General features: G+C 74.5%; 54 protein-coding genes (1 of these 54 cut by a window edge). 22 read left to right on the top strand and 32 right to left on the bottom strand.

Translation table 11 applies throughout. From position 1 onward, the window contains the following. Nucleotides 1-362: 362 nt before the first annotated feature. The 13 genes from tyrS to pheS form a co-directional block, all read right to left on the bottom strand. A complete protein-coding gene (tyrS, locus tag DQ240_RS20590; protein WP_113841587.1) occupies nucleotides 363-1,649 on the bottom strand; it encodes a tyrosine--tRNA ligase in 1,287 nt (428 codons plus the stop codon). A 3-nt stretch (nucleotides 1,650-1,652) separates the two neighbouring features. Beyond that, on the bottom strand, nucleotides 1,653-2,288 hold the full coding sequence (locus DQ240_RS20595) for a DNA-3-methyladenine glycosylase (protein ID WP_113841636.1): 636 nt from the start codon (nucleotides 2,286-2,288) through the stop codon (nucleotides 1,653-1,655). A gap of 2 nt (nucleotides 2,289-2,290) precedes the next feature. After that, on the bottom strand, nucleotides 2,291-3,730 hold the full coding sequence (gene argH / locus DQ240_RS20600; protein WP_113841588.1) for an argininosuccinate lyase: 1,440 nt from the start codon (nucleotides 3,728-3,730) through the stop codon (nucleotides 2,291-2,293). Beyond that, nucleotides 3,727-4,263 carry an arginine repressor gene (locus DQ240_RS20605; protein ID WP_113841589.1) on the bottom strand — a complete coding sequence of 179 codons (537 nt, stop codon included), beginning with the start codon at nucleotides 4,261-4,263 and terminating at the stop codon, nucleotides 3,727-3,729. The genes argH and DQ240_RS20605 overlap by 4 nt, the downstream gene beginning before the upstream one ends. Continuing rightward, nucleotides 4,260-5,210: an ornithine carbamoyltransferase gene (argF, locus tag DQ240_RS20610; protein ID WP_113841590.1), complete on the bottom strand. Its 951-nt coding sequence runs from the start codon at nucleotides 5,208-5,210 to the stop codon at nucleotides 4,260-4,262. Before argF ends, DQ240_RS20605 begins: the two co-directional genes overlap by 4 nt. Continuing rightward, the gene (locus DQ240_RS20615; protein WP_113841591.1) at nucleotides 5,207-6,388 is read right to left on the bottom strand and encodes an acetylornithine transaminase; all 1,182 of its coding nucleotides are present in this window, start codon (nucleotides 6,386-6,388) and stop codon (nucleotides 5,207-5,209) included. Before DQ240_RS20615 ends, argF begins: the two co-directional genes overlap by 4 nt. Continuing rightward, nucleotides 6,385-7,395, bottom strand: coding sequence for an acetylglutamate kinase (argB, locus tag DQ240_RS20620; RefSeq protein WP_113841592.1), 1,011 nt, complete (start codon nucleotides 7,393-7,395; stop codon nucleotides 6,385-6,387). The genes DQ240_RS20615 and argB overlap by 4 nt, the downstream gene beginning before the upstream one ends. Further along, nucleotides 7,392-8,543 carry a bifunctional glutamate N-acetyltransferase/amino-acid acetyltransferase ArgJ gene (gene argJ, locus DQ240_RS20625; RefSeq protein ID WP_113841593.1) on the bottom strand — a complete coding sequence of 384 codons (1,152 nt, stop codon included), beginning with the start codon at nucleotides 8,541-8,543 and terminating at the stop codon, nucleotides 7,392-7,394. Before argJ ends, argB begins: the two co-directional genes overlap by 4 nt. After that, on the bottom strand, nucleotides 8,540-9,580 hold the full coding sequence (gene argC, locus DQ240_RS20630; RefSeq protein ID WP_233498864.1) for an N-acetyl-gamma-glutamyl-phosphate reductase: 1,041 nt from the start codon (nucleotides 9,578-9,580) through the stop codon (nucleotides 8,540-8,542). The genes argJ and argC overlap by 4 nt, the downstream gene beginning before the upstream one ends. 143 nt (nucleotides 9,581-9,723) lie before the next feature. After that, a complete protein-coding gene (locus DQ240_RS20635; protein WP_199589436.1) occupies nucleotides 9,724-9,942 on the bottom strand; it encodes a DUF6158 family protein in 219 nt (72 codons plus the stop codon). Between the two features lie 37 nt (nucleotides 9,943-9,979). Next, complete coding sequence (locus tag DQ240_RS20640; protein WP_113841596.1) at nucleotides 9,980-10,783, bottom strand: SDR family NAD(P)-dependent oxidoreductase; 804 nt, start codon at nucleotides 10,781-10,783, stop codon at nucleotides 9,980-9,982. Beyond that, the gene (pheT, locus tag DQ240_RS20645) at nucleotides 10,776-13,250 is read right to left on the bottom strand and encodes a phenylalanine--tRNA ligase subunit beta (protein WP_113841597.1); all 2,475 of its coding nucleotides are present in this window, start codon (nucleotides 13,248-13,250) and stop codon (nucleotides 10,776-10,778) included. The genes DQ240_RS20640 and pheT overlap by 8 nt, the downstream gene beginning before the upstream one ends. Further along, nucleotides 13,247-14,314, bottom strand: coding sequence for a phenylalanine--tRNA ligase subunit alpha (gene pheS / locus DQ240_RS20650; RefSeq protein WP_113841598.1), 1,068 nt, complete (start codon nucleotides 14,312-14,314; stop codon nucleotides 13,247-13,249). Before pheS ends, pheT begins: the two co-directional genes overlap by 4 nt. Before the next feature lie 93 nt (nucleotides 14,315-14,407). On the opposite strand from pheS, the gene DQ240_RS20655 reads away from it, so the two are divergent. Next, nucleotides 14,408-15,250: an EamA family transporter gene (locus tag DQ240_RS20655; RefSeq protein ID WP_113841599.1), complete on the top strand. Its 843-nt coding sequence runs from the start codon at nucleotides 14,408-14,410 to the stop codon at nucleotides 15,248-15,250. Between the two features lie 74 nt (nucleotides 15,251-15,324). Continuing rightward, a complete protein-coding gene (locus DQ240_RS20660; protein ID WP_113841600.1) occupies nucleotides 15,325-17,577 on the top strand; it encodes a diguanylate cyclase domain-containing protein in 2,253 nt (750 codons plus the stop codon). A 58-nt stretch (nucleotides 17,578-17,635) separates the two neighbouring features. Here the strand turns inward: DQ240_RS20660 and DQ240_RS20665 are convergent, their stop codons facing one another. Beyond that, nucleotides 17,636-18,262: a TetR/AcrR family transcriptional regulator gene (locus DQ240_RS20665; protein ID WP_158548829.1), complete on the bottom strand. Its 627-nt coding sequence runs from the start codon at nucleotides 18,260-18,262 to the stop codon at nucleotides 17,636-17,638. A gap of 91 nt (nucleotides 18,263-18,353) precedes the next feature. Between DQ240_RS20665 and DQ240_RS20670 the strand changes: the two genes are divergently transcribed. Then, complete coding sequence (locus tag DQ240_RS20670) at nucleotides 18,354-19,268, top strand: diiron oxygenase (protein ID WP_113841602.1); 915 nt, start codon at nucleotides 18,354-18,356, stop codon at nucleotides 19,266-19,268. Nucleotides 19,269-19,311: 43 nt separating this feature from the next. Here the strand turns inward: DQ240_RS20670 and DQ240_RS20675 are convergent, their stop codons facing one another. The 5 genes from DQ240_RS20675 to DQ240_RS20695 all read right to left on the bottom strand — a co-directional run bounded on the left by DQ240_RS20675 (nucleotide 19,312) and on the right by DQ240_RS20695 (nucleotide 22,343). Further along, a complete protein-coding gene (locus DQ240_RS20675) occupies nucleotides 19,312-20,103 on the bottom strand; it encodes an RNA methyltransferase (protein ID WP_113841603.1) in 792 nt (263 codons plus the stop codon). A gap of 100 nt (nucleotides 20,104-20,203) precedes the next feature. Continuing rightward, nucleotides 20,204-20,593, bottom strand: coding sequence for a 50S ribosomal protein L20 (rplT, locus tag DQ240_RS20680; protein ID WP_113841604.1), 390 nt, complete (start codon nucleotides 20,591-20,593; stop codon nucleotides 20,204-20,206). Between the two features lie 35 nt (nucleotides 20,594-20,628). Beyond that, nucleotides 20,629-20,823: a 50S ribosomal protein L35 gene (gene rpmI / locus DQ240_RS20685; protein ID WP_113841605.1), complete on the bottom strand. Its 195-nt coding sequence runs from the start codon at nucleotides 20,821-20,823 to the stop codon at nucleotides 20,629-20,631. 110 nt (nucleotides 20,824-20,933) lie between these two features. After that, nucleotides 20,934-21,596 carry a translation initiation factor IF-3 gene (infC, locus tag DQ240_RS20690; protein ID WP_113841637.1) on the bottom strand — a complete coding sequence of 221 codons (663 nt, stop codon included), beginning with the start codon at nucleotides 21,594-21,596 and terminating at the stop codon, nucleotides 20,934-20,936. A 264-nt stretch (nucleotides 21,597-21,860) separates the two neighbouring features. Then, nucleotides 21,861-22,343 (bottom strand): PH domain-containing protein, encoded by a 483-nt coding sequence (locus DQ240_RS20695; RefSeq protein WP_233498866.1) that lies wholly within the window; start codon nucleotides 22,341-22,343, stop codon nucleotides 21,861-21,863. A 46-nt stretch (nucleotides 22,344-22,389) separates the two neighbouring features. On the opposite strand from DQ240_RS20695, the gene DQ240_RS20700 reads away from it, so the two are divergent. Both DQ240_RS20700 and DQ240_RS20705 read left to right on the top strand, forming a co-directional pair. Then, nucleotides 22,390-23,454, top strand: coding sequence for an MBL fold metallo-hydrolase (locus DQ240_RS20700; RefSeq protein ID WP_199589437.1), 1,065 nt, complete (start codon nucleotides 22,390-22,392; stop codon nucleotides 23,452-23,454). 112 nt (nucleotides 23,455-23,566) lie between these two features. Beyond that, nucleotides 23,567-24,685, top strand: coding sequence for a uroporphyrinogen-III synthase (locus DQ240_RS20705; RefSeq protein WP_233498867.1), 1,119 nt, complete (start codon nucleotides 23,567-23,569; stop codon nucleotides 24,683-24,685). Here the strand turns inward: DQ240_RS20705 and DQ240_RS20710 are convergent. Beyond that, nucleotides 24,657-25,250: a GNAT family N-acetyltransferase gene (locus tag DQ240_RS20710; protein WP_113841607.1), complete on the bottom strand. Its 594-nt coding sequence runs from the start codon at nucleotides 25,248-25,250 to the stop codon at nucleotides 24,657-24,659. The genes DQ240_RS20705 and DQ240_RS20710 overlap by 29 nt on opposite strands. 61 nt (nucleotides 25,251-25,311) lie before the next feature. Continuing rightward, a complete protein-coding gene (locus DQ240_RS20715; protein ID WP_113841608.1) occupies nucleotides 25,312-26,703 on the bottom strand; it encodes a NarK/NasA family nitrate transporter in 1,392 nt (463 codons plus the stop codon). Between the two features lie 165 nt (nucleotides 26,704-26,868). On the opposite strand from DQ240_RS20715, the gene DQ240_RS20720 reads away from it, so the two are divergent. The 4 genes from DQ240_RS20720 to DQ240_RS20740 all read left to right on the top strand — a co-directional run bounded on the left by DQ240_RS20720 (nucleotide 26,869) and on the right by DQ240_RS20740 (nucleotide 30,437). Then, the gene (locus DQ240_RS20720) at nucleotides 26,869-27,678 is read left to right on the top strand and encodes a hypothetical protein (RefSeq protein WP_233498868.1); all 810 of its coding nucleotides are present in this window, start codon (nucleotides 26,869-26,871) and stop codon (nucleotides 27,676-27,678) included. A gap of 108 nt (nucleotides 27,679-27,786) precedes the next feature. Then, nucleotides 27,787-28,314 (top strand): SigE family RNA polymerase sigma factor, encoded by a 528-nt coding sequence (locus DQ240_RS20725; RefSeq protein WP_113841609.1) that lies wholly within the window; start codon nucleotides 27,787-27,789, stop codon nucleotides 28,312-28,314. Then, nucleotides 28,311-29,753 (top strand): hypothetical protein, encoded by a 1,443-nt coding sequence (locus tag DQ240_RS23450; protein ID WP_158548831.1) that lies wholly within the window; start codon nucleotides 28,311-28,313, stop codon nucleotides 29,751-29,753. The genes DQ240_RS20725 and DQ240_RS23450 overlap by 4 nt, the downstream gene beginning before the upstream one ends. Before the next feature lie 237 nt (nucleotides 29,754-29,990). Next, on the top strand, nucleotides 29,991-30,437 hold the full coding sequence (locus DQ240_RS20740; protein ID WP_113841611.1) for a nuclear transport factor 2 family protein: 447 nt from the start codon (nucleotides 29,991-29,993) through the stop codon (nucleotides 30,435-30,437). A gap of 58 nt (nucleotides 30,438-30,495) precedes the next feature. Here the strand turns inward: DQ240_RS20740 and DQ240_RS20745 are convergent, their stop codons facing one another. The 4 genes from DQ240_RS20745 to DQ240_RS20760 form a co-directional block, all read right to left on the bottom strand. Beyond that, entirely contained in the window at nucleotides 30,496-31,515 is a 1,020-nt protein-coding gene (locus DQ240_RS20745; RefSeq protein ID WP_113841612.1) for an iron-siderophore ABC transporter substrate-binding protein, read from the bottom strand. A gap of 84 nt (nucleotides 31,516-31,599) precedes the next feature. After that, nucleotides 31,600-31,941: a Rieske (2Fe-2S) protein gene (locus DQ240_RS20750; protein ID WP_113841613.1), complete on the bottom strand. Its 342-nt coding sequence runs from the start codon at nucleotides 31,939-31,941 to the stop codon at nucleotides 31,600-31,602. Continuing rightward, nucleotides 31,938-34,469: a nitrite reductase large subunit NirB gene (nirB, locus tag DQ240_RS20755; protein WP_113841614.1), complete on the bottom strand. Its 2,532-nt coding sequence runs from the start codon at nucleotides 34,467-34,469 to the stop codon at nucleotides 31,938-31,940. Before nirB ends, DQ240_RS20750 begins: the two co-directional genes overlap by 4 nt. Further along, the gene (locus DQ240_RS20760; RefSeq protein WP_233498869.1) at nucleotides 34,469-37,069 is read right to left on the bottom strand and encodes a molybdopterin oxidoreductase family protein; all 2,601 of its coding nucleotides are present in this window, start codon (nucleotides 37,067-37,069) and stop codon (nucleotides 34,469-34,471) included. Before DQ240_RS20760 ends, nirB begins: the two co-directional genes overlap by 1 nt. Nucleotides 37,070-37,220: 151 nt before the next feature. Between DQ240_RS20760 and DQ240_RS20765 the strand changes: the two genes are divergently transcribed. The 8 genes from DQ240_RS20765 to DQ240_RS20800 all read left to right on the top strand — a co-directional run bounded on the left by DQ240_RS20765 (nucleotide 37,221) and on the right by DQ240_RS20800 (nucleotide 42,626). Then, nucleotides 37,221-38,027, top strand: coding sequence for a TetR/AcrR family transcriptional regulator C-terminal domain-containing protein (locus tag DQ240_RS20765; protein WP_233498870.1), 807 nt, complete (start codon nucleotides 37,221-37,223; stop codon nucleotides 38,025-38,027). 106 nt (nucleotides 38,028-38,133) lie between these two features. Then, a complete protein-coding gene (locus tag DQ240_RS20770) occupies nucleotides 38,134-38,919 on the top strand; it encodes a DUF2382 domain-containing protein (protein WP_113841615.1) in 786 nt (261 codons plus the stop codon). 105 nt (nucleotides 38,920-39,024) lie between these two features. Beyond that, nucleotides 39,025-39,633 (top strand): hypothetical protein, encoded by a 609-nt coding sequence (locus tag DQ240_RS20775; protein WP_113841616.1) that lies wholly within the window; start codon nucleotides 39,025-39,027, stop codon nucleotides 39,631-39,633. Between the two features lie 65 nt (nucleotides 39,634-39,698). Further along, on the top strand, nucleotides 39,699-40,352 hold the full coding sequence (locus DQ240_RS20780) for an N-acetyltransferase (RefSeq protein WP_113841617.1): 654 nt from the start codon (nucleotides 39,699-39,701) through the stop codon (nucleotides 40,350-40,352). Between the two features lie 61 nt (nucleotides 40,353-40,413). Beyond that, a complete protein-coding gene (locus DQ240_RS20785) occupies nucleotides 40,414-40,767 on the top strand; it encodes a YciI family protein (protein ID WP_113841618.1) in 354 nt (117 codons plus the stop codon). A gap of 13 nt (nucleotides 40,768-40,780) precedes the next feature. Then, nucleotides 40,781-42,007 (top strand): RNA polymerase sigma factor, encoded by a 1,227-nt coding sequence (locus DQ240_RS20790; protein WP_113841619.1) that lies wholly within the window; start codon nucleotides 40,781-40,783, stop codon nucleotides 42,005-42,007. Further along, entirely contained in the window at nucleotides 42,004-42,279 is a 276-nt protein-coding gene (locus DQ240_RS20795) for a DUF1905 domain-containing protein (protein WP_113841620.1), read from the top strand. The genes DQ240_RS20790 and DQ240_RS20795 overlap by 4 nt, the downstream gene beginning before the upstream one ends. Further along, a complete protein-coding gene (locus DQ240_RS20800) occupies nucleotides 42,276-42,626 on the top strand; it encodes a VOC family protein (RefSeq protein ID WP_113841621.1) in 351 nt (116 codons plus the stop codon). Before DQ240_RS20795 ends, DQ240_RS20800 begins: the two co-directional genes overlap by 4 nt. A gap of 352 nt (nucleotides 42,627-42,978) precedes the next feature. Here DQ240_RS20800 and arfB read toward each other — a convergent pair whose 3' ends face one another. After that, nucleotides 42,979-43,419, bottom strand: a complete 441-nt coding sequence (gene arfB / locus DQ240_RS20805) for an alternative ribosome rescue aminoacyl-tRNA hydrolase ArfB (RefSeq protein ID WP_113841622.1) — start codon at nucleotides 43,417-43,419, stop codon at nucleotides 42,979-42,981. A 33-nt stretch (nucleotides 43,420-43,452) separates the two neighbouring features. Continuing rightward, entirely contained in the window at nucleotides 43,453-43,971 is a 519-nt protein-coding gene (gene yidD / locus DQ240_RS20810) for a membrane protein insertion efficiency factor YidD (protein ID WP_113841623.1), read from the bottom strand. Between the two features lie 52 nt (nucleotides 43,972-44,023). On the opposite strand from yidD, the gene mmuM reads away from it, so the two are divergent. Continuing rightward, the gene (gene mmuM / locus DQ240_RS20815; protein ID WP_233498871.1) at nucleotides 44,024-44,935 is read left to right on the top strand and encodes a homocysteine S-methyltransferase; all 912 of its coding nucleotides are present in this window, start codon (nucleotides 44,024-44,026) and stop codon (nucleotides 44,933-44,935) included. A 7-nt stretch (nucleotides 44,936-44,942) separates the two neighbouring features. Here mmuM and DQ240_RS20820 read toward each other — a convergent pair whose 3' ends face one another. Together DQ240_RS20820 and DQ240_RS20825 are read right to left on the bottom strand one after the other, a co-directional pair. Then, nucleotides 44,943-47,102, bottom strand: a complete 2,160-nt coding sequence (locus tag DQ240_RS20820) for an acyltransferase family protein (protein WP_113841625.1) — start codon at nucleotides 47,100-47,102, stop codon at nucleotides 44,943-44,945. A gap of 236 nt (nucleotides 47,103-47,338) precedes the next feature. After that, complete coding sequence (locus tag DQ240_RS20825; protein WP_113841626.1) at nucleotides 47,339-48,196, bottom strand: SDR family oxidoreductase; 858 nt, start codon at nucleotides 48,194-48,196, stop codon at nucleotides 47,339-47,341. Nucleotides 48,197-48,615: 419 nt separating this feature from the next. Between DQ240_RS20825 and DQ240_RS20830 the strand changes: the two genes are divergently transcribed. The 4 genes from DQ240_RS20830 to DQ240_RS20845 all read left to right on the top strand — a co-directional run bounded on the left by DQ240_RS20830 (nucleotide 48,616) and on the right by DQ240_RS20845 (nucleotide 53,486). Further along, on the top strand, nucleotides 48,616-51,165 hold the full coding sequence (locus DQ240_RS20830; RefSeq protein WP_113841627.1) for an RNA helicase: 2,550 nt from the start codon (nucleotides 48,616-48,618) through the stop codon (nucleotides 51,163-51,165). After that, entirely contained in the window at nucleotides 51,162-51,947 is a 786-nt protein-coding gene (locus tag DQ240_RS20835) for a sulfite exporter TauE/SafE family protein (RefSeq protein WP_113841628.1), read from the top strand. The genes DQ240_RS20830 and DQ240_RS20835 overlap by 4 nt, the downstream gene beginning before the upstream one ends. Further along, on the top strand, nucleotides 51,944-52,702 hold the full coding sequence (locus tag DQ240_RS20840) for a sulfite exporter TauE/SafE family protein (protein ID WP_113841629.1): 759 nt from the start codon (nucleotides 51,944-51,946) through the stop codon (nucleotides 52,700-52,702). Before DQ240_RS20835 ends, DQ240_RS20840 begins: the two co-directional genes overlap by 4 nt. Nucleotides 52,703-52,769: 67 nt before the next feature. Further along, nucleotides 52,770-53,486, top strand: coding sequence for a hypothetical protein (locus tag DQ240_RS20845; protein ID WP_113841630.1), 717 nt, complete (start codon nucleotides 52,770-52,772; stop codon nucleotides 53,484-53,486). A gap of 7 nt (nucleotides 53,487-53,493) precedes the next feature. Here DQ240_RS20845 and DQ240_RS23755 read toward each other — a convergent pair whose 3' ends face one another. The 3 genes from DQ240_RS23755 to DQ240_RS20860 all read right to left on the bottom strand — a co-directional run. Further along, nucleotides 53,494-54,237: a hypothetical protein gene (locus DQ240_RS23755; RefSeq protein WP_199589439.1), complete on the bottom strand. Its 744-nt coding sequence runs from the start codon at nucleotides 54,235-54,237 to the stop codon at nucleotides 53,494-53,496. 115 nt (nucleotides 54,238-54,352) lie between these two features. After that, on the bottom strand, nucleotides 54,353-56,032 hold the full coding sequence (locus tag DQ240_RS20855; protein WP_113841631.1) for an alpha-amylase family protein: 1,680 nt from the start codon (nucleotides 56,030-56,032) through the stop codon (nucleotides 54,353-54,355). A gap of 34 nt (nucleotides 56,033-56,066) precedes the next feature. Next, a protein-coding gene (locus DQ240_RS20860; protein ID WP_113841632.1) for a TIGR03885 family FMN-dependent LLM class oxidoreductase crosses the window boundary here: on the bottom strand, nucleotides 56,067-56,848 show its 3' portion. The gene runs 268 nt beyond the window's last position; the window shows 782 of its 1,050 coding nt (coding positions 269-1,050); its start codon lies off the right edge, out of view — the gene reads right to left on this strand; it ends in the stop codon at nucleotides 56,067-56,069.

Below are 56,848 nucleotides of genomic sequence, written 5' to 3' on the forward strand. Positions count from 1 at the left end.
GCTGACACTCGCGATATCAATCAACCAAAGGAATCCCAGCACCACGAACCCGAAGATCCGCAGCACACGGGGTATTACTTGGCACTGACTTTCGGCACGCTGTTGAGTTCTCAAGGAACGGACGCGCGAAGAACCAGGCCCCTTCTGCAGGAGCCTTCGTCAACTGCGGCTTTGTCCTACCCTACGCCGCTCCGGAGGCGGCCCTTCCGGGCCCTCCCCCTCGCGGCCCCTCCCGGGGTCCCGCGCGGCGCAGAGAGAAAGTTACGCGCCTGTCGGAGGCCGTGTCAAACCCGTCGGGAGGTGACGGTCGACACCCGGCCGGAACCGGCGCGTCACCTCGCGTTCACGCGTCTCCGGGGTCCTCAGGGCGTGCGCTGGGCACGCTGCACGCCGGCCACGGCGCGCTTGCCCCGGCGCAGGACGAGCCACCCGCCGGGGAGCCACGCGTCCTCCCCCGGCACCGCCTCGGCGTCGGTGACCCGCTCGTTGTTCATGTAGGCGCCGCCTTCCTTCACCGTCCGCCGCGCGTCCGACAGGCTGGCCGCCAGACCGGTGAGCTGGAGCAGCTGGGCGATCGATGGCACCTCACCGTCCACGGTGACGCTGCCGGCCTCCTGCAGAGCGGCGCCCAGGGTCTCCGGACCGAGCGCCGACAGGTCGTCGCGGCCGAACAGCGCGCGCCCGGCTGCCTCGGCCTGGCGCAGCTGCTCGGGACCGTGCACCAGGAGGGTGAGCTCCTCGGCCAGCGCCCGCTGGGCCGCCCGGGACGCCGGCCGCTCCGTGCTCTCCGCCACGAGGGCGGCCACCTCGTCGGCCGGCCGCTCGGAGAACAGCGGCAGCCAGGTCAGCGCGTCGGCGTCGTCGGCGTTCAACCAGAACTGGAAGAACGCGTAGGGCGACGTCAGCCCGGCGTCGAGCCAGACGGTGCCGCCCTCGCTCTTGCCGAACTTCTGCCCGTCGGACTTGTTCACCAGCTGGGTCGACAGGGCGTGCACCGACGCGCCCTCGGTCCGGCGCACCAGGTCGATGCCGGCGGTGAGGTTGCCCCACTGGTCGGAGCCGCCGCTCTGCAGCGTGCAGCCGTGCCGGCGGAAGAGCTCGCGGAAGTCGTTGGCCTGCAGGATCTGGTAGCTGAACTCGGTGTAGCTGATCCCGGCCTCGGAGTTGAGCCGGGCCGAGACGGCCTCCTTGGCCAGCATGCGGCCGACCCGGAAGTGCTTCCCGAGGTCCCGGAGGAAGTCGATCGCCGACAGCTCCGACGTCCAGTCCAGGTTGTCGACGTAGATCGGCGCGCGGAGTCCGTCGCGCGAGGCGGGGACGTCGAGGAAGGGCGCGACCTGCCGGCGGATGCTCTCCACCCACTCGGCGACGGTGGACCGCTCGTTGAGCTGTCGCTCCGCCGTCGGCCGCGGGTCGCCGATCAACCCGGTGGCGCCGCCCACCAGCACGATCGGCTGGTGACCGGCGCGCTGAAGCGCCCGCAGCACCATGAACTGCACGAGGTGCCCCACGTGCAGGCTCGGTGCGGTCGGGTCGAAGCCGCAGTAGTAGGTGATCGGTCCGGCGGCCAGGTGCGCGCGCAGCGCCTCCTCGTCGGTGGTCTGGGCGATCAGCCCTCGCCGGTGCAGCTCGTCGATCACGTCGGTCACGGCTCAATCCTGCCCGGTGGCCCGCCGCGCCTTCCTGCCGCCCGCGCGGAAGGGGCTCACCGTGTCCGACGCGGGGTCCCAGAAGCGCCAGGGCAGCTCGGTCGCGAGGCTGATCCCCACCCGCGGGCCGGCCGCGACCGCGGCGGGCGGGGCACCGTTGTGCAGCCGGACCGGGGACCCGGGGTCGAGCAGGTCCGCGCCCCGGTCGTCGGGGCCGATGGCCAGCGCCTGGGTGAGCCGGGCCGGCCCGCGGGCGAGGTCCCGGGCAGCACGGGCGGCCGGACGGCGGGCGGAGGCGACGGACTCCCCCACCACCACCTCGCCGGCCCGCAGCAGCACCGCGGAGCCGCGGCCCTCCGGACCGACCACCACGTTGGCGCACCAGTGCACGCCGTAGCTGAAGTAGACGTACAGCCGCCCCGGCGGACCGAACATGATCGCCGCCCGCGGGGTGGGCCCGCGGTGGGCGTGCGAGGCGGGGTCCTCCCCCGCGCCCGAGTACGCCTCGACCTCGGTGAGCCGCAGCGCGACGCGGCCCTCCGGGCGGTCGGTCACCACCCAGCAGCCGAGCAGCGCCGGCGCCACGACGTCGACCGGCCCGAGCAGCTGCTCGGCGGTCAGCAGGGGCCCGGGCTCCACGGTCAGAGAGCCGCGGCCACCGGGGACGACGTCGACCACTCCGCGTGCTGCCGGGCCAGCTCGGCCAGCTGCGCGAGCTGGCCGGCCACCCGCTGGGGCGCCGTCCCACCGCGGGCCCGGCGGGCGGCGAGCGCGCCACGGACCGACAGCACCGAGCGGACCTCGGGGGTGAGCCGCTCGTCGATCCCGGCCAGCTGGTCGTCGTCGAGCTCGTCGAGCTCGAGACCGGCCGACTCGCAGAAGGCGACCATCTCACCGGAGATCTCGTGCGCGGACCGGAACGGCACGCCCGCGCGGACCAGCCACTCGGCGACGTCGGTGGCCAGCGCGAACCCCTGCGGGGCGGCCGCCTCGAGCACCTCCGGCCGCAGCGTCAGGGTGGCGACCATCCCGGTGACCGCGGGGAGGAGCAGGAGCAGCTGCTCCATGGAGTCGAAGACCGGCTCCTTGTCCTCCTGCAGGTCCCGGTCGTAGGCCAGCGGCAGGCCCTTCAGCATGGTGAGCAGGCCGGTGAGGTTCCCGACGAAGCGACCGGACTTGCCGCGCGCCAGCTCGGCGATGTCGGGGTTCTTCTTCTGCGGCATGATCGACGACCCGGTCGCCCAGGCGTCGTCGAGGCGGGCCCAGCCGAACTCCGTCGAGGTCCAGAGCACGACCTCCTCCCCCAGCCGGGAGAGGTGCACGCCGAGCAGCGCCGCGGCGAAGCAGAACTCGGCGGCGAAGTCGCGGTCGCTGACCCCGTCGATGGAGTTGTCCGACGCGCGGTCGAAGCCGAGCTCGGCGGCGACGGCGTCGGGGTCCAGGGGCAGCGAGGAGCCGGCGAGCGCACCCGAGCCGTAGGGGCTGACGGCCGTGCGGCGGTCCCAGTCCTGCAGCCGGTCGACGTCGCGGGCGATCGCGTGCGCGTGGGCCAGCAACTGGTGGGCGATGAGGATCGGCTGCGCGTGCTGGAGGTGGGTCATGCCCGGGGCGGCGACGTCCTGATACCGCTCGGCCAGCCCGACCAGCGCGTACTCCAGCGAGGCCAGCTCGCCGACCAGGGCGCGGACGTGGTGGCGCAGGTACAGCCGCAGGTCCGTGGCGATCTGGTCGTTGCGGCTCCGGCCGGCGCGCAGCTTCCCGCCGAGGGCGCCGAGCTTCTCGGTGAGGCCCCGCTCCAGCGCCTCGTGCACGTCCTCGTCGGACTCCTGGGGCCCGAACGTGCCGGCCGCGACCTCGGCCGAGAGCTCGGTCAGCGCGCCGATCATGCGGTCGAGCTCGTCGTCGCTGAGCAGGCCGCCTCGGTGCAGCACGCGGGCGTGCGCGCGGGAGCAGGCGAGGTCGAAGGGCGCGAGCGTCCAGTCGAAGTGCGTCGACTTGCTCAGCGCTGCCATCGCCGGCGACGGACCGCCGCCGAAGCGTCCGCCCCACAGCCGCGTCTGGGAAGGCGTCTCGGCGGTCACGGGGTCGGTTCCTCCAGATCGGCGTTCAGTTCGGGGTAGACGGGCGGGGTGCGCCGGGCGAGGGCCGCCAGCTTCTCGGCCAGGGCCGGGCCCCCGTCGGGCTGGCGGGAGATCACCGCGACAGTGTCGTCCCCGGCGATGGTGCCCAGGACGTCGGGGAGCCCGACCTTGTCCAGGGCGGACGCGAGGAACTGCGCGGCGCCCGGCGGCGTCCGCAGGACGGCGAGGTTGGCGCTGCCCTCGGCGCTGGTGAGCAGGTCGGCCAGCAGCCGGGTGAGCCGGGCCGGTGCGCTCTGCGCCGGGCGCAGCGGTGCGTTCTCCGGAGGGAGGACGTAGCTGGCCGGGGCGCCGTCGGCACCGCGCATCTTGACCGCGCCGAGCTCCTCGAGGTCCCGCGAAAGCGTCGCCTGGGTGACCTCGATGCCCGATCCGGCCAGCAGCGCCGCCAGCTGGGTCTGCGAGGTGACGGCCTGGGACTCGATCACCTCCCGGATCCGCGCCTGGCGGGCGCTGCGGCTCAGCGCACCGGTCATCGCCGCGATCGCTCCATCAGCCAGACGAGGACCGCCTTCTGCGCGTGCAGCCGGTTCTCCGCCTCGTCCCAGACGACGCTCTGCGGCCCGTCGATGACCGCGGCGGCGATCTCCTTGCCGCGGTAGGCGGGCAGGCAGTGCAGCACCACCGCGTCCGCGGCCGCACGGGCCAGTGCCGCCTCGTCGACGGCGTAGGGCAGGAACGGCGCGATCCGCTCCTCGTACTCCGACTCCTGGCCCATCGACACCCAGGTGTCGGTGACCAGGACGTCGGCGCCGTCGGCGGCGGCCGCGGGGTCCGCGGTCCACAACACCGAGCCGCCGGTCTCCGCGGCGATCTCCTCGGCGCGCTTCAGCACCGACGGGTCGGGCTGGAACTCCGCCGGGGAGCCGATCCGCACGTGCATGCCGGCGGTCGCGCCGCCCAGCAGGTACGAGTGCGCCATGTTGTTGGCACCGTCGCCGAGGTAGCTCATCGTCAGGCCGGCGAGCTCGCCCTTGTGCTCGGCGACCGTCTGCAGGTCGGCCAGGATCTGGCAGGGGTGGAACTCGTCGGTGAGCGCGTTGACCACCGGCACGCTGCTGGCCGCGGCCATGGCCTCGATCCGGTCCTGGCCGAACGTCCGCCAGACGATGGCCGAGACCTGCCGGTCCAGGACACGCGCGGTGTCGTCGATCGGCTCGCCGCGCCCGAGCTGGCTGGCGGCGGCGTCGATGACCAGCGGGTACCCGCCGAGCTCGGCGACACCGACCGAGAAGGAGACGCGGGTGCGGGTGGAGGGCTTGTCGAAGAGCACCGCCACGGCGCGCGGCACCCCGTTCGGCGCACGCAGCGGAACCGGCGCGGCCTCGGTGTGCCGGGTCCGCTTGAGCTCGGCGGCCAGGGCGAGGACCTCGGCCTGCTCGGCGGGCGAGAGGTCGTCGTCCCGGAGGAAGTGGCGCGTCACGACTGCGCCGCCGTGTCCAGCGCCGCCGGCAGGGCGGCGACGAAGGCGTCGACCTGCTCGTCGGTCACGACCAGCGAGGGCGCGAGCCGGATGACGTCGGGCGCGACGGCGTTCACGAGGAACCCGGCCTCGCGCAGCGAGGCCTCCACCGCCGCGGCCACCGGCGAGGTGAGGACGACGCCCAGCAGCGCGCCCCTCCCCCGGACCCCGGACACCGACGCGTGCCCGAGGCCCTCGATGCCGGCGGTGAACCGGTGCTCGAGCTCCTTGGCCCGCTCCAGCAGCCCCTCGTCGCGGATGGTGTCGAGCACCGCGAGCGCGGCCGCCGCGGCGATCGGGTTGCCCCCGAACGTCGAGCCGTGCGCGCCGGCGGTCATCAGCTCCGCGGCGTCGCCGAAGGCCAGGGTGGCGCCGATCGGCAGCCCGCCGCCGAGCGCCTTGGCCAGGGTGACGACGTCGGGGTGCAGGCCCTCGGCCTGGTGGGCGAACCAGTGCCCGGTGCGGCCGATGCCGGTCTGCACCTCGTCGAGGGCGAACAGCGCGCCGGCGCCGGCCGCGGCCGAGGCGGCGGAGGCGAGGTAGCCGGCCGGCGGGGGCTGCACGCCGCCCTCGCCCAGCATCGGCTCGAGCAGCACCATCGCGGTGGCGTCGGAGACGGTGCCGGTCAGCGCGTCTGCGTCGCCGTAGGGCACGTACCGGACGCCGCCGGGCAGCGGGGCGAACGCCGCGGCCTTCGACGGCTGGCCGGTCAGCGCGAGGGCGCCCATCGTCCGGCCGTGGAAGGCGCCCTCGGCGGTGATGACCTCGGTGCGCCCGGTCAGCCGGCTGATCTTGAAGGCGGCCTCGTTGGCCTCGGCGCCGGAGTTGCAGAAGAAGACCCGTCCGGGCCGCCCGGCCAGCTCCAGGAGCCGCTCGGCGAGCAGCACCCCCGGCTCGTGCATGGCCAGGTTGGAGACGTGCCCGAGGGTCTGCGCCTGCTTCGTGATCGCCTCGACGACCTTCGGGTGCGCGTGGCCGAGGATCGTCGTCGCGATGCCGCCGAGCAGGTCGGTGTACTCGCGGCCGTCGACGTCCCAGGCCGTCGCGCCCTCGCCCCGGGCCAGCGCGACCGGCGGGGTCTTGTAGTTGCCCATCATCACGGCCGACCAGCGGCCGGCCAGCTCCTCGGTGCGGGTCATGGTGCTGGCTCCTCTCCGGTGGTCGGGGCGGGGACGACCATCGTCCCGGTGCCTTCGCTCGTGAACATCTCCAGCAGCAGGGCGTGCGGGGTGCGGCCGTCGACGACGGTCGCCCGCTTCACCCCGCCGTTGACCGCCCGCAGGCAGGCGGCCATCTTCGGGACCATCCCGGAGTCCAGGTCCGGGAGGATCTCGGCCAGCTCGGCGGCGTCGATCTGCTGCACCAGCGAGCCGCGGTCGGGCCAGTCGGCGTAGAGGCCCTCGACGTCGGTGAGGACGACGAGCTTCACCGCGCCGAGCGCGACGGCCACCGCGGCCGCGGCGGTGTCGGCGTTGACGTTGTGCACCACGCCGTCGGCGTCGGGGGCGACGGTCGCGATGACCGGGATGTGCCCGCGCTCCAGCAGCGCCTGGACCGGCGTGGGGTCGACCTCGGCGACGTCGCCGACGAGGCCGACGTCCACCGGCTCGCCGTCCACCACGGCCGTCGTCCGCTCGGCGCGGAACAGGCCGCCGTCCTCGCCGGACAGGCCCACGGCCAGCGGGCCGTGCTGGTTGATCAGGCCGACGACCTCGGGGGTGACCTGGCCGGTGAGCACCATCCGCACGACGTCGATCGTCTCCTCGGTGGTCACCCGCAGGCCGCCGCGGAACTCGCTGGTGATGCCGAGCCGGCCGAGCATCTCGCTGATCTGCGGGCCGCCGCCGTGGACGACGACGGGCAGGATCCCGCAGGTCCGCAGGAACACCATGTCGTCGGCGAAGGCGCGGCGGCACTCCTCGTCGACCATCGCGTGGCCGCCGTACTTGATGACCACGACGTTGCCGTGGAACTCCTTGAGCCACGGCAGCGCCCCGGTGAGGACGGCGACCTTGGCGGCGTCGCCGGCCGGGTCGTAGGTCCGCATCTTGCGGGTGGTGCCGATCCGCCGGCGGACGACCCCGACGTCGGGCGGGTGCTCGTCGACGCGGACGTCGGGCGGCGTCGGGTCCTGGTGCTCGCTCATGTGGAGTACGCCGAGTTCTCGTGCACGTAGGCGATGGACAGGTCGTTGGTCCAGATCGTGGCCTGCTCGGCGCCGGCCCGGAGATCGACGTCGATCGTGATGGCCCGGCCGGTGAGGTCGACGCCCTCGCGGGGGTCGCCGATCGAGCCGCCCCGGCAGACGGTGACGCCGTTGATCGTCACGTCCACCTGGTCGGCCGCGAAAGCCGCGTCGGTGGTGCCGATCGCGGCGAGCACCCGGCCCCAGTTGGGGTCGTTGCCGAACAGCGCGGTCTTGAGCAGGTTGTTGCGCGCGCAGGCCCGGCCGGCGGTGAGCGCGTCCTGCACGCTCGCCGCGTTGCGGACGGTGATCGCGATGTCCTTGGTCGACCCCTCGGCGTCGGCCAGCAGTTGCATCGCGAGGTCGGTGCAGACCGCGGTCAGCGCTTCGGTGAACTCCTCGGCGGACGGGGTCACCCCGCTCGCGCCGTTGGCCATGACGATCACGGTGTCGTTGGTCGACAGGCAGCCGTCGGAGTCGACCCGCTCGAAGCTCAGGCCCGTCGCCGTCCGCAGCGCCGGCTGCAGGACCTCCGCCGGCACGACCGCGTCGGTGGTGAGGACGACGAGCATCGTGGCCAGGCTCGGCGCCAGCATGCCCGCGCCCTTGGCCATCCCGCCGACGGTCCAGCCACCGCGCTCCTGCACCGCGGTCTTGGGCACCGAGTCGGTGGTCATGATCGCGCGGGCGGCGTCGGGGCCGCCGTCGGCGCTCAGGCCCTGGGCGGCCGCGGTGACCCCGGCGGTCAGCTTCTCCATGGGCAGCCGCATGCCGATCAGGCCGGTGCTCGCGACTGCGACGTCGATCGCGCCGAGGCCCAGCGCCGCCGCGGTGTGCTCCGCGGTGGCGTGCGTGTCCTGGAACCCCTCGGGCCCGGTGCAGGCGTTGGCGCCGCCGGAGTTGAGGACGACGGCCCTGAGCCGGCCGGTGGAGAGCACCTGCCGGCTCCACACCACGGGCGCGGCCGGGAAGCGGTTGGTGGTGAAGACGGCGGCCGCGGCGTCGTCCGGCCCATCGTTGACGACCAGCGCGACGTCGGCGGCACCGGTCGACTTGAGGCCGGCGGCGACGCCGGCGGCCCGGAAGCCCTGCGGGCGGGTGACGGTCACGGCGCGACCCCCACGAGCGGGAGCCCGGTGGTCTCGGGCAGGCCGAGGGCGAGGTTGGCGCACTGGATCGCCGCTCCCCCGGTGCCCTTGGTGAGGTTGTCGACCGCGGCGACGACGACCAGCCGGCCGGCGTCGGGGTCGACCGCGACCTGCAGGGCGACGGTGTTGGCGCCGAGCACCTGCGCCGTCGTCGGCCACTGGCCCTCGGGGAGCAGGTGCACGAACGGCTCGTCGGCGTAGGCCTTCGCGTAGGCGGCCCGGGCGGCGTCCGCGTCGATGCCGGGCACGAGCCTGGCCGAGCAGGTGGCGAGGATGCCCCGGCTCATCGGCACCAGCGTCGGGGTGAAGCTGATCGACACCGGCGCGCCGGCGGCCTGGGACAGCGTCTGCGCCATCTCCGGGGTGTGCCGGTGGACGCCGCCGACGCCGTAGGCGCTGACCGAGCCCATGACCTCGCTGCCGAGGAGGTGCGGCTTGGCCGACTTGCCGGCGCCGCTGGTGCCGCTGGCCGCGACCACGACCACCTCGGGCTCGACCAGCCCGGCGGCCAGCGCCGGGGCCATCGCGAGGGTGACGGAGGTCGGGTAGCACCCGGGGACGGCGATCCGTCGCGCCCCGGTGAGCTGCTCCCGCTGGCCGGGCAGCTCCGGGAGGCCGTAGGGCCAGGAGCCGGCGTGCTCGGAGCCGTACCAGCGGGTCCAGGCGGCGGGGTCGTTGAGCCGGTGGTCGGCGCCGCAGTCGATGACCAGCGTGTCGGCCGGCAGCTGCGCGGCGATCTCGGCGGACTGCCCGTGCGGCAGCGCGAGGACGACGACGTCGTAGCCGGCGAGGTCCTCGACGCCGCTGGGCTGCACCTCGAGGTCGGCGTAGGGCAGCAGGTGCGGCTGGAGCTCACCCAGGCGTCGGCCGGCGCTCGATGCCGCGTGCACCCCGGTCAGCCGGAGGTTCGGGTGCCCGGCCAGCAGCCGGCACACCTCTCCTCCCGCGTACCCGGTGGCGCCGGTGACCCCGACCGTCCACGTCCGCGATGTACTCACGATGCATGACCATACACGGTCATGCATGACCGTTCATCCGGGTTTGCGGACCGGGGCCTGACGCGGAGCCCCCAGGCATGGGTACCGATACCTGCGCCACGAGTGCGGCGGACGGGGATATCGGTACCCATGCCTCGGGGGGCTCAGGCGCCGTAGGTGGCGAGCTTCGCCTCGGCGTCGGAGACACCGCGGGAGAAGCGGCGGAGGTACTCGGCCTCGAGCTGGTCGGTCCGCTCGCGGTGGTTGGCCCACGCGTCGGCCGAGCCGGTGCGGAGGATGTCGTGCCGCTTCTCGTAGAGGTGGGCGAGCTCGCGGTTGAGGTCCTCGTCGGAGATCTCGGCCATGGCCGGTGGCTGCAGCATGATCGCGACCCTAGGCAGAACCGAGTGGGCTCGCAGGTCAGCCGAGCGGGTCGTCGTCCCCGTAGGGGCGCAGCCGCAGCCGCCGGCCGTCGCCCTCCGGCACCCGGGCGCGCAGCTCCTCGATCGGGTCGTTGTTCACGTGCAGGAAGCGGCCCGACCAGGCGTCGAGCTCCCCGGCGGCGATCGCGCCGACCATCGCGACGACGCGGTCCGGCGGCGTCCAGTCCGTGACGCCGCGCCACATGGGCATCGCCTCGGTCATCGGGGTCCGGACCAGACCGGGGGCGACGTCGAAGGCACGCACGTCGGTGCCCTCGAGCGCGCCGGCCAGCGCCTCGGTCATCCGCATCAGGCCGGTCTTGGCCACCGAGTAGGCGGAGTACTCCGGACGGGCGCGCAGGCTCATCCCGCTGGCGAGGTTCACGATCCGGCCGCGGTTGCGCAGGACCATCCACGGCACGACGGCGCGGCAGAGCAGGAAGCCGCCGCGGACGTGGCTGGACACGACGTCCCACCACTGGTCGGGATCGGTCTCCCAGAGGGGCTCCTCCGCCGCGTCGACCCGGCCGGCGTTGTTGACCAGCAGGTCGACCCGGCCCAGCTCCTCGGTGATCTCCTCGACCGCGGTCTCCACCTGCGCCCGGTCGGTCACGTCGGCGGTCACCGCGAGGGTGCGCGCACCGGTCGCGGTGGCGATCTCGTCCATCGCCTCCCGCAGCCGGGCCTCGCCCCGTGCCAGGCCGGCCACCGCCATGCCGCGGGCGGCCAGGCCCTCGGCGATGGCCCGGCCGATGCCCGACCCCGCACCGGTGACCAGGGCGACGCCGCTCAGGTCACCCACGGAGTGCGGCGCCCGTCCGCTCGGTCACCGTCGCCACCGCGCGCTGCCGCACCTCGGCGGCCTCCTCGCCGGTGAGGGTCCGGTCCGGCGCCCGCAGGGTGAGGGCGTAGGCCAGGGACTTCTGCCCCTCCGGGATCGGCGTGCCGGTGTAGACGTCGAAGAGCCGCACCGACTCCAGCAGCTCCCCGGCACCGGACCGCAGCGCGGCCTCGACGTCGGCGGCGGCCACCTCCGTGGCGACGACGAACGCCAGGTCGAGCAGCACCGGTGGGAAGGCCGAGATCGACGGGCCGACCGGCACCGCGGCGGCGGGCAGCGCGTCGACGTCGAGCTCCATGACCGACGTCCGGGCCGGCAGCTCCAGCGCCGCGCACACCCGCGGGTGCAGCTCGCCGGCGTGCCCGACCACGACGTCCCCCACCAGCAGCTCGGCGCAGCGGCCGGGGTGCCAGGGCGCGCGGTCGCCGGCGCGCACGGTCAGCGGGACCCCCGCGGCCGCGGCGACCCGGCGGGCGGCCTCGACCGCGTCGGCCCACTCGGCCGGCCGGCCCGGACCCCACCAGCCGCGCGGCTCGCGGGCACCGGTGAGCGCCACGGCGACGTGCCACGGCTGCTCCGGCACCGCGCCCAGCAGCGCAGCGAGCGTCGCGTCGTCCGGACGGGCGTCGACACCCGGCAGCGGAGCAGGGGTGCGGTTCCCGCCGGGGAACACCGAGCCGTGCTCGAACAGCGCCAGGTCCCGCTGCCCGCGGGAGAGGTTGCGGGCCAGCGTCGCGAGCAGGCCCGGCAGCAGCGTCGTCCGCAGCGCCGGCTCCTCCTCCGACAGCGGGTTGCGCACGACGACCACCTGACGGCGCTCGTCGTCGGCCGCGAGTCCGAGGGCGTCCAGAGCCTTCTCCCCGACGAACGGGTAGGACGGCGCCTCGACGTAGCCGGCCTCGGCCAGGGCGCGGCCGATCGCGCGGCGACGGCGCTGTGCCTCGGTCAGCCCGCGGCCGGGCGGCGCGGTCGGCAGCACGGACGGGATGTCGTCGATGCCGGCGAGGCGGACGACCTCCTCGACGAGGTCGGCCGGGTCGGTGAGGTCCGGGCGCCAGGACGGCGGGGTGACACGGAGCGGCCCCTCGGTGCCCTCGACCGCGCAGCCGACCGCGGTCAGCAGCTCGACCACCTGCGCGTCGCTGTACGGGACGCCGGCCACCCGGGCGGGCTTCCCGGAGTCGAGCTCGATGACCGGGCGTGCACCGCGGGTGTCGACGTCGACCGGCGAACCCACCACCCGGGCGCCGCCGTACTCGGCGAGCAGCGCCGCGGCGCGGGCCAGCGCCGCCGTCGTCATCTCGGGGTCGACGCCGCGCTCGAACCGCTTGGCGGCCTCGCTGGGCAGCCGGTGCCGACGGGCGGTGCGCGCCACCCCGGTCGGCTCCCAGTGCGCGGCCTCGAGCAGGACGTTGCGCGTCTCGTCGCCGATCTCGGTGGACGCGCCGCCCATGACGGCAGCCAGCCCGATCGGACCGGTGTCGTCGGTGATCAGCAGGTCGTCGGCGTCCAGCGCGCGGTCGGTGCCGTCGAGGGTGGTCAGCCGCTCCCCCGCCGTCGCCCGGCGGACGACGATCGGGCCGCTCACCGCGTCACGGTCGAAGGCGTGCATCGGCTGGCCCAGTTCGAGCATCACGTAGTTGGTGACGTCGACGGCCAGCGAGATGCTCCGGATCCCGGACTGCGCGAGCCGGCGGCGCATCCACCACGGGGTCGGCGCGGTCGGGTCCACGCCCTCCAGCGCGATCATCGAGAAGCGGTCGCAGCGCTCGGCGTCGTCGACCCGCACCTGCCAGGCCGGCTCGCCCGACCAGTCGGGCAGGTCGAGCTCCCCCGCGTCGCGCCACGAGACGGCCAGGCCGGTGCCCATCTCGCGGGCGATGCCGCGCATGGAGAGGCAGTAGCCGCGGTCGGGGGTGACGGCGAGCTCGATGACGACGTCGTCCAGCCCGACGAGCGGTCCGGCGGGCGTGCCGGGGGCCGGGACTCCGTCGTCGTCGCGGCCCCCCAGCACGAGGATCCCGGCGTGGTCCTCGCCCACGCCCAGCTCGCGGACCGAGCAGATCATCCCGTCGGAGACGTGGTCGTAGGTCTTCCGGGCGGCGATCGCGAAACCGCCGGGCAGCACGGCGCCGGGGAGCGCGACCACCACGGAGTCGCCCGCGGCGAAGTTGCGCGCGCCGCAGACGATGCCGCGCGGCTCCGCCTCCCCCACGTCCACCTGCGTGTAGCGGATCGGCTTCTTGAAACCGGTCAGCTCCTCGATCTCCAGCACCCGGCCGACCACCAGCGGGCCGGTCACCGGCTCCGGGCGGTGGATCTCCTCCACCTCGAGGCCGAGCCGGACGAAGGCGGTGTCGAGCTCCTCGACCGTCGTCCCGGCGGGGACGTCGACGTACTCGGCCAGCCAGCCGATCGGGACTCTCACAGCTCCACTCCGAACGCACTCGTGAACCGGACGTCGCCCTCGACGATGTCGCGCATGTCGCCGACGCCCGAGCGGAACTGCAGGGCCCGCTCGATGCCCATGCCGAAGGCGAAGCCGCTGTACTCCTCGGGGTCGACGCCGCAGGCGACCAGCACCCGCGGGTTGACCATCCCGCAGCCACCCCACTCGACCCAGCGCGGGCCGTCGCGGTGCTCGGGGAACCAGACGTCGAACTCCGCCGAGGGCTCGGTGAACGGGAAGTAGGACGGCCGCCAGCGGGTGATCGCGTCGGCGCCGAACAGGGAGCGGGCCAGGTGGTCCAGCGTGCCGCGCAGGTGCGCCATCGTCAGACCGCGGTCGATCGCCAGGCCCTCGACCTGGTGGAAGACCGGCGTGTGCGTCGCGTCGAGCTCGTCGGTCCGGTAGACCCGCCCGGGCGCGACCACGTAGATCGGCGGCGTGCGCGACAGCATCGTGCGGGCCTGGACCGGGCTGGTGTGCGTGCGCAGCACCAGGCCGGAGTCCTCCGGGGCGACGAAGAAGGTGTCCATCATCGTGCGCGCCGGGTGGTCGCGGCCGATGTTGAGCGCGTCGAAGTTCAGCCACTCCGCCTCGAGCTCGGGGCCCTCGGCGACCTCGTAGCCCATGCCGACGAAGACGTCGGCGATCCGCTCGGTCAGCGTGGTCAGCGGGTGCCGGGCGCCGCGGGGGGTGCGGTCCCAGGGCAGGGTGACGTCGACCCGTTCCTCGGCCAGCGCCCGGGCGTCGCGCTCGGCCTCCAGCTGCGCCAGCCGCTGCTCGTAGGCCTCGGTGACGGCGATGCGGGCGGCGTTGACCCGCTTGCCGGCGTCCGAGCGCGCGGCCGGGGGCAGCGCACCCAGCTCGCGGCGGGCCAGGAGCACCGGCGCCCGGTCGCCGAGGTGGGCCGGGCGGACGGCGGCCAGCTCGGCGAGATCGCCCGCGGCGCCGAACGCCTCGGCCGCGGCGGCGACCGCGGCGTCGAGGGCCTCGGCGGAGAGCGCGGCGACCTGCTTGGGGTCGTAGGGGTCGTTGGCGCCAGACACGGGAGGCCATTCTGCCCGCCACCGGTCCCGGCACGCGCGTGGGTTCTCCCACCCGCCCGCCGCCATCGCCGGAGGGATCTGCAGACTCGGCGCGTGGCGGTCCTCCTCGCGCTGACGTCGGCGGTCGTCTACGGCGCCGCGGACTTCCTCGGCGGGCTGGCCAGCCGGCGGGCCACGGTCTTCGCGGTCGTGGCGCTCTCCCAGGCCGCCGGCCTCGCCGCGCTCCTGCTCCTCCTCCCCTGGCTCGGCGGACCGGTCACCGGCACCCAGCTGCTGTGGGGCGCCGCGGCCGGGCTGGCCGGCTCGACCGGGCTGATGGTCTTCTTCCGCACCCTGGCCGGCGGGGTGATGAGCGTCGTCGCCCCCACGACCGCGGTCACCGCCGCCGCCGTCCCCGTGCTGGTCGGCGTGTCCACCGGTGACCGGGTCGGGATCGCGGCGACCGTCGGGATCCTGCTCGCCCTGGTGGCCATCGCCCTGGTGTCCGTCGAGGAGGGGCTGGGCGCCCTGCGGGCGGCGCGGCCGGCGGCCCTGGCCCCGGCACTGCTGGCCGGCGCCGCGTTCGGCCTCTTCTTCGTGCTGCTGGACCGCACCGGAGACGACTCCGGCCTCACCCCGCTCGTCGCGGCCCGCGCGGCCTCCATCGGTCTCGTGCTGCTCATCGCCGGTGCCGCCCGCCGCTCCCTGCGGCCGCCGCGCGCCGCGCTGCCCCTGATCGTGGTCTCGGGCATCGGCGACATGGCCGCGAACGCGCTCTTCCTGCTCGCGACCCAGGCACCGGGACAGCTCGCGATCACCGGCGTCCTCGCCTCGCTGTACCCGGTCAGCACCGTCGTCCTGGCGCAGGCGGTGCTGCGGGAGCGGCTGGTCGGGGCGCAGGTGGTCGGGCTGCTCACCGCGGCCGCGGCCGTAGTCCTGATCACCGTCCCCGGCTGAGCGGTGTCCCCCGCACGGGTGGGCACCCCGCCACCCGGCTGCAGCCGGAACTCCCGGGTGCCGATCGCGGTTCCGTGGAGCAGTCAGCAGCAGCCGCCCTCGACGCCGTCCTCGCCACCACGGCGATCCGCAGCGTCTTCCAGCCGATCGTCGAGATCGACACCGGCCGGGTCGTCGCCTACGAGGCGCTGGCCCGCGGACCCCAGGGCCCACTGGAGCGGCCCGACGCCCTCTTCGCCGCCGCCCGCGCGGCCGGGCGGCTGGCCGAGCTGGACGAGGCCTGCCGGTCCGCGGCGCTGCGCGGCGCGCTGGCCCAGGGACTGACCGCTCCGCTGACGCTGTTCGTCAACGTCGAGCCCGAGGTCCTCGACCGGGCGCCCGTGGAGACGCTGCTGGGCCTGGCGCACGCCGCGCCCGGCGGCCTGCGCGTCGTCCTCGAGATCACCGAGCGTGCGCTGGCCACCCGGCCGGCCGAGCTGCTGCGCACCGTCGAGCGGGTCCGGTCGGTCGGCTGGGGCGTGGCGGTGGACGACGTCGGCGCCGAGCCGATGTCCCTGGCGTTCATGCCGTTGCTGCGCCCCGACGTGGTGAAGCTCGACCTGCGGCTGGTGCAGGAGCGCCCCGGCCCCGAGGTCGCGGAGATCATGAACGCGGTCAACGCCTACGCCGAGCGCACCGGCGCGGTCGTCCTGGCCGAGGGCATCGAGGACGTGCACCACCTCGCCATGGCCCGTGGCCTCGGCGCCACCCTGGGTCAGGGCTGGCACTTCGGCCGCCCGGGGCCGGGACCGGTGTCCGGCCGGGAGACCGCCGTGCTGACGCTGCCGGTCAGCGGGAACTCCGCGGTCGCCGACGAGACCGTCTCCCCCTTCGCCTGCCTGCCCGAGGGCACGCCGCTGCGCCAGGCGCCCAAGGCGCTGCTCATCGAGCTGTCCAAGCAGCTCGAGCGCGAGGCCATGCGCATGGGGCAGACCTGCGTGGTCGCCGCCACCTTCCAGGAGGCCCGCCACTTCACGCCCTCGACCACCCAGCGCTACCGCGACCTGGTGGAGCGGACGGCGTTCGTCTGCGCCCTGGGCGAGGGCCTGCCCGAGGAGCCGTTGCCGGGCCTGCGCGGCGCCACCCTGGCCGACGGCGACGCGGTGCGCGGCGAGTGGGACCTCGCCGTGCTCAGCCCGCACTTCTCCGCCGCCCTCCTGGCCCGCGACCTCGGCGACGACGGCCCCGACGCCGAGCGCCGGTTCGAGTACGCGCTCACCTACGAGCGGGACACGGTGGTGCGGGCGGCGTCGTCGCTGCTCGCCCGGGTCGCCCCGCGGGTCGCACCGCCGGTCCCGGTCGCCGCCCGCGCGGTGACCCCCGAGGCGGCCGTGGCCGTCGCGCGGGTGGCCGCCGCCGGCGTCCCGGCCGGCGAGGCGCTCCTGCTGGAGGCGCTCAGCGCCACCCCGAGCGGGGTCGCCGTCGCCGACATGCGGCTGCCCGACCAGCCGCTGGTCTACGTCAACCCCGCGTTCGAGCGGCTCGCCGGGCTGCCGGCCGACCAGCTGCTGGGCCGCAACTGCCGCTTCCTCCAGGGGCCGGACACCGACCCGGCCGCGGTCGCACGCATCCGGGCCGCCGTCGCCGCCGGTGAGGAGTGCCGGGAGACGGTGCTGAACGTCCGCGGGCCCGAGCGGACCCCGTGGTGGAACGAGCTGCACCTGGCACCGGTCCGCGACGCCGAGGGTGTCGTCGTCCAGTACATCGGCGTCCAGGTCGACGTCACCGCGCGCGTGGAGGCCGAGCGGGCGCTGCTGCAGGAGCGCGACCGCACCCGAGCCGCGCTCGCCCGCATCGAGGAGCTGGCCGCCACCGACCCGCTGACCGGCCTGGCCAACCGCCGCCGGCTGCAGGAGCAGGTGGAGACCGCGCTGTGGGACGCCCGTGCCCGCGGCGACGCCCTCGCGCTGCTGTTCCTCGACCTCGACGGCTTCAAGGCGGTCAACGACCGGCTGGGCCACGCGGCCGGTGACGTCCTGCTGCAGGAGGTCGCCGCCCGCCTGCGTCGACGCCTGCGCCGCCGGGATCTCGTGGCCCGGCTCGGTGGCGACGAGTTCCTCGTCGCGCTGCCCGACCTCTCGGCCGACGACGCCGCGGGCGAGGCCCGGCGGATCGCCGACGAGCTGTCCGCTGCCATCTGCCGGCCGGTGGAGATGCACGGTGTCCCGGTCGACGTGCGGGTCAGCGTCGGCATCGCGGTCGCACCGGACGACGGCGACGACTTCGCCTCGCTGCTGCACCTGGCCGACCTGCGGATGTACGAGGCCAAGGCGGCCGTGGCGCGCTGACCCTCCGGGCACTGTGGCGCTTCTGCCCGGGGCAGAAGCGCCACAGTGCCCGGTTGGGTCAGTCCGGCAGCGGGGGCAGCAGTGCGGCCAGCCCGCCGTGGGCCAGGTCGGCCAGCTGCTCGGCGAGCTCCGCGGCCGGGACGGTGCGGCTGCCCGACCACCAGTGCGCGGTCAGCTGGACCATGCCGACGACGCCGTAGGCCCAGGTCATCGCGGCCCCCGTCGGCCGGCCCGCCGCCGCCAGCCGCTCCGCCATGAGCATGCCCAGCGCCTGGGCGACCTGGTTCTCGGTGGCTGCGACCAGGTCGGCGCGGCCGGTGCGGCCGGCCTGGGCGTAGGCGAACCGGTAGAGCGCCGGCTCCTCCTCGATCAGCCGGACGAAGGCGGCGATGACCGCGTGCAGCCGGGCGCGGTCGTCGGCGCGCTCCAGCGCCAGCTCGCCGAGCAGCCGGGGCAGCAGCACCTCGGCCGAGATCCGCTCGAGGACGGCGTCGATCAGCTCGTCCTTGTCGCTGAAGTACCGGTAGATGACCGTCTTCGAGACGCCGGCCGCCCGGGCGACGTCGTCCACGGAGAAGTCCGGGCCGGCCGTGCGCAGGGCGGTCAGCGCCGCGCCGACCAGGTCCTCCCGGCGGCTGCGGCGGTGCTCGGTCCAGCGCGCGCTGCGCCCGTCCGTCTTCGACACGCCGACATCCTCTCCCACCCATTGCATGTGTCGCACGGTTACAGCTACCGTCGGACACAGGTTCACCCCGACCCCCCGGAGGAGCGTCCCGATGACCGCGACCGTCCCCGTTCGGACCCCCACCCGCGCCACCGACCGCCAGGAGCTCTCCACCCGGCTGCTCGGCTCGGCGGCGAAGACCTCCTACGACCCCACGGTCGACGTCGACTGGGACGCGCCGATCCCCGACGACCTCTACGGTCTCTCGCCGGAGTGGTCCTCCCTGTACGGCACGCCGCTGTGGGACGGCCTGACCGAGCAGCAGCGGGTCACGCTGACCATCCACGAGTACTGCTCGATCTCCGGCGTCGGCATCTGGTTCGAGTGCCTGCTCATGCAGCTCGTGCTCAAGGACGTCTACGGCGACGACCCCTCCCAGCCGCACGTCCAGTGGGCCCTGACCGAGATCGCCGACGAGTGCCGGCACTCCGTGATGTTCGCCCGGACGGCGCAGACGTTCGGGGCGCCGTCCTACCAGCCGCCGCCGGCGATCCTGAAGCTCGGCAAGGCCTTCGCCGCGCGGGGCTCCGGGCCGGCCGCCTACGCCGCGATCCTGGTGGCCGAGGAGATCCTCGACATCTTCCAGCGCGACCTGATGCGCGACGAGCGGGTGCAGCCGCTGACCCGGCGGACCAGCCAGATCCACGTCGTGGAGGAGGCGCGGCACATGCGCTTCGCCCGCGACGAGATCGCCCGCCGCACCCCGCACCTGTCGAAGTGGAACCTGCGCCGGCACCGCACCCTCGTCGCCGGGGTCGCCGCGATCGTCGCCGACAACCTCGTGCAGCCGGAGGTGTACGCCTCGGTCGGGCTGGACCCGGCGGAGGCCAAGGCGGCGGCGCGGGCCAACGAGCACTACAAGGCCAAGCTGCGGGACGCGTCGGCCGGCCTGGTGTCCTTCCTGCGCGAGGTGGGGCTCATCGGCGGCCCGACCGAGCTGCTCTGGAAGCGCGCCGGCCTCGTGTGAGCGGAGTCGCTCGAGTGCGGTCTCCGCACTCGAGCGACTCCGCTCAGCCTTGGGCGAGCTGGGTGGCGTAGAGGCAGATCGCGGCGGCCGCGGCGAGGTTGAGGCTCTCCGCCCGCCCGCGCATGGGGATCCGCACCCGGGTGTCGGCCAGCGCGGCCAGCTCGTCGGGCACCCCGCGGGCCTCGTTGCCGAACAGCCAGAGCACCGGCCCGGCGAGGGTCTCCCCCACCGTGTCCAGCGACGCCTCGCCCCCGCCGTCGGCGGCGAGCACGGTCACCCCGGCGGCGCGGACGGCGGGCAGCAGCTCCTCCAGTGGGGCCCCGCGGACGACGTCGACGTGGAACAGGCTCCCGGCGCTGGACCGCACCGCCTTGCCGCCGTAGGGGTCGGCGGAACCGGCGCCGAAGACGACCGCCTCCGCGCCGCAGGCGTCGGCGGTGCGCAGCACGGTGCCGGCGTTGCCGGGGTCGTTCAGGCCGGCGAGCGCCACCGACAGCCGCGGCGGCGCCTCGGCCAGCCGTGCGGCCGGGACGTCGCGCAGCGCGCACACGGCCACGAGCCCCTGGGGCGTCACCGTCTCGGAGAGTCCGGCCGCGGCCTTGTCGGTGACCAGCCGCACCGGGACGGCGGTCCCGGCCAGCAGGTCCCGGGCCGTCGCGGCGGCCGCCTCGGTGGCGAAGACCTCCCGGACGTCGTCCGGCGCGGTGGCCAGCGCCTCGGACACCGCCTGGCGGCCCTCGGCGAGGAACAGCCCCGCGGCGTCCCGGCCGGCGCGGCGGGTGAGCTTGCGCGCGGCGACGATGCGCGCCGACCGCTCGGTCAGCAGCTCAATCATGGCTCCTCCTCCCTCGGCGTCACGGGACCTCCGGACAGACGGCGACGCCGCCGGCACCGGTCCCTGCGGACCGGCACCGACGGCGTCGACGGGGTGGTGCTCAGGCGGCCTGGGCGCCGGTCGCCTCGGGGTTCGCGGCGAGCGCGGCCCGGGCGGACTCCACGAGCGCGGTGAAGGCAGCCGGCTCGCTGACGGCCAGCTCGGCCAGCACGCGGCGGTCGAGCTCGATGCCGGCCAGCTTGAGGCCCTGCATGAACCGGTTGTAGGTCATGTCGTTCTGCCGCGCCGCGGCGTTGATGCGGGTGATCCACAGCTTGCGGAAGTCACCCTTGCGCACCTTGCGGTCGCGGTAGTTGTAGGTGGCCGAGTGGAGGATCTGCTCCTTGGCCTTGCGGTACAGCCGGGACCGCTGACCCCGGTAGCCACTGGCCGCCTCGAGGGTCGTGCGGCGCTTCTTCTGGGCGTTGACCGCCCGCTTCACGCGTGCCACGTGAGAGCTCCTGTCTGTTCGTTACGGGACGGCGGTCAGATGCCGAGCAGCTTCTTGAGGTTCTTCGCGTCGGACGGCGAGATGACCTGGTCCTGGTCGAGGCGGCGGCGACGCTGACCCGACTTGTGCTCGAACTTGTGCTGGTTGTTGGCCTGCTCGCGCATGAGCTTGCCGGTGCCGGTGACGCGCACCCGCTTGGCCGTGCCCTTGTGGGTCTTCTGCTTCGGCATGTTCCTCGCCTGTCTCGGTTCGTCGTCGTGCGGAGGCGTGCGGCAGCGCATGGCTGCCGCACGCTCCCGGTGGTCTCGGTGGTGCGGTCCTGCGGGGCGGGACAGGGGGCTCAGGCGGTGGGCGCCTGCTCCGTCTCCTGCTGCTTGCCCTGCTCGGCCTTGGCCTCGCGGCCCTTGGCGGACTGCGCGGCCTGCTGGAGCGCCTGCGCGTTCCGGTGCGGGGCGATCACCATGACCATGTTGCGGCCGTCCTGCTTCGGGTTGGACTCGACGACGCCCAGTTCGGACACGTCGGCGGCCAGCCGCTGCAGCAGGCGGTACCCCATCTCCGGGCGCGACTGCTCGCGGCCGCGGAACATCACGGTGATCTTGACCTTGTCGCCGCCCTTGAGGAAGCGCTCGACGTGGCCCTTCTTCGTCTCGTAGTCGTGCGGGTCGATCTTGAGACGGAGCCGCATCTCCTTGATGACGGTGAGCGCCTGGTTGCGCCGGGACTCACGCGCCTTCTGGGCGGCCTCGTACTTGAACTTCCCGTAGTCCATGAGCTTGGCGACGGGCGGCCGGGCCATGGGCGCGACCTCGACGAGGTCGAGCTCGGAGTCCTGGGCCAGGCGCAGCGCTTCGCCGATCGACACGATGCCGACCTGCTCGCCCTCGGGACCGACCAGGCGGACCTCGGGGACGCGGATGCGGTCGTTGATGCGGGGCTCGGTGATGGCCTCTCCTCTGCTTCTGCATGGGGAGGGCTCGCTCGCCGCACCGGACGCCGGCAGACAGAAGGCCCCGCGAGCGTCAGCTCGGCGGGGCCCACTGGCCGGTGGCGCACACACCCGGGGGTGGTGCGCGTCGCGGGCGCCGGCCGGAGCCGGTGCCTGCGAACCGGGGACCTGGGCGCCCGGGGGGCGTCAGGTGGGAGCGGGCTCCTCTTGGTCAGCGGCCCGGGGCGGGGCCGCTGGGTGGTTCACGCGCCTCGATGTAGCGGGGGGAGGCACGCCCACTCTACAGCGTCCGGGCGCAGCAGCACATTCCCGGGGCGGCTAGTCCTCGTAGAGGAGCGGCGGGCGGGCCGGCTCGGCGGCCTTGGCCTGGGCGAGCAGGGCGCGCAGGCCGTCGACGGCGCGGACGGCGTGCTCCCGGTCGGTGGCCTGCACGGCCAGCACCGACACCTCGTCGCCGTTGGTCAGGAGCAGGCTCGCCCAGGACGAGTGCCGGTCGAAGCGCACCGCCCTGACCGCCGCCCACGGGTACACGTGCCGGACGAACAGGTTGCGGACCGCGACCCCGGAGGCGTCGGCGTCGACCCGCGAGCGGCCCAGGGTCAGGATGCCGGCGCCGAGGCAGATGCCGATGCCGATCATCGCGACCTGGTCGACCCAGCCGAACTCCACGACGCCGACCGAGGAGTCGGGCAGCGTCACGCCCACGACGACCATCGCGGCGACCACGACGGCCGCGGCGAGGGCGCACACCAGGCGCAGCCGGCGGGGCACGGCGGAGACGCGGGCAGGGGCTTCTGTCACGGACACGCTCCGATCATCCCAGCCGCCCGGCTGGCATGGTGCGGACGTGGACAGCGACGTCGAGATCACCGGGCGGGCCCAGCGCGAGGCGTGGCTGGCCCGCGAGGTCCCTCCGGTGGAGCAGCTGCGCGAGGACCTGTGGTCGATCCCGGTCCCGATGCCGGACAACCCGCTGCGCTACGTCACCGCGTACGTGTTCGCCCTCGCCGGCGGTGGTCTCGGGATGGTCGACACGGGGTGGAACTCCGACGACGCCTGGGACTCCCTCCGCGCCGGCCTCACCGCCATCGGCGGCGACGTCACGGACGTCCGCGGGGTGCTGGTCACCCACATGCACGGCGACCACAACGGCCTGTCCGGGCGGGTCCGGGACGCCTCCGGCGCCTGGGTCGCGATGCACCCGGCCGACGCCGCCATCGTCCGCGGCATGACCGACGTCGACGTCGAGCAGTTCATCCGCGAGCAGACGGCCTTCATGGTGTCGCTGGGCGCCGATCCGGAGACCGCGGCCTCAGATGCGCCCACCCCCGAGCGGCTGGCGGGGCTGCGGCGGCAGGCGGTGCCCGACCGGCTCCTCGAGGACGGCGACCCGGCCGACTTCCCCGGCTGGTCCCTGCGCGCCGTCCACACGCCGGGGCACACGCCGGGCCACCTGTGCTTCGCGGAGGAGCGCACGGGGCTGTTCCTCGCCGGGGACCACGTCCTCCCGCGGATCAGCCCGAACATCTCCGCGAACCAGCGCTCCGACGACGACCCGCTGCGCGACTACCTGGCGTCGCTGGCGTCGGTCGCCGACCGCGAGGAGCCGGTGGAGGTGCTGCCCGCCCACGAGTGGCGCTTCCGCGGCCTGGGCCTGCGCACCCGCGAGCTCACCGAGCACCACGAGCAGCGGCTGGCCGAGCTGCTGGACGCCATCCGCAGCCACCCGCACAGCACGCCCTGGCAGCTGGCCGGCCACCTCACCTGGTCCCGGCCCTGGGACCAGTACGCGAACTCGATGCGGATGTTCGCCGTCACCGAGACCGTCGCCCACCTGCGGCTGCTGGCCAGTCGCGGCCTGGTGGTCGGCAGCGGCGGCGCCGTGGCCACCTGGACCGCCGCCGTCCGCTGACACCGCCGGGGATGGGTACGTGACCGGGGCCACGCGCCGCGGCCGGCACGGGGACACACGCCCGCAACGCGGGTACCCCACGATGACCGGCAACAGCACCGAGGGGGCGCACGTGACCGAGACCGAGGACGGACCGGACGGCGTCCTGCCGCTGGCCGGCTACACCGTCGCGGTCACCGCTGCCCGCCGCAAGGAGGAGCTCGGGGCGCTGCTGGACCGCCGCGGCGCCCGCGTCGTCTACGCCCCGGCGATCCGGATCGTGCCGCTGGCCGACGACACCGAGCTCGTGGCCGCCACCAAGCAGGTGCTGACCGCACCGGTCGACCTGGTCGTGGCGACCACCGGCGTCGGTTTCCGCGGCTGGCTCGAGGCGGCGGACGCCTGGGACCTCCCGCTGGTCGAGCACCTGCGCCCGGCGCGGGTGCTGGCCCGCGGTCCCAAGGCGCGCGGCGCGATCCGGGGGGCCGGCCTGGTGGACGCGTGGTCGCCGGAGTCGGAGTCCTCGGCCGAGGTGCTCGACCACCTGCTGTCCGGGGCGGAGGGGCCGCTGGAGGGCCGGCGGATCGCCGTCCAGCTGCACGGCGACCCGCTGCCGGACCTGGTCGCCGGGCTGCGCCGCACCGGCGCCGAGGTGCTCACCGTCCCGGTCTACCGCTGGGTGCTCCCGGAGGACGTCGCCCCGGTGCGCCGGCTCGTCGGCTCGATCGTGGCCGGCCAGGTGGACGCCGTGACCTTCACCAGCGCGCCGGCCGCCGCCAGCCTCCTGCAGGTCGCCGAGGAGCTCGGGAGCGGCGCGGACCTCGTGGCCGCGATGCGCGACCGGGTGATGGCCGTCGCCGTCGGCGCGGTGACCGCGGGCCCGCTGGAGGCCGCCGGCATCCCGACGCGTCAGCCCGAACGCGCCCGCCTCGGCGCCCTGGCCCGCGAGGTGGTGGCGCGGCTCCCCGAACGCGACCCGGTGCTGCAGCTGAGCGGCTCGACCCTGCAGGTGCGCGGCACCGCGGCGGTGGTCGACGGCCGGCTGGTGGAGCTCCCACCGGGGCCGATCGGGGTGCTGCGCGCCCTCGCCCGCCGTCCCGGCGCCGTCGTCGCCCGGCCGGAGCTGGTCGGGTGCCTGCCCGGCGGCGGGGACGAGCACGCGGTGGAGATGGCCGTGACCCGGCTGCGGGCGGCCCTGGGCCGCGGCGTGGTCGAGACCGTCGTCAAGCGCGGCTACCGCCTCCCGGTCTGAGGTCCAGCCGCATCAGGATGCGGGGGAAGCCGTTGATCACCGAGTCGGTGTCCGCGGCCTTCACGAAGCCGGCCCGTTCGAACAGCCGCCGCGTGCCGACGTAGGCCATCGTGAGGTCGACCTTGGCGCCGTCGTTGTCGACGGGATACGCCTCGACCGCCGGCGCTCCGTTCGACCGCGCGAACGCGACCGCACCCTCGACCAGGGCGTGCGCCAGCCCCCTGCCTCGGTGGCCGGGGCGGACCCGCACGCACCACAGCGACCACACGTCCAGGTCGTCGACGTGCGGGATCTTCCGGTTGCGGGCGAAGGAGGTGTCGGTCCTCGGGTGCACCGCGGCCCAGCCGACGACTTCGTCACCGTCGTACGCGAGCACGCCGGGCGGCGGGTCCTCGGCGACGAGCTGCCGCACCCGCTCCCCCCGCGCGGGCCCGGTGAGGGCGAGGTTCTCCTTGGAGGGGATGCGGTAGCTCAGGCACCAGCAGACGTTCGCGTCCGGCCGCTTGGGGCCGACCATCGTCGCGACGTCGTCGAAGTCGGTGGCCGGTCGCACCTCGATCGCCATGTGCTCATCCTGGCCCGAGCGGAGTCGCTGGGTGACGGTTTCCGCCACCCAGCGACTCCGATCAGACGCCGGTCATGGGCGCGCCCTTGCGCAGGTAGACCGCCCAGGTCACCGCCACGCAGACGGCGTAGAAGGCGATGAACGCGATGTAGGCGCCGTCGCCGCTGCCGGTCGAGAGGAACGACTGGCGGAAGGCCAGGTTCACCAGCACCCCGCCGAAGGCGCCCACCGCGCCGGCGATGCCGATCAGCGCCCCGGACATCCGCAGCGCCCGGCGGTCGGCCGCAGCGCTGTCCCCGCCGGCCGCGACCGTCAGCTGCGCCTGGGTGCGGAAGATCGCCGGGATCATCTTGTAGGTCGAGCCGTTGCCGATGCCGCTGAACACGAAGAGCAGGACGAAGCCGAGCACGAAGAGCGGCAGCGACTCCCGGAGGCTGGCGGTCAGCACGACCGAGGCGCCGACCGCCATCGCGACGAAGTTGTAGAACGTGATCCGCGCGCCGCCGAAGCGGTCGGCCAGCGAGCCGCCGATCGGCCGGATGAGGCTGCCCAGCAGCGGCCCGAGCCAGGTCAGGTAGGCCGCCTTGAGCGGGGTGTCGAAGTCGACCGCGAACTGGTTCTGCAGCACCTGGCCGAAGGCGAACCCGAAGCCGATGAACGAGCCGAAGGTGCCGATGTAGAGGAACGACATGATCCAGGTGTGCGGCTCGCGGGTGGCCTCGCGCATCGCCCGCGGCTGGTTGCGCGCGGTGGTCAGGTTGTCCATGACCAGCGCGGCACCGACGGCGGCCGCGATGATCAGCGGGATGTAGACGAACAGGATGATCCGCGGGTGCTCGGCGCCCGCGGTGGCGAGCACCAGCAGTCCGATCAGCTGGATCACCGGGACGCCGAGGTTGCCGCCGCCGGCGTTGAGGCCGAGTGCCCAGCCCTTGAGCCGGTCGGGGTAGAAGGCGTTGATGTTGGCCATCGAGCTGGCGAAGTTGCCGCCGCCGACGCCGGCCAGGCAGCTGACGAGCAGCAGCGTGGAGTAGTCGACGCCGGGCTCGAGCACGATCGCCGTGGCGATGGTGGGGACCAGCAGGAGGGCCGCGGACACGATCGTCCAGTTGCGCCCGCCGAACTTCGCGACGGCGAAGGTGTAGGGCAGCCGCACGAAGGCACCGAGCGCGGTCGGCAGGGTGGTCAGCAGGAACTTCCCGGCCGGGTCGATGCCGAAGACCGGCTCGGGCAGGAAGAGCACCAGCACCGACCACAGGCTCCAGATCGAGAAGCCGATGTGCTCGGAGAAGACGGAGAAGAAGAGGTTGCGGCGGGCGACCCGCTTGCCGGTGGCCTCCCAGAACTGCGGGTCCTCGGGGCGCCAGTCCTCGATCCACCGGCCGCCGCGCGGTGGCGGCGGCGCGGTGGGAGGTGCGGGGAGGGCATCGGTGGAACGGGTGGGGGCAGCCATGGCCGGAACGGTGACGGGGCCGGGTTCCCCGGCCGTTGCCGCCCGGGGGAACTCGTGTTCCGTTTCCCTCACCGGGGGCCGACGGCGACCGTGAGGCTGCCCCGCGGTGGTGAGGCCGGCGCCCGAGCCGGTGCGCGGCCTGCACCGTCCCTGGATGATCACGGCGTGACCGACATCGTGGACGGCTCCGCCACCGACGCGGCGCCCTCGGGCCGGACCCTCGTCGAGACCGGGGAGGCGGTGGCCGGGTCGATGAGCCGGTCGGCCGCGGCGATCCTGTTCGACCCCGGCGCGACGCGGGTGACCGTCGACGAGCGGCTGGCCGCCTGCCTGCGCCGGGTCGCCGCCGCCCACGCGGTGCTCCCGGTGCCGCGCGAGCGGGTGCGGGCCGGCGCGGCGCTGGCGTTCGCGGTGGAGCTGACCGTGACCCGCGCGTCGCAGGGGCGGCCGGTGCGCTCGGACGGGTTCCTCACCCCCGACGTGGGTGGCCGCGCCCCGGCCGACGAGCTGGCCGAGGCCGCCGTCCTCGCCGCCCGGCTGACGCCCGAGGAGTGGCGGGTCCGGCACCTGGGCTACCTGCTGGCCGAGGCGGCCGTCTCCGCCGACCTCGACGCCGGCGTCGTGCACCGTGCGCTGCGGCTGGCCGGCGAGCTCACCGGCCGGCAGCTCGTCGTCCTCGCCGCGGTCGGCCGCCGGGACCGGACGCCGCTGCCCATGAACCCCCTGCCCGTCGACCCCCGCGGGTGGACGGCGTGGGGCGCGCTCGAGGACGTGGCCGACCTGCAGCGCCGCGGCCTGCTGGACCCGCCGCCGATGACCGCCCGGCCGGGTGGGGCCGCGCTCCCCCGGCTGCGGATGGCCGACCTGCGACTCACCCGCCGCGGCGTGCTGCTGCACCGGCTGCTCGGGCTGGACTTCGTCCGCGAGGAGGCGGTCACCGCCGCGCTGGCCGACCTGGACCTCCCCCGCTCGTGAGCCCTTCGCGCGCGAAGTGCTCAGCGTGACCCGATCGTGACCCCGTTGCTGTGGGGTCCCGGGGGCTCCTGCCGCGTGTAGAGGGCAGGACCGGCGGGAGGGGACGGGGTGCGCGAGGACGACGACGGGGCGTTCGCGGACTTCGTGTCCCGGGAGCAGCCGGCCCTGCTGCGCCTCGCCGTCCTCCTGGCCGGCGACCGCGGACACGCGGAGGACCTGCTGCAGACCGCGCTCATCAAGGCCTACCGGCACTGGCCGCGGATCTCCGCGGCCGGGACGCCGACCGCCTACGTCCGCCGGGTGCTGGTCACCAGCCACACCAGCTGGCGACGGCGGCTGTCCACGACCGAGCAGGTGGTGGAGACGTTCCCCGACCGGGCCGACGAGGCCGCCGGACCCGGGGACCCGGACGAGGAGCTGCGTGCGGCGCTGCGGTCGCTGCCCCCGCGCATGCGCACCGCCGTCGTCCTGCGCTACTACGCCGACCTCTCCCTCCAGCAGACCGCCGAGGCGATGGGCTGCTCGGCCAGCGCCGTCGACACCCAGACCAGCCGCGGCCTCGCCCGCCTGCGCGCCGCGCTGGCCGCCCCCGAACCCGCCGCTGCCACCGCCGGCACCCCCGAGGAGCGCTCGTGATCACCGAGACCGACCTGCGCGACCGGCTGCACCGCATCGCCGAGGCCACCGCTCCGCCGGAGGACCCCTTCCTCGCGTCCCGGATCGCGGCGGTGTCACGCTCGCGGCGCCGGCAGCGGGTGGGTGTGACCGCGCTCGTCGCCGGTGTCGCCGCCCTCGTGGTCGCCGTCCCCGCCGTCCTGTCGGGCCCCACGGACGTGCCGGCCGGTCCGGCCACCCCGGTCCCGGCCGAGGTCCCCGCCGGGGTGGACGTCCTCGCCGGACCGACCCGCGGCTCGCTGGCCGGGGACGCCGCGTTCGTCGAGGCGCTGCGGCAGAAGCCGTGGCTGGGGCCCGGGCTCAGCGGCGGCGGCATGCCCGAGCCGCCGCTGGAGACCCGGCGGGTGGTCTGGGCCGGGGACGTGGCCGGTGGTCGCTGGGCGCTCGTCGTCGGCGAGAACACCGCCCGGCCCCAGGGCGACGCCGCCGATCCGGAGCTCCAGACCGACCTCGGCGCGCTGAGCGGGACGGCGATGCTCTGGTTCACCGGTCCCCCCGGCGCCGACGCGGCACGGATGGTCCCCGCCTCCGTGCCGCGCGGCGTCGATGTCACCCGGCCGGTCGCGTACACCAGCACCACGACCGGCGCGCTGGTGGTGATCGCCGCCCCGGGGGACACCGTCGAGTTCTCCCGCCGACCCGACGTCGCCGCCGACGCGACGGTCAGCCGTGCCTGGGAACCGGCGGAGACGGTCGACGGCGTGGCGGTCGTCGCCCTCGGCGAGGGCAGCGGATTCCCCGATGCCGCGCTCCGCTACCGCGTGGTCCGCGACGGCACGGAGGTCCTGGTCTCCGGGCCCGACAACGTCGGTGCCTCGAGCATGCTCGACGACCCCGATGTCGAGTGGCTGCGCGGAGAGCCGGAGGCGACAGCCGGTTCCGGAACGGCTCCCCTGCGCGCGCAGCAGGTGCTGTGGACCCTCGGGCTGCGGCCGGACCAGGTGCGCTTCGCCGTCGTCTGGGCCGGTGCGGTGCCCTCCCCCGACGAGCGCCTCGCCGAGGTCCTCCTCCTCGCCGTGACGCTCCCGTCGGGGGCGGTGTACCTGGAGGCCACGGCGAGTCTCACGTCCCCGGACGGCAGCGGCGGCGCAGCCGGGTGCGGCTCCGAGCTGCGCCCCGCCGGTCCGCCGCTACTGGAGCGGACCTACGTGCTGAGCTGCTCGCTGCCGTTCGCGGAGGGTGAGACACCGGGGCGGCCGAGCCTGGTCGTCGTCGCTCCCCCGTCCGCGGCCACGGCGCGGCTGCTGGACGCCGACGGCGAGGTGCTCGGCTCCTACGTGCTGCGCGACGGCGTGGTGGTCGGCGAGCCGGTCGACGGCCTGGCCACGGTGCAGACGCTCACCACCGACGGGGCGGTGCTGGCCGAGACCGCACCCATGGGGAGCGTCGAGTGGGAGTGACCGGGTCCGAGCCGGCGTCGGTGGTCGCCGCCCGACAGCTCGCGGAGGAGGCGCGGACGCGGGACCGCAGCGGTCCGCTGATCCGCCGGGGGGCCGCGACTGTGCCCCGGCCGCGGGCGCGCGGCGTTCCCGACCCGCGGAGCGGCGAGGCCGGCCCGTCCGGGACCGCTCCCGGCACCTGAGCGGCGCTCCCCGCCTCTATGGTCCGCGTCACATCCTGGACCCGACGGAGGACCCGTGGACCTGCAGACCCTCGCCGACCGCATCGAGATCCGCGACGTGCTGACCCGCTACTGCCACGGCATCGACCGCGGCGACTGGGAGATGTACCGCAGCGTGTTCACCGACGACGCCGTCATCGACTACACCTCCGCCGGGGCGCCGAAGCTCCCGCGCGACGAGATGGTCGAGATGCTGTCGAGCGCGTTCTCCACGTTCCCGTTCACCCAGCACCACGTGACCAACGTCGAGGTCCATCTCGACGGGGACACCGCGAAGGTGATCGCCGACTTCTACAACCCGATGCAGATCCCGGGCGTCGAGGGCTTCACCCACACCGGCGGCTACTACCACCACGACATGGTCCGGACGCCCGACGGCTGGCGGTCCCGGCACCTGTACGAGGAGAGCATCTGGTTCGTGAACCCGGTGCAGGCGCCGCCGGAGGGCGTCGTCGTCGGCTGAGGACGCAGCGGGCGCCGCTCCCCGAGGGGAACGGCGCCCGCCGGCGTCCAGGGGTCCCTCAGCTGGCCGAGGCCGTCACGATCTCCGAGATCTTCGGGACCAGGCTCTCCAGCAGGTACGGCAGGCTCAGCGCGCTGGCGAACTGCAGCGCGTCGTAGTCCGAGCCCTCGACGAACAGGGCGCGGCCCTCGGCCACCGCGGGGATGGAGTTCAGGATCGGGTCGCCCTCGATCTGCGCCCGCTCCTCGTCCGAGCCGGACTGCCACAGCAGCACGTCGGCATCGAGCAGGTCCGCCTGCTCCTGGCTGACCGTGCCGTAGAACTCGTCACCGGCGATCTCGTCGAGCTGCGGCGCGACGACCATGCCGAAGTCGAGGAAGAACTGGGTGCGGGTGTCGGTCGAGGAGTGGAACGGGTACTCGCCCTCGTACGCCACGCCCGACAGCGTCACGGTCTTGCCCTCGAGCTCGGGGTGGGCGGCGCGGGCCTCCTCGAACTGCGCCTCGACCTCGGCCACCAGCTCCTCGGCCCGCTCCTCCTGGCCCAGGGCGCGCCCGGTGATGAGCGTCTGGTCCTGCCACGGGGTGCCGAACGCCGGGTACTCCTCCGGCTGGACGACGACCGGCGCGATCCCGCTGAGCGTGTCGTACTCCGCCTCGGTCAGTCCCGCGGTGACGGCCATGATCAGGTCCGGGTCCAGCGCGGCGATCTGCTCGGCGCTGACCTCGGTGCGGTCGAGGATCTCCGGCTCCGCGTCGCCGGCCGCCTCGTCGGCCCACGGGAAGAAGACGTCGTCCTCGGGACCGAAGGCGTAGCGGACCGCGACCGGCACGACGCCGAAGGCCAGGATCGCGTCCTGCTCGGTGTAGCCGAGCGACACGACGCGGGTCGGCTCCTCGGGGATCTCGGTCTCGCCGTAGGCGTGCTCGATCGTGACGGGGAAGGCCGACGAGCCCTCGGAGGACGACGAACCGGCGGAGTCGCCGTCGTTGTCGTCGTCGGAGCTGCAGCCGGAGAGGACCAGCGAGAGCGACAGGCCCGCGAGGACGACGCCCCGCGCGCGGGTGGTGATCGACATGGGCACCAGTTCTAGCGGGGGCACTCGACTTAGGCAAGCCTCACCAAACTGCGTAGCCGTTTCGTGATCATGGACGGCCGCGGGTCAGGCGTCGACGACGAGCATCCCGTCGACCTCGCGCACCGGGTACACCCGCACGGCCAGCGAGCCGCTGGTCGCGACCCCGTCCACCCACCGGTAGGCGTAGAGGTGCAGCGGGCAGACCAGCACGTCGGGATCGGTCTGCCCGTCGGCCAGCGGTCCGCCGGCGTGCGGGCACGACGCCTGGGTCGCGTGCAGCGAGCCGTCGCGCAGCCGGAAGACGGCGATCTGGGCGCCACCGGCGACGAAGGTGCGCCCCTCCCCCGGCGGGACGTCCTCGACCCGGCCGACGGTGTGCGCGCGGACGCCGGCCGGAGGGGCGAGACGTTCGGTGGTGAGGCTCATCGGACGGGCACCTTCGGGAGGTCGACGAGGGGCAGGGAGGGGCGGAACTGACCGGGGGTGGCGGGCTCGGCCAGGTCCTGGCCCCACGGGTCGCGGTAGGCGTCGATCGAGCGCTGGATGCCGGCGTCGAGGTCGGCGCAGATGCCCTCGCCGTCCTCCAGGAGCACCTGCTTGATCTTCTCCAGCCCGACGCGGGGCACGAAGTCGTAGGTGCGCTCCAGCCAGTTGGCGTTCTCGCGGTAGTACTGCAGGAACCGGCCGGTCAGCTCCAGCACCGCGGCGGTCGAGTCGACGGTGGCCAGGAGGTCGCCCTTGCGCACGGAGGCGCCGGCCGCTCCCCCGACGTAGACCTCCCACCGGCCCGCCCCGACCGCCACCACGCCGACGTCCTTCACGTAGGCCTCGGCGCAGTTCCGCGGGCAGCCCACGACCGCCATCTTGATCTTGGCCGGGCTCTCGATGCCCTGGAACCGCGTCTCCAGGTCGATGCCGAGCTGCGTCGAGTCGTCCAGGCCGAAGCGGCAGAAGTCGCTGCCCACGCAGGTCTTCACCGTCCGCATGCTCTTGCCGTAGGCGTACCCCGAGGGCATGCCCAGGTCGGCCCACATGGCGGGCAGGTCCTCCTTGCGGACGCCGAGCAGGTCGATCCGCTGGCCGCCGGTCACCTTGACCATCGGGACCTCGTACTTCTCGGCCACGTCGGCGATCCTCCGCAGCTGCGCCGGCGTGGTCACCCCGCCCTTCATCTGCGGGACGACGGAGAAGGTGCCGTCGCGCTGGATGTTGGCGTGGACCCGGTCGTTGATGAACTCCGCGTCCTTCTCCGGCAGGTAGTCGTGCCCCCAGACCATCTTCAACAGCGAGGTCAGGCCCATCTTCGACTTGGCGTCCTCCTTGCCACCGGGGGCGAGCGCGGCGAACACCTGGGAGACCGACCGCAGGTCCTGGGCGCGGATCGCCGCCATCAGCTCGGGCTTGCCCAGCGGGATGCCCGGCACGTACCAGGACGCCGAGGGGTCCTCGGTGACCTCGCCGTCGGCGGCCCACTCGACGATCTGCTTCACCAGCGACTTGCACGAGCCACAGCCCTTGCCGGCCCGCGTGCGGTCCATGACCGCGCCGACGCTGCCGCAGCCGTCGGCGACCGCGCCGCAGATCGCACCCTTGGTGACGCCGTTGCAGTTGCACACCTGGCTGTCGGCGGGCATCTCGGCGACGCCCACCTCCTCGGCGCCGTCGGAGAGGTCGACCAGCAGCCGGATCCGCTCCTCGGGCAGCGGCGAGCCCCGGTCGAACGCCTGGGTGAGGTAGGCGACCTTGCGGGTGTCGCCGAGCAGGGTGGCGCCGATCAGCGTGTCGTCGCGGATCACCACCGAGAGGTGCACCCCGCGCCGGGGCTCGGAGATGACGAGGAACTCGTCGTCGTCCCGCTCGGGGGTGTTGATGCCCATGGTGGCGACGTCGACGCCGGCCACCTTGAGCTTCGTGGCGGTGCGGCTGCCGGTGTACTCGGCGTCCGGGTCGGTGCCGGTGAGGACGTCGGCGAGGACCTTGGCGTGCTCCCAGGCCGGGGCGACCAGGCCGTAGACCGAGCCGCGGTGCTGGGCGCACTCGCCGATCGCGTAGACGTCGGGGTCGTCGGTGCGCAGCTGGTCGTCGACGACGATCGCCCGCTCCACCTCCAGCCCGGAGCGGACGGCCACGTCGGTGTGCGGCCGGACACCCGCGGCGACGACGAGCAGGTCGCAGTCCAGCCGCCGGCCGTCCTTGAGGACGACGCCCTCGACGTGGTCGGTCCCGAGCACCTCGGTGGCCAGGACGTCGAGGTGGACGGCGATGCCGAGGGACTCGACGCTCTTCTTCAGGATCGCGCCGGCCTCGGCGTCCAGCTGCGCGTTCATCAGCCACGGCATCGCGTGCACCAGGTCGACCTGCAGTCCGTGGCCCTGCAGCGCGCGGGCCGCCTCGAGCCCGAGCAGCCCGCCGCCCATGACGACCGCGCGTCGGCACCGGCCGACGGCGTCGAGCATCGCCCGCGTCTCGTCGATGGTGCGGAAGCCGTACACGCCGGGCAGCAGCTCACCGGCCTCGGTCCGGACCCCGGCCATCGGCGGCACGAACGAGTAGCTGCCGGTGGCGAGCACCAGGTGGTCGTACGGCGTCACGGACCCGTCGGAGCCGTACACGACCTTGGCGGCGGTGTCGGCCCGGGCGATCCGGACGCCGGCGCGCAGGTCGACGCCGTTGTCGGCGTACCAGTCGTGGCTGTTGAGGACGATCTCGTCCTCCGCCGACTCCCCCGCCAGCACCGGCGACAGCATGATCCGGTTGTAGTTGCCGTGCGGCTCGTCGCCGAAGACGGTGATCCGGAACTGCTCGCCGCCACCGCGCTCGAGCACCTCCTCCACGAAGCGCGCGCCGGCCATGCCGTTGCCCACGACGACCAGCCGCGAGCGGGTGTCGAACTCGTCGTCGCCGAGCGAGAGCGAGGTGAGCCCCTCGGGGCGTCCGCCCAGGACCGCAGTCATCAGACCTCCACCAGCCCCAGGTCGACCACGAGCTCGCCGGTGACGCCCTCGGGCGCCGCCGCGTGCAGCTCCACGACGGTGCCGCCGGGCAGGTCCTCGACCACCCGCAGCGGCACGTGCACGTCGCCCTTCGCGCCGATCGGGAACCAGCGCATCGGCTCGCCGTCGCGGAGGAGCAGGACGTAGACGAGCTCGCCGGTGGAGTTCCCGCCACGGAAGTACAGGGCCTGGGCACTGGTGCCGGCCGGGACGGTGTACCGCAGGGCGGCGTCGACCGGGCCCGGCTTGGCCAGGCCCTCGCCGGTGATCGGGAAGACGCCTTGCAGGAACCGTGGGGTGCTCTTCACGCGGGTGCTCCTCCGTGCGGGTCGGGTCCGGGCCGGGGGCCGGGGCTCGGGTGTGGTCAGAAGGGCGTGCGGGCGCGGCCGCGGCTGGGTGGCGGCGGCCGGCGGGTCGATGCGCTCGGCGGGTCCGCCGACGCGGGTGACCGCGACCGCGCAGACCTTGAAGGCGGGCATCCGGCTGGTGGGGTCCAGCGCGTCGGCGTCGGTGAGCGCGTTGGCGCTCGAGCCGCCGCCCCAGTGGAAGGGTGCGAAGACGACGTCGGGCCGGATGGCGTCGGTGACCAGCGCGTGGAAGCGGGCGCGACCGCGGCGGGTGGCCAGCTCGACGACGTCGTCCTGCGCGATCCCGAGGCGCCGGGCGAGGTCGGGGTGGAGCTCCGCGCGCGGGGTGGGCGCCACCATCTGCAGCGTGCGGGTCCGGCGGGTCTGGGTGCCGGACTGGTACTGCGCCAGCACCCGGCCGGTGGTGAGCACGTAGGGGTAGTCGGCATCGGGGCGCTCGTGGGCCTCGACGTGCTCGACGCGGACGAACCGGGCCCGGCCGTCGGGGGTCGCGAAGCGGTCGGCGAACAGCCGCGGCGTCCCGGGGTGCGTGTCGGACGGGCAGGGCCAGAAGACGCCGTCCTCGGCGTCGATCCGCTCGTAGCTGATGCCGGCGTAGTCCGCCGCTCCCCCGGCGCTGGCCCGCCGCAGCTCGTCGAAGACCGTCTCCGGGTCCCCGGAGAACCGCTCCCCCGCCCCGAGCCGCTCGGCCAGGGTCGCCAGCAGCTGCAGGTCGTCGGGGACACCGGCCGGCGGGTCCAGCGCGCGCCGGCGGCGGATGACCCGTCCCTCGACGTTGGTCATCGTCCCGGCCTCCTCGGCCCACATCGCGCTGGGGAGGACGACGTCGGCGAGCTCGGCGGTCTCGGAGAGGAAGAAGTCGCTGACGGCGAGGAAGTCCAGGTCGCGCAGCCGGCTGACCACCCGGCGGGCGTCGGGCGCGGAGACGGCGACGTTGGAGGCCAGCACCAGCAGCGTCCGCACCCCGCCGTCCGTACCGAGGGCGTCGAGCAGCTCGAAGGCGCTCTTCCCGGGCATCGGCAGGTCGTCGGGGTCGACACCCCAGACGGCGGCCACGTGCGCGCGGGCCGCGGGGTCGCGCAGGGACCGGTAGCCGGGCAGCTGATCGGCCTTCTGCCCGTGCTCCCGGCCACCCTGGCCGTTGCCCTGCCCGGTGACCGTCCCGTAGCCGGAGCCGGGGCGGCCGGGCAGTCCGAGGGCCAGCGCCAGGTTGATCCAGGCGGTGGTCGTGTCGGTGCCGCTGCGGTGCTGCTCGGCGCCCCGCGCGGTGAGCACGATCGCCTTCTCCGCGCGGGCCAGAGCGAAGACCGTCCGGCGCTGGTCGGCGACCGGCACACCGGTCAGCCGCTCCACCCGGTCGGGCCAGTAGGCGGCGACCCCGGCCCGGACGTCGTCGAACCCGGTGGTCCGGGTCGCGACGTAGTCGGTGTCGACCAGCCCCTCGGCGATCGCGATGTGCAGCAGGCCGTTGGCCAGGGCCAGGTCGGTGCCGGGCAGCGGCTGCAGGTGCAGGGCGGCGTTGCGGGCGGTGGCGGTGCGCCGCGGGTCGACGACGACGTGCTCGGCCCCGCGCTCGCGGCCGGCGTCGAAGTACTGCATCGCCGGCGGCATGGTGTCGGCCGGGTTGCTGCCGACGAGGACGACGACGTCGGCTCCGGCGATGTCGGCCAGCGGGAACGGCATGCCGCGGTCGATGCCGAACGCGCGGTTGGCGGCGCCGGCGGCCGAGGACATGCAGAACCGGCCGTTGTAGTCGATCGCGGAGGTGCGCAGCGCGACCCGCGCGAACTTGCCGAACTGGTACGCCTGCTCGTTGGTCAGCGAGCCGCCCCCGAAGCAGCCGACCGCATCGCGGCCGTACGTGCGCTGGGTGCGGCGGATCGCGCCGACCACCCGGTCCAGCGCCTCGTCCCAGGTCGCCTCGACCAGCGGGCTGGTCCGGTCGCCGGGGGTCGCCCGGACCAGGGGGTGCACCAGGCGCTCGGGGTGGTCGAGCAGCTCGACCGACGACCAGCCCTTCGAGCACAGTCCGCCGCGGTTGGTCGGGAAGTCCAGCGGGACGAGGGTGGCCGGGCGGTCGCCGGCGGTCACCCGCATCCCGCACTGCAGCGAGCAGTAGGGGCAGTGGGTGTCGGTGGTCCGCGAGGTGCCCGCACCGCCGGCGGCGCGGTCGGCTGCGGTCGCGGCGGTCACGGGGACGAGAGTCCGTGGCGGTCGTTTCCCGGTGAGGACCTCGACGTCAACGATGCGTTCCGTCGGCCTCACAACGGGGCACCGGGTCCGGTGCGGTCCGCAACAGGCAGGATGCAGTCGGAAGATCCACCCAGGGGGGCCAGGAGGTGCCGTGACGACACCCGACGATCCCGACGGCCCCGACCCGGACTCGCCGGAGGGCCGCGGCGGCGCATCCGCGGTGCTCCCCGCCGGACCGCCGGACACCGGCCGGGCTCCGCTGGACCGCCGGCGCATCCTCGGTGCCGCCATCGAGTACATCGACGCGCAGGGGCTCAGCGCGCTGACCATGCGCCGGCTGGGAGCACACCTCGGCGTGGAGGCGATGGCCCTCTACCGGTACATCCCGGGCCGCGAGCAGCTGCTCGACGGCGTCGTGGAGAGCGTCATCGACGAGCTCTACGGCGACCCCGACGTCCACCTCGAGGCCTCCCACGGCTGGCAGGACTACCTGCAGCGCCTCGCGCACGGGGTGCGCCGCATCGCCCTGGCACACCCGGAGGTGTTCCCGCTCGTGGCGACCCGCCCGCCGGCCGCGCCGTGGGTGCGCCCGCCGCTGCGCAGCCTGCGCTGGGTCGAGTCCTTCCTCGTCGCGATGACCAGCAGCGGCTTCTCCGAGGACGCCGCCGTCGCCGCCTACCGGGCGTACAGCAGCTTCCTGCTCGGCCACCTGCTGCTGGAGGTCTCGCAGAAGGGGGTCGCGGTCAACGCCGAGGACGCCGGTGCGGACTTCCCCGAGGCCGAGCCCGACCTGAGCGAGTACCCGACCGTCGTCCGGCTGCAGGAGCTGCTCTCGCTGGACGAGTCGGCCGCGGAGTTCGAGGAGGCGCTGGAGAACCTGCTCGAGCGGCTGGAGGACGTGCTCCGCGAGGGCCGCAGCCCCCGCCACCCGGAGAGCTTCACGGATCGCCCCGACTAGCGCGTTTACAACGTAAACCGCTCGGGCACGACTGGTCCGGCGGCCCGCCCGGTGTACCCGGCCCGGGGGCCTGCCGAACCCACAGTCGATCCCCCGAGGAGTTCCCGTGATCAGCGAGCAGCAGATCAGCACCATCATCGGCGCGACCGCCGTCGGCCCCCAGGGCAAGCTGGGCACCGTCGGCGAGGTCTACCTCGACGACGAGACCGGCCGTCCGGAGTGGGCCACCGTCCGCACCGGCCTGTTCGGCACCAAGGAGGCCTTCGTGCCCCTGGCCGACGCCACCCTCTCCGGCGACGAGCTCCGCGTGCCCTACGACAAGGACAAGGTCACCTCCTCGCCGCACCACGACGTCGAGGGCCACCTCTCCCCCGCCGAGGAGGCCGACCTGTACCGCTACTACGGCCTCGGCGGTGGCCAGGCGATCGCCGACACCGTCGACACCGCCCGCGGCCCGGAGCTCACCGAGAACACCCACGGAACCGTCGGTCACGACACCTCCGGGCCCACCACCGACGACGCGATGACGCGGTCGGAGGAGCGGCTGACCGTCGGCACCCAGCGGGTCGAGAGCGGGGTCGCGCGGTTGCGCAAGTACGTCGTGACCGAGAACGTCAGCGAGACCGTGCCGGTGTCCCACGAGGAGATCCGGGTCCAGCGCGAGCCGATCACCGACGCCAACGTCGGCAACGCCCTGGACGGCCCGGCGATCTCCGAGGAGGAGCACGAGGTCGTGCTGCACGCCGAGCGCCCGGTCGTGGCCAAGGAGGCCGTGCCGGTCGAGCGCGTGCGGCTGGACACCCAGACGGTGACCGAGCAGGAGACCGTCAGCGACACGGTCCGCAAGGAGCAGATCGAGTTCGACGCGGACGACACCACCCGCCGCGCCTGATCACGATCGGGTGACCCCGGAGCGGCCCGCGCATCCCGCGGACGGCTCCGGGGCACCCGCCCGTACCCGCACTGCCCCGGATCCGTCCCGACCAGCGGAGGCACCATGAGCAGCAGCACCGCACCAGACACCGGCCCGACCGGCTCGACCGGCGGGGCCCGGGTCACCCGGGACGCCGTCGACGCCCAGCACGCCCGCTTCGGCGGCATCAAGTGGGGCGCCGCGTTCTTCGGCTGGCTCTCGGCCAACGGCCTCGCCGTCATCCTCATCGCGCTGGTCGCGGCGGCCGGGGTGGCGATCGGCCTCACCCAGGGCGTGGACAGCGCGGACGAGGCCGCCGACGAGGCGACCACGATCGGCCTGGGCGGCGGGATCGCCCTGGTCGTCATCCTCTTCCTGGCCTACCTGGCCGGCGGCTACGTGGCCGGGCGGATGTCCCGGTTCGACGGCTTCCGGCAGGGTCTCGCGGTCTGGCTGATCGGCCTGCTGGTGGTCGCGGCCCTCGCGGTCGCCGGGCTGGTCTTCGGCAACGAGTACAACGTGCTCGAGCAGCTCAACCTGCCGCGCATCCCGATCGACGAGGGCACCGGCACCACCGGCGGGATCATCGCCCTGGCCGCCGTCCTCGTGGCCACGCTGATCGGCGCGATCCTCGGTGGCCGCCTCGGCACGCGGTACCACCGCAAGGTCGACCGCGCCGGCTTCGACGTCTGATCCCGGGACCGACGACGCCCCGACCGCCCGCCCAGGTGGTCGGGGCGTCGTGGTCTGATGCGGGAGTGAGCGACGTCCCCACCGTCGTCCGGGTGGGCCTGCCCTCCGTGCGACCGGCCGAGCAGCGCGACGTCCCCCGGATCGCGGCCACCCTGACCGTGGCCCATGCCGACTCCCGCTGGACCCGCTGGGCGCTGCCGGAGGACGGCCGGATCCAGCGGCTGACCCGCTGGCACGAGCTGTCGGCCGGCCACCGGGGCGTCTCCACCGGCACGGCCTGGGTGACCGAGGACGTCACCGCCGTCGCCACCTGGACCCCGCCGGCCGGCGCCCCGGGGACGACGCCGATGCCGGCCGACGTCCGGGCGGCGCTGGACCGCGAGCTCCCGGTGCTGTCCGGGGCGCACGCCGCACGGGTCGCCCGCACCCGCGAGCTCGTCGACGCCGCCCGCCCGGCCGGACCGCACTGGTGGCTGGAGCACCTGGGCACCCGACCGTCGTCGCGCCGCCAGGGGCTCGGCCGGGCCGTGCTCGGGCCCGCGCTTGACCGCTGCGACGCCGACGGGGTGCCGGCCGCCACCTCCGTCTACACCTGGGCCGGCGTGCGGTTCCTCCGCGGCTCGGGCTTCGAGGTCGCCGCCTCGTTGCACACCGCCGACGACGAGCTGCCCGTGTGGGTGCTGGTCCGTCCTCCCGCGCCGGGTGTCGAATCCGGCTGATCCCGTTCGTACAGGGGGTGAGCGGACGAAGAGACCGACCGCCGGACACCGGGAGACCGCGATGGCCCAGTACCTGCTCAACCTGATCCAGCCCGACGGCGACGCCCCGCCGCCGCCGGAGTTCCTCGCGCCGATCATGCGCGACATCGCCGCGGTGAACGAGGAGATGCGCGCGGCCGGGGTCTGGGTCTTCGCCGCCGGGCTGCACCCGGCGTCCTCCGCGACCGTGGTGACGCCGACGGGGGACGACGTCCTCGTCACCGACGGCCCGTTCGTGGAGGCCAAGGAGCACATCGGCGGGTTCACGCTGATCGAGGCGCCGGACCTCGACAGCGCCCTCTCCTGGGCCGGGAAGGTCGCCCGCGCCTCGACGCTGCCCATCGAGGTGCGGCCCGTCGCCGACGGCGGGGAGTGACGGAGCCGCCTCGATGACCTCGATCGAGGACGTCTTCCGCGAGGCGTACGGCCGCGCGGTCGCCACCCTCACCCGCCTCCTCGGCGACATCGACGCCGCCGAGGAGGCGGTGCAGGACGCGTTCCTCACCGCCGTCCAGCGCTGGCCGGCCGACGGCGTGCCGCCCAGCCCGGCCGGCTGGATCGTCACCACCGCCCGCAACCGGGCCGTCGACCGGCTGCGGCGCGAGTCGACCCGCGCGGCCCGGTACGAGCAGGCCAGGCTGCTGTCCGGACCCGACGAGCTCCCCGAGGAGGGGATCGTGCGCGACGACCGGCTCCGCATGGTCTTCACCTGCTGCCACCCGGCGCTCGCCCCGGCGGCGCGGGTGGCGCTCACCCTCCGCCTGGTCGGTGGGCTGACCACCGCCGAGATCGCGCACGCCTTCCACGTGCCCGAGGCGACGATGGCGCAGCGACTGGTCCGGGCCAAGGCGAAGATCCGGGACGCCCGGATCCCCTACCGGGTGCCGGCCGAGGCGGACCTGCCCGACCGGCTGGCCGGGGTGCTCGCCGTCGTCTACCTCGTCTTCACGGAGGGGCACACGGCCAGCGCCGGGGCGGAGCTGGTCCGCACCGACCTCTGCGCCGAGGCGATCCGGCTCGGGCGCGCCCTGGTCGAGCTGATGCCCGACGAGCCGGAGGCCCTCGGCCTCCTGGCGCTGATGCTGCTCACCGAGGCGCGGCGCCCGGCGCGGGTGTCGCCGTCCGGGGAGCTGGTGCTCCTGGCCGAGCAGGACCGCACGCGGTGGGACGCCGCGCTGGTCGCCGAGGGCCAGCACCTGGTCCGCCGCTGCCTGCGCCGGAACGCGCCCGGGCCGTACCAGGTGCAGGCGGCCATCCAGGCGGTGCACGCGGACGCCCGGACAGCGGCCGACACCGACTGGCGCCAGGTCGTCGTCCTCTACGACCACCTGATGGCCCTCGCACCCTCGCCCGTGGTGGCGCTGAACCGGGCGGTGGCCGTGGCCGAGGTCGACGGTCCGGCGGTCGGGCTGGCGGCGCTGGAGGGGGTCGACCTGCCGCGGTCGCACCTGCTGCCCGCCGTCCGCGCCGACCTGCTCCGCCGGCTGGACCGGGCGACCGACGCGGTCGCGGCCTACGACGAGGCGCTCGCCCTGGTCGGCACCGAGCCCGAAGCCGCCTTCCTCCGCAGGCGCCGCGATGAGTCGGCGGCGCTCCAGCGGTCGGAGAGGGCATGAGCACCCCCCTGGACGTCACCTTCAGCGCGCCCATCGAGAAGGACGGCGCCTTCCCCACCTACCTGACCGTGCCGGACTCGGCGGAGCTGCTGGGCACCCGCCGCGCGGTCAAGGTCACCGGCACGACCGACGGGCACCCGTTCGCCGCGACCCTCATGCCGTCCGGCAGCGGACCGCACTGGCTGCCGCTGCGCAGGGAGATCTGCACCGCGATCGGCAAGAGCGGTGCCGGGGAGACGGTGACCGTGCACCTGCAGGAGCGGCTCTCGTGACCGTCGACCTCTTCGCCGGGCTCCCGGTCCGCGACCGCGGGCGCGCGATCGCCTGGTACGAACGGCTGCTCGGCTCGGCTCCGTCCTTCCTCCCGAACGACACCGAGGCAGTATGGGACCTCACCGAGCACGGCTACCTGTTCGTCGACGAGCGGCCACAGCACGCCGGCGGCGGGATGGTCACGATCTTCGTCGACGACTACGAGGAGCGGTTGGCCGCGATCGCCGCGCGGGGCATCGAGCCGGCCGTGCGCGAGGTCTACGAGAACGGCGTCCGGCACGCCACGTTCCGCGACCCGGACGGCAACGAGGTCTCCTTCGGCGGCCCACCCGACGAGGGGGCCTGATCACGCGGCACCCGGGGAGACGATCCCGCGGGAACGTCCTGCCCGTCACTGCCGAGGCACGTCGCCTCGTGGCGCACGGCACCCGACCGGCGCTGGATCGACCTCTACGGACCTGTCTGCGGCCCCCTCGTGACAGCTGTGCCGATCGGCGGGACCGTCACCGGCGACCAGCTGGCACACGGTCTCCCGGACCGATCCTGGGCTCCCTGCTCCTGATCAGCTCGCTCTGGCGGCCAGGAGAGCAGAGGTCCAGCGAATCGGGCGACGAGCCGACGTCGTGCAACTCCTCGCACGCCCCTGACGTCGCCCCCGGGGACACCGACCAGCGGCTCGTCGAGCAGGGATCAGGCGGTCAGTCCCAGGTGTTCCGGCGGCGCTTGAGCTCGCCGCGCTGCTTCTTCGCCGCGATCCGGCGCTCCTGCGACCCCCGCGTCGGCTTGGTGCGGCGGCGGGCCGGTGGAGGCGGGGCGAGCGCGGCGCGGAGGACGGCGGCCAGCCGCTCCCGGGCCGCCTGCCGGTTGCGCAGCTGCTGCCGGTGCTCGGAGGCGACGACGGTCAGCACGCCGTCGACCAGCCGCGACGACAGCCGGTCGGCGAGCCGGGCCCGCTGGGGGTCGGTCAGGCCGGGCAGCTCGAGCGGAGAGACCGAGAGCTCGACCCGCGAGTCGGCGGTGTTGACGCCCTGCCCGCCCGGCCCGGACGAGCGGGAGAACCGCCACCGCAGGTCCGCTGCGGGGACGACGAGGGCGCCGGTGACCGCGAGGTCACCGGCCGCGTCGTCGGAGGCGGGCACCCGGACAGTCTGCGGTGCGCGGCAACCGGTTTCTCAGGCGGCGACCGGGACGGGGTCGGCTCCCCCGGCGGCGCCGGGGCGGCAGCGGACCAGCCGGCGCAGCGTCAGCCAGGCGCCACGACCGGCCCCGTGGGTCTCCAGAGCCTCGACCGCGTAGTTCGAGCAGGTCGGGGTGAACTGGCAGCACGGCGGCCGCTTCGGGCTGACCTCGCGCTGGTACACGCGCACCGCGGCGACCAGCCGGTCGGCGAACCGGCCACCGCCGGCGCCGGCGCGGTGGACGTGCCGCGCCGTCGTCGGCGCCAGGTAGACCATCTCCATGCCGCAGCCGATGGCGTTGGCCAGGCAGCAGCCGGTGTTGAGGAACAGCAGGTCGCGCAGGCAGGAGTCGTTGTCCCGCCGCCGCCCGTAGCCGTAGCCCGGTGGCGGCCCGTAGCCCCGCCCGTAGCCGCCCCCGTAGCCGCCGTACCCCCGAGGCGGTCCGTAGCCGCGCCCCCAACCGGGGCCGCCCCGCCGTCGCCGGCCGCCGCCGCTGCTCCAGATGAAGACCATGCGCCGATCCTCGGGGACCCCCGGCACCGGCGCAGCGCGGAGGATGGTGCGCGTGCCCCGACCGACCCTCGCCGCCGCCCTCACCGCCGGGCCCGTGGTGCTCGACGGCGGGCTGTCCACCGAGCTGGAGGCCCGCGGCTCCGACGTGTCGACGGCGCTGTGGTCGGCACGGCTGCTGCGCGACGACCCGGCAGCGGTCGTGGCCGCGCACGCCGCGTTCGCCGCGGCCGGCGCCCAGGTGGTGACGACGGCGAGCTACCAGGCGTCGGTCGAGGGCTTCGGCACCGCGTTCGGGCTGGACCGGGCCGGCGCGCTGCGGCTGGTGGCGCGGTCGGTCGAGCTGGCCCGGGAGGGCGCTCCGGACGCCTGGGTGGCCGGCTCGGTCGGGCCCTACGGCGCCGCGCTCGCCGACGGGTCGGAGTACACCGGCGCCTACGTGGACGACCTGACCGTGCGGGACCTGCGGGAGTTCCACCGGCCGCGGATGGAGGCCCTCGCCGGGGCCGGCGCCGACGTCCTCGCCTGCGAGACCGTCCCCGCGGCCCGCGAGGCCGAGGCGCTCCTCGTCGAGGCCGACGACCTCGGGGTCCCGGTGTGGCTGTCGCTGACCACCGTCCGCGACGCCGCGGGTCTGGCCCGGACGCGGCGGGGCGAGCTGGCGGCCGACGTCCTCGCGATGGCCGCGGACCTCGACGTCGTCCTCGCCGTCGGCGTCAACTGCACCGACCCGGCCGGGGTCCCCGCCGGGGTGGCCGCGGCGGCGACCAGCGGCCGGCCCGTCGTCGCCTACCCGAACAGCGGCGAGGGCTGGGACGCGACCGCCCGGCGGTGGACGGGCACGCCGGGCGTCGACCCGGCCGCGGTCCCAGGCTGGCTCGCCGCCGGCGCGCGGCTGGTCGGCGGCTGCTGCCGCGTCGGTCCGGCGGACGTCCGGGCGATCGCCGCCGTCCTCGGGCGGGCCTGAGCCCGGCTCAGTCGCTCCCGAGGAGCTCCACCAGCGGGCCGGCGACCGCGCCGGTGAGGGTCCGGGTGTAGGTCGCGGTCAGGTGGTCGGTGTCGCGGTAGACGATGATCCCGCCGATGACCGCCGGGCAGCGCTCACCCGGGCAGATCCACGGGGTCAGGTCCAGCACCCGGACCCCCGGGATCGCGGCCGCGGCCTGGAGTTCCGGGCTGCCGTCCCAGACCGCCTCCGCCCGGTCGAACGCGCACTCGCTCAGCTCGTCGACGTGCAGGGCGATGCAGTCGGGGACCATGAACTGCGGCCGGGGCACGTCGCGCATCGCGATGACCCGGATGCCCGCCTCCACGAGCGGCGCCCACGCCTCCTGGAGGCCACGGGCCATCAGGTACGCGCCCTCCCGCGGGTTGCGGAGGCCCTCGGGGCCGTTCATCCAGTAGCGGCTCGTCCCGATCAGCACGGCGTCCGGGGGGTCGGCCAGCAGGTCGGCCAGGAGCGCGGCGTTGCGCTGCGCGCAGTCGCTGGGCACGGGCTCGACGAAGTCCGTCTGCGGGGACACGAACGGGCACGCGCTGCGGGTGTGCAGGTCCAGGCGCCAGCCGTTGGCGGCGGCCACCCGCTCGACGGCGGGCGCGAAGTGGTCGGCGTGCGAGTCGCCGATCAGCGCGACGGTGGTCTCGCTGTCGGGGTCGCCGAAGCTGCAGTCGACGCGCCACGGCCCGTCCTCGGGCCAGTCGAGGACGCATCCCGGCCGGTCGAAGGCCGGGTAGTCGTACGGGGCGTTGATCGTGTCCGGGACGATCGACGGGAAGGAGTCGACGGGGACCCCGTTCGTGGGGTCGGCCATCAGCGCGGCGGCGCCCGGGTACACCGAGGAGTCCACCGCCTCGGCCGGCACCGGGCCGGTGGGCCGCGGCACCTGGTGCTGCACGCCCAGCGCGGCGACCACCGCCACGAGCATGCAGATCGCCCCCACCTGCAGCGTCCGGACGCTGTCCCGGCGCAGACCCCGCGCGGCGAGCACCGGCTGCTCCACGAGCCGCAGGCTCAGCCAGGCCAGGACGAGCGAGGCCGCGACGAGCAGCAGCGCCCGCGGCGTGCCCAGCTCCTCCTCCGCGACGGCGGCGCCGATGACCAGGACCGGCCAGTGCCAGAGGTACAGGGAGTAGGAGAGGCCGCCGAGCCAGACCATGGGCCCGCTGGAGAGCAGGCGGTTCTCGTCCGGAGCGGTCCTCGCCAGACCACCGGCGAGGACGGCGACCGCGCCCAGCGTCGGCAGCAGCGCCGCCGAGCCGGGGAACGGGGTCGCGTCGTCGACGGTGACCGCGGCGTATGCGATCGCGGCGAGCCCCACCCACTGGAGGGCCTGCGCCGGCCGGCCGCGGAGGACGAGGGTGGCGGGCAGCACCGCCAGGCCCGCGCCGAGGGCGAGCTCCCACAGCCGCGTCGTCGTCACGAAGTACGCCGGGGCGGGGTTGGCGCCCGTCAGGTGCACCGACCACAGCAGGGACGGGACGGCGATCAGCACGAGCGGCAGCCAGACGTGCCGGCGCGACGGCGCCGCGGCGGTCAGCCGGCGGACCAGGAGCCCCGCGAGGACGAACGCCAGCGGCCAGACCAGGTAGAACTGCTCCTCCACGGCCAGCGACCAGAAGTGCTGGAGCGGGGACGGGGCCTGCCCGAGGGCCGAGTAGTCGACGGAGCGGGCGGCGAGGTCCCAGTTCACGACGTACAGGGCGCTGGTGAGGATCTCCCGGCCGATCTGCAGCCACCGTGTCTGCGGGAGCAGCAGGACCGTCGCCGCGGCCACGGCCAGGAGGGTGACCGTCGCCGCCGGAAGGATGCGCCGCACGCGGCGGGCGTAGAAACCGCGGAGCGAGACCGTGCCCCGCTCCTCCAGCTCCCGGACCAGGCCCTGGGTGATGAGGAAGCCGGAGATCACGAAGAACACGTCGACGCCGACGAATCCGCCGGACAGGCCCGGGACGCCCGCGTGCGCCAGGACGACCAGCGCCACGGCCACCGCGCGCAGGCCCTGGATGTCGGCGCGGAACACGTGCCGCGGACGGGCCGGAGCCGGCTCGGACGTGCGGAGGGGCTCCACGGTCACCGGGAGGGTGAGCGCCGGGTCCGCCTCGTCGGTGGCCCCGGCCGTGTGCCTGCCTCGCATGGACGTCCTCGATCAGGGGCCACGTCCGGGGAGACCCGGGTGGCGCGGAGGGCTGTGGTCGACCGCACAGCCGCTGGCTCGCCCGGGACGGTACATCGATCCGGGATCCCGCCGGTCCGTGTCCGCGGGAGGCCCTACACCCCCACGGCACAGCGGCCACGGCGACCCCAGTCGCCGCAGCCGCCCCGGAGGAGATCGGTCGGCGTGTCGCCGACCGATCTCCTCCGGGCCCGCGGTCAGAGGATGGGGTTGCCGCCGGTGACGGCGACGCGGGCGCCGGAGACGTAGGACGCCTCGTCGCTGGCCAGCAACACGTAGACCGGCGCGAGCTCGGCCGGCTGACCGGCGCGGCCCATCGGCACCTGCTGACCGAAGCTGCCGACCTTCTCCGGCGGCATCGTCGAGGGGATCAGCGGCGTCCAGACCGGTCCCGGCGCGACGCTGTTCGCGCGGATGCCCTTCTCCGCGTACATCTGCGCCAGGCTCGCGGTGAAGTTGGCGATGCCGGCCTTGGTCATCGCGTACGGCGCCAGGCTCGGGCTCGGCATGTCCGAGTTCACCGACGAGGAGTTGATGATCGCGCCGCCCGAGGGCATGTGCGGGATCACGTCCTTGCAGAGGATGAACATCGCGGTGAGGTTCGTGGCGAGGGTGTGGTCCCACTCCTCGTCCGGGACCTCCTCCAGGGTGTCGTGCGTCATCTGGAAGGCGGCGTTGTTGACCAGGATGTCGACCTTGCCGAACTCCTCGACGGCCTTCGGGATGATCGTCTTGGCGTGCGCCCGGTCGGAGAGGTCACCGGGGACCAGCACGCACTTCCGGCCGGCCTGCTCCACGTACTTGGCGGTGTCCTGCGCGTCCTCGTGCTCGGACAGGTAGGAGATGAGGACGTCGGCGCCCTCGCGGGCGAAGGCGATGGCCACGGCACGGCCGATGCCGCTGTCGCCGCCGGTGATGACGGCGGACTTGCCGGTGAGCTTCCCGGAGCCGGTGTAGCTCTCCTCGCCGTGGTCGGGCTTCGGGTCCATCTCCCCGAGGGTTCCGGGCGGGGTCTGCTGCTGCTCGGGCTGCGACTCGGGACGGGGTGACGACACGGGTTCCTCCTGCTGCGTGCGGCGATGCGGCGCGGGGACTGCTCCCCCACTGCCTCGCCGTCGCGCCTACCCGCCCCGAACAGCACGGAACCGGCCGGGCTGGTGCCCGACCGGTTCCCGTGTGCGCGTGCTGCGATCAGGCCGCGCGTGCCACCTGCTGGTGCGCCGCCGCCGGCAGCTCCCAGCGCATCTCCATGTGCCGGTGCCCCGCCTTGTCGACGACGGGCACCCACCTGACCAACGGTCGTTCCTCAACGCGCATCGTGCGTCCGCCTCTCGTTCACCTGTTGTTCACCTTCTGACCTTACTCGGTTCACCTCACACTTCTCCGGAGGCTTCGTGGCCGTTTCGTTACGGACGGGGTCGCCGACGGCGCCTGCGCGGGAAGGGACGGCGCGTCCGGCACGCTGTCCCCCACGATGACCGCGATCCCCGCCCCTCCTCTGCTCGACGACCCGGCCGACCTCTCCTCGCTGCGGGCCCGCGGAGCCGATCCCGACGAGCTGTTCACCGCCTTCGCCGCCTGGACCGAGGCCGGGGGGACGACGCTCTACCCGGCGCAGGAGGAGGCGCTGATCGAGCTGCTCAGCGGCGCCAACGTCGTCCTCGCGACGCCGACCGGGTCGGGCAAGTCGCTGGTGGCCACCGGCGCGCAGTACGCGGCGCTGGCCGGCGGGCGGCGCAGCTACTACACCGCGCCGATCAAGGCGCTGGTCAGCGAGAAGTTCTTCGCGCTCTGCGGGGTCTTCGGCGCGGCCAACGTCGGCATGCTCACCGGGGACGCCGCGGTGAACCGGGATGCCCCGATCATCGCCTGCACCGCGGAGATCCTGGCCAACATCGCGCTGCGCGAGGGCGCCGACGCCGACGTCGGCCTCGTGGTGATGGACGAGTTCCACTTCTACGGCGACCCCGACCGCGGCTGGGCCTGGCAGGTGCCGCTGCTGGAGCTGCCCAAGGCCCAGTTCCTGCTGATGAGCGCCACCCTCGGCGACACCACCGACCTGCGCGAGGACCTCTCCCGGCGCACCGGCCGGCCCACCGCGCTGGTGGCCAGCGCCCAGCGCCCGGTCCCGCTGCACCACTACTACGCGACGACGCCGATGCACGAGACGATCCAGGAGCTGCTGGACACCCGGCAGGCGCCGGTCTACGTCGTCCACTTCACCCAGGCCTCGGCGCTCGAGCGGGCGCAGGCCCTGATGAGCGTCAACGTCTCCAGCAAGGAGGAGAAGGCCGCGATCGCCGACATGATCGGCGGCTTCCGGTTCACCTCCGCCTTCGGGACGACGCTCTCCCGCCTGGTCCGCCACGGGATCGGCGTCCACCACGCGGGGATGCTGCCCAAGTACCGGCGGCTGGTGGAGCAGCTGGCGCAGGCCGGGCTGCTCAAGGTCATCTGCGGCACCGACACCCTCGGCGTCGGCATCAACGTGCCGATCCGCACCGTCGTCTTCTCCGCGCTGAGCAAGTACGACGGCACCCGGATGCGGCTGCTCAACGCCCGCGAGTTCCACCAGATCGCCGGCCGCGCCGGCCGGGCGGGCTACGACACGGCGGGCACGGTGGTCGTCCAGGCGCCCGACCACGAGGTGGAGAACCTCAAGCAGTTCGCCAAGGTCTCCGACGACCCCAAGAAGCGGCGCAAGCTGGTCCGCAAGAAGGTGCCCGAGGGCATGGTCCCGTGGTCGGAGGCGACCATGGAGCGGCTGATCGCCGCCGACCCCGAGCCGCTGACCAGCCACATGCGGGTGACGACGGCGATGGTGCTCGACGTCGTCGACCGCCCCGGCGACCCGTTCGCCGCGATGCGCCGGTTGCTCACCGACAACCACGAGCCCCGCAAGAAGCAGTTGCGGCTCATCCGCGAGGCGATCGGGATCGCCCGGTCGCTGCTGCAGGCCGGCGTCCTCGAGCGGCTGGACGAGCCGGAGCCCGACGGACGGCGCTACGACCTGACGCTCGACCTGCCGGAGGACTTCGCGCTCAACCAGCCGCTGTCGACCTTCGCCCTCGCCGCGATCGACCTGCTGGACGCCGAGTCCGACACGTACGCCCTCGACGTCGTCAGCGTCATCGAGGCCACCCTCGACGACCCGCGGCAGATCCTGGCCGCGCAGCTGAACAAGGCCAAGGGCGAGGCCGTCGCGCAGATGAAGGCCGAGGGCATCGAGTACGAGGAGCGCATGGAGCTCCTCGAGGACATCGGCTACCCGAAGCCGCTGGAGGAGCTGCTCGGGCACGCGTTCGAGGTCTACACCCGCAGCAACCCCTGGGCACGGGACGCGCAGCTGTCGCCGAAGTCCGTCGTCCGGGACATGTGGGAGCGGGCGATGACCTTCCGGGAGCTGGTGAACACCTACGGGCTCACCCGTTCCGAGGGCGCGGTGCTGCGCTACCTCTCCGACGCGTTCAAGGCGCTGCGGTCGGGGGTGCCGGCGTCCGCCCGGACCGAGGAGGTCACCGACCTCGTCGAGTGGCTCGGCGAGCTGGTGCGCCAGGTGGACTCGTCGCTGCTGGACGAGTGGGAGTCGCTGACCGACCCCGATCAGCCGCTGGACCAGCCGGTCGCCGTCCCGGCGCGGCCGCGACCGCTCACCGGCAACGAGCGCGCGTTCACCGCGATGGTGCGCAACGCGCTGTTCCACCGCGTGCAGCTGTGGGGACGGCGGCGCTGGTACGACCTGGGCGAGCTGGACTCCGGCTCCGGCTGGGACGCCGACCGGTGGGGCGAGGTCGTGCAGGCCTACTTCGCCGAGCACGCCGAGCTGGGCACCGGCGCCGACGCCCGCGGCCCGGCGCTGCTCATCTGGGACAAGGCGACGCCCGGTGTCTGGCGGGTCCGGCAGATCCTCGACGACCCCGACGGCAACCACGACTGGGGCATCGACGCCGAGGTCGACCTCGCCGCCTCGGACGAGGAGGGCGCCCTGGTCCTGCGCGTCGTGGACGCCGGGCGGAAGGATTGAGCCCCTGGGAGATGCTCGCCGTCGCCGCGGCAGGGCTGGCGGCGGGCGGGATCAACGCCGTCGTCGGCTCCGGGACCCTGGTCACCTTCCCGGTCCTGCTGGCCGTCGGGTTGCCACCGGTGACCGCGAGCGTGTCCAACAGCCTCGGACTGGTGCCGGGCAACGTCGCCGGCGCGATCGGCTACCGCCGGGAGCTCTCCGGCCAGCGCCGGTTGCTCCTGCTGCTGATGCCGGCCTCGGTGCTCGGCGCCCTGACCGGGGCGTTCCTGCTCCTGCACCTGCCGGCCGAGGCCTTCGAGGCGATCGTGCCGGTCCTGGTCGGGCTGGCCGTCGTCCTCGTGGCCACCCAGCCGCTGCTCCAGCGCACCCTCGCCCGGCGGCGCGCCGCCGCCGGGGACCCCGGGCCGGTGCGGCTCGGCCGCGGGCGCCGCGCGGGGCTGCTCGCCGGGGCGTACGCCACCGGGACCTACGGCGGCTACTTCTCCGCCAGCCAGGGGATCCTGCAGATCGGCGTCTTCGGTCTGCTGCTGCCCGAGCCGCTGCAGCGGCTGAACGCCATCAAGAACGTGCTGACCTCGGCGGTCAACGCCGTCGCGGCGCTGGCCTACATCGTGGTCGCGAGCGACCGGGTGGACTGGGCCGCCGCCGGTCTGGTCGCCGCCGGGTCCGTGGTCGGCGGCTACCTGGGCGGGCGCTTCGGCCGGCGGCTGCCGCCGGTGGCCCTGCGGACGGCGATCGTCCTGCTGGGCTGCGTGGCGATCGTCGTGCTGGTGCGCTCATGAGTCCGCTGGAGTGGGGTCTGCTCGTCCTCGCCGGGATCGGTGCGGGGCTCACCGGGAGCATCGCCGGGCTCGCGTCGCTCGTCAGCTACCCCGCGCTCCTGGCGACGGGCATCCCGCCGGTCACCGCGAACGTCACCAACACCGTGGCGCTGGTGATGACCAGCGTCGGGTCGGTCAGCGCCTCCGGTCCGGAGCTGCGCGGGCAGGGCCGGCGGCTGCTGCCCCTGGCCGCCGCCGCGGTGCTGGGCGGGGCGGCCGGGGCCGCGCTGCTGCTGTCGACCCCGACCGAGGCCTTCGAGCGGATCGTGCCGTTCCTCATCGCGGCGGCGTCGGCGGCGATCCTGGTGCAGCGCCCGCCGCGCGAGCTGGCCGCCGGGCACGCCGCGCCCCCGCGCGACCCGCGGTGGCTGCCGGCCGCGGTCTTCGGCATCGGCATCTACGGCGGCTACTTCGGCGCCGCGGCCGGGGTCCTGCTGCTGGCCACGCTGCTGCTGGCGACCGGCGAGGGGGTGCCGCGCAGCAACGCGATGAAGAACGCCGTCCTCGGGGTGGCCAACGGCGTGGCGGCGATCGGGTTCGTCGTCCTGGCCGACGTCGAGTGGTCGGCTGCCGTGCCCCTGGCCCTCGGGCTCTTCGCCGGTGGGCTGATCGGGCCCCGTGTGGTGCGCCGCAGCCCGCCGGTGTTCCTGCGCCGGGTCATCGCCCTCGCCGGCCTCGCACTCGCCGTCCACCTGGGCATCCAGGCGTTCAGCTGACTGGTGGCAGACGCCGCCAGGCCGCAAGCTGTGCTGCGGTCCAGCAGGCGGCGGCGGAGAGGGAGACATGACGACGGACGACCCGGGGGCCCGGTTCCTCGAGGCGCTGCACGGACCGGTGCCCGACGACCTCGCCGGCCCGGACATGCTGCCCACCCGGCTGGCCCGCGCCGCCGCGCAGGCTCTGCCCGTGGACGGGGCCGGCCTGAGCATCCACGAGGGCGCGGGGCTGCGGACCCCGGTCGGCGCGAGCGACCCGGACGCCGCGCACGCCGAGCGGCTGCAGTTCACCCACGGCGACGGCCCCTGCCTGCGCGCGCACGACACAGCCCAGGGCATCGCCTTCGACCTCGACGACATCGCCCGGAACTGGCCGGAGCTGCACGCCTCGCTGGTCGGCGAGTCGCCCTTCACGGCGGTGCTGTCGCTCCCGCTGCCGCCCCCGCTGGGCCCGACCGTCGTCATCGACCTCTACGCCAACACCCCGGCCCGCCTGGCCGAGGTCCCGCGGGCCGACGTCGAGACCGTCCTGCTGTGCCTGACCGAGGAACTGGTCCGTGCCAGCGACGAGGACGAGGGCCCGCGGTGGTGGGACGCCCCGGACGCCCGCCGGCGGGTCGCCGTCTGGCAGGCGACGGGGATGCTCAGCGTCGTCCTCGAGATGGACGTCGTCGCCGCGCTCGCGGTGCTGCGGGCGCACGCGTTCGCCACCGGCCGGGTCGTGGACGACGTCGCCGACGACCTGGTGACCGGCCGGCTGGACGCCGCGACCCTGCTGGACTGACCCCCGGTCAGCGCCCGACGTAGGCGGCCAGGAACAGCACGAACGCGCTGGAGGCGAGCAGCAGCCGCGCCGGGGTGAGGCCGTTAAGCAGGCTCGACGTCGCCTCCACCCAGGCGGGCCGGACGGCGGCCTCCCGGGCACCGCGGCGGACCAGCCGCACCTCGTCGGCCAGCAGCGCACCGGCCGCGCCGAGCATCGACAGGCCGACGACGAGGAAGACCAGTGCCAGGCCCTCGCCGAACGCGTCGGCCCGCCCGGCGAGCAGCGCGACGACGACGAGGCCGGCGACCAGGCCGAGGAGCCCACCGGCGGCCGGCGCCCACGGACCCATCCGGGTCATCGGGTCACGCCGGCGGGCGCGGACGGTCGGTCGGCTGGTGACCGGCGTCGTCGGGAAGGTGCCCGGCTGCAGCACCGGCGGCGCGTCGTCGGGTCCGGGCGGCGGGGTGTCGCCGGTGAGGGCCCAGGCCGCGACCGGGTCGCCCGGCGGCTCCGCGTCGGGGGCGGGGACGGCGGGCTCGACGAGCGTGGGCGCATCGGCGACCGCACCGGCCGCGGTGGCCCCGGCCGGGACGGCAGCCGCCTCGGCGGTGTCGGGCGTCGTGCCCTCGGCGGTCCGCGGCTGCGGGGCCTGCGACGGCGCCTGCTCCTGGTTCTGCGCCGTACGGCCCATCGGGCCGAAGTACGGCGGGATGGGGCCCGTCTCCTGCATCGGACGGGCCGGGACGGGGGGTGCAGTGGGCTCGGACATCGCGGGCGACGCTAGGCGCGAGGTCCGACACGGCTGGGACCTGCGCGGCGTGTGTCGACATCTCGCCGTGTCGCCACCTGTCCGTGTCGACGAGGTGACTCCCCGACGTCCCCCCTCACAGCAGGCGGCGGCTCTCCCGGGCCACGACGCGCAGCCAGCGGTACCCGTAGCCGTCCAGCGTGAGCTCCACCGACCCGTCGTCGGCGATCGCCGTCGACCGGGTGACCAGCAGGTCCTCCAGGCGGTGGGTCGAGTCGCAGCCGGAGAGGGTGAGCGGCACCGTCCGCGGCTCCGCGCCCAGGTTGTGCAGCGCGACGAGCGCACCGTCGTCCCAGGTGGAGAGGCTGGCGAGCACCTCCGGGTGCGGCTGGCCGAGCACCTCGTAGGTCCCCCACCCCAGCTCCGGCGACTCGCGGTAGCGGCGGATCAGCAGCCGCATGAACGACAGCAGCGAATCGGGGTCGCGCCGCTGGTCGGCCACGTTGACGAACTCCGGGGAGAAGCCGCCCTCCACCACCGGCCCGGGCAGCTTCGAGGCCGCAGCGGGTGAGAAGCCGCCGTTGCGCCCCGACGTCCACTGCATCGGCGTGCGCACCGCGAGCCGGCCCTCGGCGGCCAGGTTCTCCCCCATGCCGATCTCCTCGCCGTAGAAGAGCACCGGGGTGCCGGGCAGGGAGAACATCAGGCTGTAGACCATGCGGACCCTTCGCGGGTCGCCGTCCAGCATCGGGGGCAGCCGTCGGGTGAGGCCGCGGCCGTAGACCTGCATCCGCTCCTCGGGGCCGAAGGCGGCGAAGACCTCCTGGCGCTCGTCCTCGCTGAGCTTGTCGAGGGTGAGCTCGTCGTGGTTGCGGACGAACATCCCCCACTGGTTGTCCGGGGAGACCTGCGGCCGCGAGGTCAGCGCATCGACCAGCGGGGCGGTATCGCAGCGGGCCAGCGACAGGTACATCGCCTGCATCGCGATGAAGTCGAACTGCATGGTCAGCTCGTCGCCGTCCGTGCCGCCGAAGAACTGCTGCTGCTCCTCGTGCGGGAGGTTCACCTCGCCGAGCAGGACCGCCGCCTCGGCCCGGCGGGCGATGAGCGCGCGCAGGGCCCGCAGGTACTGGTGCGGGTCCTGGAAGTGCTCGGCCTCCTGCTCGTCGATGCCGGAGGTCTCCAGCAGGAAGGGGACGGCGTCCACCCGGAAACCGTCGATGCCCAGCTGCAGCCAGAAGCCGATGACCTTGGCGATCTCGTCCCGCACCAGCGGGTTCGCCACGTTGAGGTCGGGCTGCTCCTTGTAGAACTTGTGCAGGTACCACTCGCCCGTCGGCTCGTTGAGCGTCCAGATGCTGTCCTCCTGGTCCGGGAACACGACCTGGTCGGAGGTGTCCGGCGGCTCGTCGTCGCGCCAGACGTAGAAGTCGTGGAAGGGCGACTCCCTGCTCTTCCGGGCCTGCTGGAACCACGGGTGCTTGACCGAGGTGTGGTTGACGACGAGGTCGACGATCACCCGCATGCCGCGGTCCCGGGCGGTGCGGAGGACCTCCACCAGATCTCCGTGGGTGCCCAGCCGCGGGTCGACGCCGTAGAAGTCGGTGATGTCGTAGCCGTCGTCGCGCTCGGCCGTCGGGTAGAAGGGCATCAGCCACAGGCAGGTGACGCCGAGGTCGGCGAGGTGGTCGATCCGCTGGGCGAGACCGGCGAAGTCACCGCAGCCGTCGCCGTTCCAGTCCATGTAGGTCTCGACGTCGAGGCAGTAGACGACGGCCGTCTTCCACCAGAGGTCGCTCGTGTCGGTGATCCGCATGCTCGGGGGCTCCCTCGGCTCAGGAGTGGGGTGGTCAGGCCATCGAGGACTGCAGCGGCTCCTGCTGCGGGCGCCACGGCCCGTCGGAACCGGGCGGGTCGATCGCCTGCGCGGGGGCCGGCGCGGTGACGCCGACCTGGGGCAGCACGGACTCGCCGAACGCGTCGAGGAAGGCCGTCTGCTCCTTGCCGACGTGGTGCAGGTAGATCTCCTCGAACCCGAGCTCGGCGTACTCGGCGATCCAGGCGGCGTGCTGGGCGAGGTCGGCGGAGACCCGGACGGCGTCGGTCACGTCCTGCGGGCTGACGTGCGCGCTGGCCTGCTCGAACGCCTCGGGGCTGTCGAGGTCCCAGCACAGCGGCGGCGGGAAGACGTTGCTGCGCCACTGGTCGTGCGCGATGGCCAGCGCGCGGTCGGGGTCGGGGTCGTAGGAGACGTGCACCTGGAGCACGAGCTTGCCGCGACCCCCGGCGTCCCGGTAGGCGGCGATCATCTCGCGCAGCTTGTCGTGCGGCTGGTTGATGGTGACCAGGCCGTCGGCCCAGTCGGCGCCGCGGCGGGCGGTCGCGACGCTGACCGCGGGGGCGATGAGCGCCGGCTGCGGATCGGCCAGCGTGTAGACCTTGGCGCGGTCGACGCGGACCAGCCCGTCGTGGCTGACCTCCTCCCCGGCCAGCAGGGCGCGGATGACGTCGACGCACTCGCGCAGCCGGGCGTCGCGCAGCTCCTTGCGCGGCCACACGTCGCCGGTGACGTGCTCGTTCATCGCCTCGCCGCTGCCCAGCGCCACCCAGAACCGGCCCGGGAACATCGCGC

The sequence above is a fragment of the Blastococcus sp. TF02A-26 genome, assembly GCF_003319125.1.
Lineage (GTDB): Bacteria > Actinomycetota > Actinomycetes > Mycobacteriales > Geodermatophilaceae > Trujillonella.

Bases quoted from the DNA above. Each gene is read 5' to 3' on its own strand.
- DQ240_RS20605 (WP_113841589.1), bottom strand. From the start codon at position 4,263: ATGACCGGTGCGCTGAGCCGCAGCGCCCGCCAGGCGCGGATCCGGGAG.
- DQ240_RS20615 (WP_113841591.1), bottom strand. From the start codon at position 6,388: ATGACCCGCACCGAGGAGCTGGCCGGCCGCTGGTCGGCCGTGATGATG.
- argB (WP_113841592.1), bottom strand. From the start codon at position 7,395: ATGAGCGAGCACCAGGACCCGACGCCGCCCGACGTCCGCGTCGACGAG.
- DQ240_RS20635 (WP_199589436.1), bottom strand. From the start codon at position 9,942: ATGCTGCAGCCACCGGCCATGGCCGAGATCTCCGACGAGGACCTCAAC.
- DQ240_RS20670 (WP_113841602.1), top strand. From the start codon at position 18,354: ATGACCGCGACCGTCCCCGTTCGGACCCCCACCCGCGCCACCGACCGC.
- DQ240_RS20675 (WP_113841603.1), bottom strand. From the start codon at position 20,103: ATGATTGAGCTGCTGACCGAGCGGTCGGCGCGCATCGTCGCCGCGCGC.
- rpmI (WP_113841605.1), bottom strand. From the start codon at position 20,823: ATGCCGAAGCAGAAGACCCACAAGGGCACGGCCAAGCGGGTGCGCGTC.
- DQ240_RS20710 (WP_113841607.1), bottom strand. From the start codon at position 25,250: ATGGCGATCGAGGTGCGACCGGCCACCGACTTCGACGACGTCGCGACG.
- DQ240_RS20715 (WP_113841608.1), bottom strand. From the start codon at position 26,703: ATGGCTGCCCCCACCCGTTCCACCGATGCCCTCCCCGCACCTCCCACC.
- DQ240_RS20745 (WP_113841612.1), bottom strand. From the start codon at position 31,515: ATGTCGATCACCACCCGCGCGCGGGGCGTCGTCCTCGCGGGCCTGTCG.
- DQ240_RS20750 (WP_113841613.1), bottom strand. From the start codon at position 31,941: ATGAGCCTCACCACCGAACGTCTCGCCCCTCCGGCCGGCGTCCGCGCG.
- nirB (WP_113841614.1), bottom strand. From the start codon at position 34,469: ATGACTGCGGTCCTGGGCGGACGCCCCGAGGGGCTCACCTCGCTCTCG.
- DQ240_RS20775 (WP_113841616.1), top strand. From the start codon at position 39,025: ATGAGCAGCAGCACCGCACCAGACACCGGCCCGACCGGCTCGACCGGC.
- DQ240_RS20785 (WP_113841618.1), top strand. From the start codon at position 40,414: ATGGCCCAGTACCTGCTCAACCTGATCCAGCCCGACGGCGACGCCCCG.
- DQ240_RS20790 (WP_113841619.1), top strand. From the start codon at position 40,781: ATGACCTCGATCGAGGACGTCTTCCGCGAGGCGTACGGCCGCGCGGTC.
- DQ240_RS20795 (WP_113841620.1), top strand. From the start codon at position 42,004: ATGAGCACCCCCCTGGACGTCACCTTCAGCGCGCCCATCGAGAAGGAC.
- yidD (WP_113841623.1), bottom strand. From the start codon at position 43,971: ATGGTCTTCATCTGGAGCAGCGGCGGCGGCCGGCGACGGCGGGGCGGC.
- DQ240_RS20820 (WP_113841625.1), bottom strand. From the start codon at position 47,102: ATGCGAGGCAGGCACACGGCCGGGGCCACCGACGAGGCGGACCCGGCG.
- DQ240_RS20830 (WP_113841627.1), top strand. From the start codon at position 48,616: ATGACCGCGATCCCCGCCCCTCCTCTGCTCGACGACCCGGCCGACCTC.
- DQ240_RS20840 (WP_113841629.1), top strand. From the start codon at position 51,944: ATGAGTCCGCTGGAGTGGGGTCTGCTCGTCCTCGCCGGGATCGGTGCG.
- DQ240_RS20845 (WP_113841630.1), top strand. From the start codon at position 52,770: ATGACGACGGACGACCCGGGGGCCCGGTTCCTCGAGGCGCTGCACGGA.
- DQ240_RS23755 (WP_199589439.1), bottom strand. From the start codon at position 54,237: ATGTCCGAGCCCACTGCACCCCCCGTCCCGGCCCGTCCGATGCAGGAG.
- DQ240_RS20855 (WP_113841631.1), bottom strand. From the start codon at position 56,032: ATGCGGATCACCGACACGAGCGACCTCTGGTGGAAGACGGCCGTCGTC.